Origin of the sequence: Staphylococcus sp. AtDRG32 (assembly GCF_004365845.1) — a bacterium.
Lineage (GTDB): Bacteria > Bacillota > Bacilli > Staphylococcales > Staphylococcaceae > Staphylococcus > Staphylococcus hominis.
Genome location: NZ_SODE01000004.1, coordinates 115343 through 163408, shown reverse-complemented (window position 1 = coordinate 163408; position 48066 = coordinate 115343). Strand labels below are relative to the sequence as shown.

Annotated in this window: 39 protein-coding genes and 2 pseudogenes (1 of these 41 running past the window's edge); 26 read left to right on the top strand and 15 right to left on the bottom strand. The window is 30.8% G+C overall.

Annotated elements, in window-relative coordinates:
* The coding region (locus BDW25_RS07825; RefSeq protein WP_133945334.1) for a DUF1542 domain-containing protein at positions 1-6727 on the top strand (6727 nt) is incomplete at its 5' end.
* 89 nt (positions 6728-6816) lie between these two features.
* Here BDW25_RS07825 and BDW25_RS07820 read toward each other — a convergent pair.
* Entirely contained in the window at positions 6817-7812 is a 996-nt protein-coding gene (locus tag BDW25_RS07820; protein WP_002448474.1) for an acrylyl-CoA reductase family protein, read from the bottom strand.
* 319 nt (positions 7813-8131) lie between these two features.
* On the opposite strand from BDW25_RS07820, the gene efeO reads away from it, so the two are divergent.
* The 3 genes from efeO to BDW25_RS07805 are packed head-to-tail and all read left to right on the top strand — an operon-like array spanning position 8132 to position 11920.
* A complete protein-coding gene (efeO, locus tag BDW25_RS07815) occupies positions 8132-8986 on the top strand; it encodes an iron uptake system protein EfeO (protein WP_133945332.1) in 855 nt (284 codons plus the stop codon).
* Positions 8983-10209, top strand: a complete 1227-nt coding sequence (gene efeB, locus BDW25_RS07810; protein WP_133945330.1) for an iron uptake transporter deferrochelatase/peroxidase subunit — start codon at positions 8983-8985, stop codon at positions 10207-10209. The genes efeO and efeB overlap by 4 nt, the downstream gene beginning before the upstream one ends.
* Positions 10190-11920: an FTR1 family iron permease gene (locus BDW25_RS07805; protein ID WP_133945328.1), complete on the top strand. Its 1731-nt coding sequence runs from the start codon at positions 10190-10192 to the stop codon at positions 11918-11920. The genes efeB and BDW25_RS07805 overlap by 20 nt, the downstream gene beginning before the upstream one ends.
* Positions 11921-11990: 70 nt before the next feature.
* Here BDW25_RS07805 and tatC read toward each other — a convergent pair whose 3' ends face one another.
* Positions 11991-12746: a twin-arginine translocase subunit TatC gene (tatC, locus tag BDW25_RS07800; protein ID WP_071859962.1), complete on the bottom strand. Its 756-nt coding sequence runs from the start codon at positions 12744-12746 to the stop codon at positions 11991-11993.
* Positions 12688-12912, bottom strand: coding sequence for a twin-arginine translocase TatA/TatE family subunit (locus BDW25_RS07795; protein ID WP_002454954.1), 225 nt, complete (start codon positions 12910-12912; stop codon positions 12688-12690). The genes tatC and BDW25_RS07795 overlap by 59 nt, the downstream gene beginning before the upstream one ends.
* 176 nt (positions 12913-13088) lie before the next feature.
* Here BDW25_RS07795 and BDW25_RS07790 point away from each other — a divergent pair, with 176 nt between their 5' ends.
* Positions 13089-13604: a GNAT family N-acetyltransferase gene (locus BDW25_RS07790; RefSeq protein ID WP_133945326.1), complete on the top strand. Its 516-nt coding sequence runs from the start codon at positions 13089-13091 to the stop codon at positions 13602-13604.
* A 55-nt stretch (positions 13605-13659) separates the two neighbouring features.
* On the opposite strand, the gene BDW25_RS07785 is transcribed toward BDW25_RS07790, so the two are convergent.
* Positions 13660-15345 (bottom strand): CDP-glycerol glycerophosphotransferase family protein, encoded by a 1686-nt coding sequence (locus BDW25_RS07785; RefSeq protein ID WP_049432453.1) that lies wholly within the window; start codon positions 15343-15345, stop codon positions 13660-13662.
* A 355-nt stretch (positions 15346-15700) separates the two neighbouring features.
* Between BDW25_RS07785 and BDW25_RS07780 the strand changes: the two genes are divergently transcribed.
* A complete protein-coding gene (locus tag BDW25_RS07780) occupies positions 15701-17302 on the top strand; it encodes an L-lactate permease (protein ID WP_002454956.1) in 1602 nt (533 codons plus the stop codon).
* A 49-nt stretch (positions 17303-17351) separates the two neighbouring features.
* Here BDW25_RS07780 and BDW25_RS07775 read toward each other — a convergent pair whose 3' ends face one another.
* Positions 17352-18497, bottom strand: coding sequence for a glycosyltransferase family 4 protein (locus BDW25_RS07775; protein WP_049432450.1), 1146 nt, complete (start codon positions 18495-18497; stop codon positions 17352-17354).
* A gap of 311 nt (positions 18498-18808) precedes the next feature.
* Between BDW25_RS07775 and mqo the strand changes: the two genes are divergently transcribed.
* On the top strand, positions 18809-20287 hold the full coding sequence (mqo, locus tag BDW25_RS07770) for a malate dehydrogenase (quinone) (RefSeq protein WP_133945324.1): 1479 nt from the start codon (positions 18809-18811) through the stop codon (positions 20285-20287).
* Between the two features lie 51 nt (positions 20288-20338).
* On the opposite strand, the gene BDW25_RS07765 is transcribed toward mqo, so the two are convergent.
* Complete coding sequence (locus tag BDW25_RS07765) at positions 20339-21712, bottom strand: sensor histidine kinase (protein WP_133945322.1); 1374 nt, start codon at positions 21710-21712, stop codon at positions 20339-20341.
* Entirely contained in the window at positions 21705-22379 is a 675-nt protein-coding gene (locus BDW25_RS07760; protein ID WP_002448578.1) for a response regulator transcription factor, read from the bottom strand. The genes BDW25_RS07765 and BDW25_RS07760 overlap by 8 nt, the downstream gene beginning before the upstream one ends.
* A 129-nt stretch (positions 22380-22508) precedes the next feature.
* Between BDW25_RS07760 and BDW25_RS07755 the strand changes: the two genes are divergently transcribed.
* Positions 22509-23564, top strand: a complete 1056-nt coding sequence (locus BDW25_RS07755) for an ABC transporter permease (RefSeq protein ID WP_002448471.1) — start codon at positions 22509-22511, stop codon at positions 23562-23564.
* On the top strand, positions 23564-24229 hold the full coding sequence (locus BDW25_RS07750; protein WP_064206689.1) for an ABC transporter ATP-binding protein: 666 nt from the start codon (positions 23564-23566) through the stop codon (positions 24227-24229). The genes BDW25_RS07755 and BDW25_RS07750 overlap by 1 nt, the downstream gene beginning before the upstream one ends.
* A 69-nt stretch (positions 24230-24298) precedes the next feature.
* On the opposite strand, the gene BDW25_RS07745 is transcribed toward BDW25_RS07750, so the two are convergent.
* Positions 24299-25255 (bottom strand): YdcF family protein, encoded by a 957-nt coding sequence (locus tag BDW25_RS07745; RefSeq protein ID WP_133945320.1) that lies wholly within the window; start codon positions 25253-25255, stop codon positions 24299-24301.
* Positions 25256-25426: 171 nt separating this feature from the next.
* Between BDW25_RS07745 and BDW25_RS07740 the strand changes: the two genes are divergently transcribed.
* The 3 genes from BDW25_RS07740 to BDW25_RS07730 all read left to right on the top strand — a co-directional run bounded on the left by BDW25_RS07740 (position 25427) and on the right by BDW25_RS07730 (position 28578).
* Positions 25427-25888, top strand: a complete 462-nt coding sequence (locus tag BDW25_RS07740) for a MarR family transcriptional regulator TcaR (protein ID WP_002448483.1) — start codon at positions 25427-25429, stop codon at positions 25886-25888.
* A 99-nt stretch (positions 25889-25987) separates the two neighbouring features.
* Positions 25988-27352 (top strand): membrane-associated protein TcaA, encoded by a 1365-nt coding sequence (locus tag BDW25_RS07735; RefSeq protein ID WP_002448446.1) that lies wholly within the window; start codon positions 25988-25990, stop codon positions 27350-27352.
* A 20-nt stretch (positions 27353-27372) separates the two neighbouring features.
* Positions 27373-28578, top strand: a complete 1206-nt coding sequence (locus BDW25_RS07730; RefSeq protein ID WP_002448360.1) for a putative multidrug effflux MFS transporter TcaB — start codon at positions 27373-27375, stop codon at positions 28576-28578.
* A gap of 54 nt (positions 28579-28632) precedes the next feature.
* Here the strand turns inward: BDW25_RS07730 and BDW25_RS07725 are convergent, their stop codons facing one another.
* On the bottom strand, positions 28633-29184 hold the full coding sequence (locus BDW25_RS07725) for a TetR/AcrR family transcriptional regulator C-terminal domain-containing protein (RefSeq protein WP_133945318.1): 552 nt from the start codon (positions 29182-29184) through the stop codon (positions 28633-28635).
* Positions 29185-29305: 121 nt separating this feature from the next.
* Here BDW25_RS07725 and BDW25_RS07720 point away from each other — a divergent pair, with 121 nt between their 5' ends.
* Both BDW25_RS07720 and BDW25_RS07715 read left to right on the top strand, forming a co-directional pair.
* Complete coding sequence (locus BDW25_RS07720) at positions 29306-29953, top strand: HlyD family secretion protein (protein WP_002448529.1); 648 nt, start codon at positions 29306-29308, stop codon at positions 29951-29953.
* Between the two features lie 12 nt (positions 29954-29965).
* Positions 29966-32059 carry a DHA2 family efflux MFS transporter permease subunit gene (locus BDW25_RS07715; RefSeq protein ID WP_133945316.1) on the top strand — a complete coding sequence of 698 codons (2094 nt, stop codon included), beginning with the start codon at positions 29966-29968 and terminating at the stop codon, positions 32057-32059.
* 78 nt (positions 32060-32137) lie between these two features.
* Here the strand turns inward: BDW25_RS07715 and BDW25_RS07710 are convergent, their stop codons facing one another.
* Positions 32138-32767, bottom strand: coding sequence for a hypothetical protein (locus BDW25_RS07710; RefSeq protein WP_049334621.1), 630 nt, complete (start codon positions 32765-32767; stop codon positions 32138-32140).
* Positions 32768-32959: 192 nt separating this feature from the next.
* Here BDW25_RS07710 and BDW25_RS07705 point away from each other — a divergent pair, with 192 nt between their 5' ends.
* Complete coding sequence (locus BDW25_RS07705; RefSeq protein WP_064206691.1) at positions 32960-33859, top strand: alpha/beta hydrolase fold domain-containing protein; 900 nt, start codon at positions 32960-32962, stop codon at positions 33857-33859.
* A gap of 52 nt (positions 33860-33911) precedes the next feature.
* Here BDW25_RS07705 and BDW25_RS07700 read toward each other — a convergent pair whose 3' ends face one another.
* Together BDW25_RS07700 and BDW25_RS07695 are read right to left on the bottom strand one after the other, a co-directional pair.
* Positions 33912-34328 (bottom strand): hypothetical protein, encoded by a 417-nt coding sequence (locus BDW25_RS07700; protein WP_077700107.1) that lies wholly within the window; start codon positions 34326-34328, stop codon positions 33912-33914.
* A complete protein-coding gene (locus BDW25_RS07695; protein WP_002454968.1) occupies positions 34328-34807 on the bottom strand; it encodes a thioesterase family protein in 480 nt (159 codons plus the stop codon). The genes BDW25_RS07700 and BDW25_RS07695 overlap by 1 nt, the downstream gene beginning before the upstream one ends.
* Positions 34808-34928: 121 nt before the next feature.
* Between BDW25_RS07695 and corA the strand changes: the two are divergent.
* A pseudogene (corA, locus tag BDW25_RS07690) lies at positions 34929-35866 on the top strand (magnesium/cobalt transporter CorA).
* Positions 35867-35900: 34 nt separating this feature from the next.
* The gene (fni, locus tag BDW25_RS07685) at positions 35901-36950 is read left to right on the top strand and encodes a type 2 isopentenyl-diphosphate Delta-isomerase (RefSeq protein ID WP_019834785.1); all 1050 of its coding nucleotides are present in this window, start codon (positions 35901-35903) and stop codon (positions 36948-36950) included.
* Positions 36951-37011: 61 nt separating this feature from the next.
* Here fni and BDW25_RS07680 read toward each other — a convergent pair whose 3' ends face one another.
* A complete protein-coding gene (locus BDW25_RS07680) occupies positions 37012-37620 on the bottom strand; it encodes a DNA-3-methyladenine glycosylase (RefSeq protein WP_019834786.1) in 609 nt (202 codons plus the stop codon).
* A gap of 294 nt (positions 37621-37914) precedes the next feature.
* On the opposite strand from BDW25_RS07680, the gene BDW25_RS07675 reads away from it, so the two are divergent.
* Both BDW25_RS07675 and BDW25_RS07670 read left to right on the top strand, forming a co-directional pair.
* Positions 37915-38241: a YnfA family protein gene (locus tag BDW25_RS07675; protein ID WP_133945341.1), complete on the top strand. Its 327-nt coding sequence runs from the start codon at positions 37915-37917 to the stop codon at positions 38239-38241.
* Between the two features lie 29 nt (positions 38242-38270).
* A complete protein-coding gene (locus BDW25_RS07670) occupies positions 38271-39281 on the top strand; it encodes an aldose epimerase family protein (protein WP_133945314.1) in 1011 nt (336 codons plus the stop codon).
* 55 nt (positions 39282-39336) lie between these two features.
* On the opposite strand, the gene BDW25_RS07665 is transcribed toward BDW25_RS07670, so the two are convergent.
* Positions 39337-39993, bottom strand: coding sequence for an MOSC domain-containing protein (locus tag BDW25_RS07665; protein ID WP_133945312.1), 657 nt, complete (start codon positions 39991-39993; stop codon positions 39337-39339).
* Positions 39994-40153: 160 nt separating this feature from the next.
* On the opposite strand from BDW25_RS07665, the gene BDW25_RS07660 reads away from it, so the two are divergent.
* Positions 40154-40843 (top strand): ribose 5-phosphate isomerase A, encoded by a 690-nt coding sequence (locus BDW25_RS07660; protein ID WP_017174909.1) that lies wholly within the window; start codon positions 40154-40156, stop codon positions 40841-40843.
* A 260-nt stretch (positions 40844-41103) separates the two neighbouring features.
* Here BDW25_RS07660 and sdpC read toward each other — a convergent pair.
* Positions 41104-41938, bottom strand: a pseudogene (gene sdpC / locus BDW25_RS07655) (peptidoglycan release complex CPBP-like subunit SdpC); the annotation flags it as partial.
* 256 nt (positions 41939-42194) lie between these two features.
* Here sdpC and hutG point away from each other — a divergent pair.
* From hutG to BDW25_RS07625, 6 genes are all read left to right on the top strand, one after another.
* Complete coding sequence (gene hutG, locus BDW25_RS07650) at positions 42195-43130, top strand: formimidoylglutamase (RefSeq protein WP_133945308.1); 936 nt, start codon at positions 42195-42197, stop codon at positions 43128-43130.
* 156 nt (positions 43131-43286) lie between these two features.
* On the top strand, positions 43287-44405 hold the full coding sequence (locus BDW25_RS07645; protein ID WP_133945306.1) for an amidohydrolase: 1119 nt from the start codon (positions 43287-43289) through the stop codon (positions 44403-44405).
* Between the two features lie 88 nt (positions 44406-44493).
* Entirely contained in the window at positions 44494-45375 is an 882-nt protein-coding gene (locus BDW25_RS07640; protein ID WP_019835630.1) for an SDR family oxidoreductase, read from the top strand.
* Between the two features lie 77 nt (positions 45376-45452).
* Positions 45453-46064: a flavin reductase family protein gene (locus BDW25_RS07635; RefSeq protein ID WP_002448464.1), complete on the top strand. Its 612-nt coding sequence runs from the start codon at positions 45453-45455 to the stop codon at positions 46062-46064.
* Between the two features lie 96 nt (positions 46065-46160).
* The gene (locus BDW25_RS07630; protein WP_133945304.1) at positions 46161-47453 is read left to right on the top strand and encodes a Na+/H+ antiporter NhaC family protein; all 1293 of its coding nucleotides are present in this window, start codon (positions 46161-46163) and stop codon (positions 47451-47453) included.
* A 121-nt stretch (positions 47454-47574) separates the two neighbouring features.
* A protein-coding gene (locus BDW25_RS07625) for an SRPBCC family protein (protein ID WP_002448616.1) crosses the window boundary here: on the top strand, positions 47575-48066 show its 5' portion. Its footprint extends 27 nt past the window's final position; the window shows 492 of its 519 coding nt (coding positions 1-492); its start codon is at positions 47575-47577; the stop codon falls past the right edge of the window.

Below are 48066 nucleotides of genomic sequence, written 5' to 3'. Positions count from 1 at the left end.
GAAAGCAAAAGCGAAATTAGATGCAGCGACTAGCGAAGAAGATCCAACACCAGGAATGACGCCAGCAACAGCAGATAATTATAGAGCGAAAAAAGTAGAAGCAGAGCGAATTAGTGCAGAAGCGCAAAGCGTGATTGACAATGGAGATGCGACAGCTGAAGAAATCAGAGATGAGAAAGCAAAAGTAGAAGAGGCATTAACTCAATTAACTGAAGCAAAAAATGCATTAAAAGCAGATAAATCAGTGCTAGAACAAAAACGTCCAGGATTAAATCATGTGGGAGTTACCGAAGGTAAGAAACCAGCGAGCGTGACTGCATACAATAATGAAATGACTAAAATTTATGATGAACTGGAAGCAGCAAAAACAGAAGCAGATAGAGTGATTCATGATGACAATGCGACACCAGCTCAAGTAACAGCGGCTATCGCAAAAATTGACGCGGTACAACCTAAGTTAGACAATGCCATTAGCTTACTTCACGACAAAGAAAATAACAGCGAATTAGTGAAAGCAAAAACAAAATTAGATGCAGCGACTAGCGAGGAAGATCCAACACCAGGAATGACGCCAGCAACAGCAGATAATTATAGAGCGAAAAAAGCAGAAGCAGAGCGAATTAGTTCAGAAGCCCAAAGCGTAATTGACAATGGTGATGCGACAGCTGAAGAAATCAGAGATGAGAAAGCAAAAGTAGAAGAAGCATTAACTCATTTAACTGAAGCAAAAAATGCATTAAAAGCAGATAAGTCAACGCTAGAACAAAAACGCCCAGGATTAAATCATGTAGGTGTTACCGAAGGTAAGAAACCATCAAGCGTGACTGCATATAATAATGAAATGGCTAAAATTCATGATGAACTTGAAGCAGCAAAAACAGAAGCAGATAGAGTCATCAACGATGACAATGCGACACCAGCACAAGTAACAGCGGCTATCGCAAAAATAGATGCAGTACAACCTAAGTTAGACAATGCCATTAGTTTACTTCACGACAAAGAAAATAATAGTGAGTTAGTTGAAGCGAAACGTCAACTTGATGAAGCAACGGCAGAACAAGATCCAACACCAGGAATGACGCCAGCAACAGCAGATAACTATAGAGCGAAAAAAGCAGAAGCAGAACGAATTAGTGCAGAAGCCCAAGGTGTGATTAACAACGGTGATGCGACAGCTGAAGAAATCAGAGATGAGAAAGCAAAAGTAGAAGAAGCATTAACCCAATTAACTGAAGCAAAAAATGCATTAAAAGCAGATAAGTCAGTGTTAGAACAAAAACGTCCAGGATTAAATCATGTGGGAGTTACCGAAGGTAAGAAACCAGCGAGCGTGATTGCATACAATAATGAAATGACTAAAATTCATGATGAACTGGAAGCAGCAAAAACAGAAGCAGATAGAGTGATTCATGATGACAATGCGACACCAGCACAAGTAACAGCGGCTATCGCAAAAATTGACGCGGTACAACCTAAGTTAGATAATGCCATTAGCTTACTTCACGACAAAGAAAATAACAGCGAATTAGTGAAAGCGAAACGTCAACTTGATGAAGCAACGGCAGAACAAGATCCAACACCAGGAATGACGCAAGCAACAGTAGATAACTATAGAGCGAAGAAAGCAGCAGCAGAACAAGTAAGTGCAGAAGCTCAAAAAGTAATAGATAATGGTGATGCGACAGTTGAAGAAATTAGAGATGAGAAAGCAAAAGTAGAAGAAGCATTAACAGCATTAAATCAAGCGAAAGATGATTTAAGAGCAGATAAAACAGAATTACAACATAAACTTCCAGAATTAGATCAACGTGGCATTACCGAAGGTAAAAAACCAGCAAGCATCACTGCTTATAATGAAGCTCTAGGAAGAATACAAAGTGAAATTGAAGAAGCTAAGACGAAAGCACAAGAAGTGTTAAATAAAGAAAAAGCAACACCAGCAGAAGTGAAAGAAGCATTAGACAAAGTGAAAGCAGTCTTACCAAAACTTACTGAAGCGATTAGTTTACTTCACGACAAAGAAAATAATAGTGAGTTAGTTGAAGCGAAACGTCAACTTGATGAAGCAATAGCAGAACAAGACCCAACACCAGGAATGACGCCAGCAACAGCAGATAATTATAGAGCGAAAAAAGCAGAAGCAGAGCGAATTAGTTCAGAAGTCCAAAGCGTGATTGACAATGGAGATGCGACAGCTGAAGAAATCAGAGATGAGAAAGCAAAAGTAGAAGAAGCATTAACTCAATTAACTGAAGCAAAAAATGCATTAAAAGCAGATAAGTCAGTGCTAGAACAAAAACGTCCAGGATTAAATCATGTAGGTGTTACCGAAGGTAAGAAACCAGCGAGCGTGACTGCATACAATAATGAAATGGCTAAAATCCATGATGAACTTGAAGGAGCGAAAACAGAAGCAGATAGAGTGATTCATGATGACAATGCGACACCAGCACAAGTAACAGCGGCTATCGCAAAAATTGACGCGGTACAACCTAAGTTAGATAATGCCATTAGTTTACTTCACGACAAAGAAAATAACAGTGAATTAGTGGAAGCGAAACGCCAACTTGATGAAGCAACGGCAGAACAAGATCCAACACCAGGAATGACGCCAGCAACAGCAGATAATTATAGAGCGAAAAAAGCAGCAGCAGAGCGAATTAGTGCAGAAGCGCAAAGCGTGATTGACAATGGTGATGCGACATCAGAAGAAATCGCTCAAGCAAAAGCAAAAGTAGAAAAAGCATTAACAGCATTAAATCAAGCGAAAGATGATTTAAGAGCAGATAAAACAGAATTACAACATAAACTTCCAGAATTAGATCAACGTGGCATTACCGAAGGTAAAAAACCAGCAAGCATCACTGCTTATAATGAAGCTCTAGGAAGAATACAAAGTGAAATTGAAGAAGCTAAGACGAAAGCACAAGAAGTGTTAAATAAAGAAAAAGCAACACCAGCAGAAGTGAAAGAAGCATTAGACAAAGTGAAAGCAGTCTTACCAAAACTTACTGAAGCGATTAGTTTACTTCACGACAAAGAAAATAACAGCGAATTAGTGAAAGCAAAAACAAAATTAGATGCAGCGACTAGCGAGGAAGATCCAACACCAGGAATGACGCAAGCAACAGCAGATAACTATAGAGCGAAAAAAGCAGCAGCAGAACGAATTAGTTCAGAAGCTCAAAAAGTAATAGATAATGGTGATGCGACAGTTGAAGAAATTAGAAATGAGAAAGCAAAAGTAGAAGAAGCATTAACTCAATTAACTGAAGCAAAAAATGTATTAAAAGCAGATAAGTCAGCGCTAGAACAAAAACGCCCAGGATTAAATCATGTAGGAGTTACCGAAGGTAAGAAACCAGCAAGTGTGACTGCATACAATAATGAAATGGCTAAAATTCATGATGAACTGGAAGCAGCAAAAACAGAAGCAGATAGAGTGATTCATGATGACAATGCGACACCAGCACAAGTAACAGCGACTATCGCAAAAATTGACGCGGTACAACCTAAGTTAGATAATGCCATTAGTTTACTTCATGACAAAGAAAATAACAGTGAATTAGTGAAAGCAAAAGCGAAATTAGATGCAGCGACTAGCGAGGAAGATCCAACGCCAGGAATGACGCAAGCAACAGCAGATAACTATAGAGCGAAGAAAGCAACAGCAGAACGAATTAGTTCAGAAGCTCAAAAAGTAATAGATAATGGTGATGCGACAGTTGAAGAAATCAGAAATGAGAAAGCAAAAGTAGAAGAAGCATTAACTCAATTAACTGAAGCAAAAAATGCATTAAAAGCAGATAAGTCAGCGCTAGAACAAAAACGTCCAGGATTAAATCGTGTGGGAGTTACCGAAGGTAAGAAACCAGCGAGCGTGACTGCATACAATAATGAAATGACTAAAATTCATGATGAACTTGAAGCAGCAAGAACAGAAGCAGATAGAGTGATTCATGATGACAATGCGACACCAGCACAAGTAACAGCGGCTATCGCAAAAATTGACGCGGTACAACCTAAGTTAGATAATGACATTAGTTTACTTCACGACAAAGAAAACAACAGTGAATTAGTGAAAGCAAAAGCGAAATTAGATGCAGCGACTAGCGAGGAAGATCCAACACCAGGAATGACGCAAGCAACAGCAGATAATTATAGAGCGAAAAAAGTAGAAGCAGAGCGAATTAGTGCAGAAGCCCAAGGTGTGATTAACAACGGTGATGCGACAGCTGAAGAAATTAGAGATGAGAAAGCAAAAGTAGAAGAAGCATTAACTCATTTAACTGAAGCGAAAAATGCATTAAAAGCAGATAAATCAGTGCTAGAACAAAAACGCCCAGGATTAAATCATGTAGGTGTTACCGAAGGTAAGAAACCAGCGAGCGTCACTGCATACAATAATGAAATGACTAAAATTCATGATGAACTTGAAGCAGCAAAAACAGAAGCAGATAGAGTGATTCATGATGACAATGCGACACCAGCCCAAGTGACAGCAGCTATCGCAAAAATAGATGCGGTACAACCTAAGTTAGACAATGCCATTAGTTTACTTCACGACAAAGAAAATAACAGTGGATTAGTGGAAGCGAAACGCCAACTTGATGAAGCAACGGCAGAACAAGATCCAACACCAGGAATGACAGAAGTAACTGCGAATAATTATAAAGCTAAGAAAGTAGAGGCAGAACAAGTAAGCAGAGATGCACAAAAAGTGATTGAAAATGACGATGCAACATCTGGGGAAATTGCGCAAGCAATAGCTAAAGTAAATGAAGCTACAGTTGCATTAAAACAAGCTAAACATGATTTAGTTCCAGACAAAACTTTATTGAATAATGCTAAAAACAATTTAGAAACAAGCATTAATCAGGTGCCTGAAACTAAAAATATGACTAGTGATTCTGTTGAAAATTATAGAAATAAATTAAGCCAAGCAAAAGATACATTAGCTAATGCACAAAAAGTTATTGATAACCCAACTTCAACAGTTGATGAAATTAATAAAACTATCGAAAATGTGAAACGTGCTAAAGATGAACTTGAACAAGCTAAACATGACTTAATATTAGATTATGATGCTATTATTAAAAAAATTAAACAACAAACTGATTTAACAGATGCTCAAAAGGATAAATTAATAGAAAAGACAAAAGCTTCTACAACTTCTGATGAATTAGAAAATATTAAACATAATACTGATTTATTAAATGATGCGATGAAACAATTAAAAGAAAACATCGCTGAAAAAGATAAAGTCAAAGCAAGTATTAATTATACTGATGGAGATAAAGATAAAAAAGATACCTATGATGATGCTCTAAAAGAAGCTGAAAAACTAATTAATGATGCAAAAAATCCTATTATTGATCCTAGCGTGATAAATCAACTTAAAGATAAGATAATTGATGCTAAAAATAATTTAAATGGTGTAGAAAAATTACAAAATGCTATAAATAATGTTAAACACATATTGGAAAGCTTAAAACATTTGAACAATGCGCAAAAAGATGCGTTTAACAATATGATAGATAATGAAAATTCACGTGATAATTTAGATATAATTATTAATAAAGCTAAGGAAGTGGATAAAGCTATGAAACATTTAATTGATGAAATAGCTGATAATTTAGATATCAAGCATTCTGTTAATTATTCAGAAGCTTCACCAGATAAAAAATCCGCTTACGATGAACTTATTAAAAAAGCTGAAGACTTAATAAATAAAGGTATTGGCACAAATGCATCACTTGAAGAAATTAATAAATTAATTCAAGATATTAAAAAAGCAAAATATGATTTAGATGGAAAACATCAAGTTGAATTAGCTAAACAAAAAGCTTTAGAAGAGTTAGAAAATGAAGTTAACCGATTGAAAGATGAAATTGACAACAATCCTAACCTTTCTAAAGAAGATAAAGAAAAACTTAAATCTAAATTAGAGCGTCTTCTTGAAAATGCAAAAGGTCAGATTAATAATGCAACTACATTAACAGACCTTAATAAGATTAAAGATAATACTCAAAAAGAAATCGATAAATTAAAAGCATTAATTGATGCTAAAATTTTGGCTAAACAAGAAATTATTGATTTTGCTAATAAAAAACATCAAGAAATTCTAAATAATTCTAACTTAACTGATGCTCAGAAACAAAAAGTGGTAGCTGAAATAGATAAAGCTTTACAAAAAGCGCTTGAAAACATTGATAACGCCAATGACATCAATGAAATTAACCGTAAACTTAAAGAGGGCAAAGATAATATAGCGAAAATTGTTGCAAAAGAAATTACTAATGCGTTAATAGATAATAAAATTAAAGAAATTAAAGCACGCAAAGATTTAACAGATGAACAAAAAGCTAAATTAATTGATTATCTTGAAAAACTTAGACGTGATACGTTAAAAGAAATTGATAAATCACATATTGATGATATCGGTTCAATTATCCAACAATTAATGGACAAATTGAATATGCTTGATATTGATAAAATTGAAAACATCTTAAGTCATAACAATAAAAACAATAATCAAAATCAATCAAATGTTGACGGTATTCAATCTAATAACAGTCATTTATCTAAATCACATAGATTACCTGATACTGGTTCAGAAAGTACATCTATTCAATTAGAGATTGAATTAATGACACTATTAGTTGGTCTAGGATTAGTATTAAAAAATCGTAGAAAAAAACAAAAAAATAACAAGAATAAAAGATAAAAAAGATATAACTTAGTATCTTTAAAAATAAAGAGCAGGAAACCACTATAAACTGGGTTTCTTGCTCTTTTTTATTAAATAAATATGAACTATGCTTCAAAATCTATAATAATTCTTCCAGCGTTCTCATGATTAAGTACTGTCTCAATAGAATGTTTTAAATCTTTAAAAGCAATTGTATTTTTAATTTCATGTAATTTATTAGATTTTAAATCAGTTGCTAATCTTCTCCATACACGTTGACGTAATTTCATTGGTGTCATAACTGAATCAAGTCCAACGACGCTTACACCACGAAGAATAAATGGAAATACTGAAGTTTCAAAGTGGTTACCTCCAGTCATACCAATTAATGCAACACCACCACCATTTGTTAGATGCTTTGCTATATAAGGTGTTCCAGGACCACCGCAAGGATCAATAGCAGCTTGCCAAGTTCTTTTTCCTAATATTTCATTACTATCTTCAGAAATACGATCGATAACTTCTCTTGCTCCTAATTCTTTTAATTTATTCGTAGCTTTTTTATTTCCAGTACTTGCTACAACTTTATAACCAAGTTCATTTAACATCATTACAGCTAAAGACCCAACACCACCAGAAGCGCCACGTACAAGTACTTTATCGCCTTCAAGTGTCATAAAGTTAGCTTTTTCTAATTTTTCTATTGCTAAACCAGCTGTGTAACCAGCAGTCCCATAAATCATCGCTTCTTCAAGTGTTAGATTTTCAGGACATTTAACAATCCAATCTGATTTAACACGGGCATACTCACTAAATCCCCCGTAATGATTGACACCTAAATCATAGCCAGTAATAATAACTTCTTCACCTTTTTCGATTGTAGGATCATCAGATTCTACAACTGTACCTGCTAAATCAATTCCAGGAACCATTGGATATGATTTAAGTACACCGCTATCTTTAACAGTGGCTAAGGCATCTTTATAATTAATACCAGAATATTGAACTTTTATTAAAACTTCACCTTCAGGTAAATCATTGATTGATAAATCTTTGAAATCACTTGTGACAGTGCCATCATTATCTTTTTCAACCATAAACGCTTTGAAATTTACACTCATAAAATCGTACTCCTTAAAAATAAAAAATTAGATGTTAATTGCATATCCTAAATAACCATACCACATTTTAAACGAGTCATTAAGTTAAAAAGTTTATATAAATTAAATATAAAATAGTCTATATTTTGATAAAAAAATAATTATATTGACAGTAAAACAGCATAAATATATAATTTTACTGATAATGATTATCACTTGATAATAATCATGTTGATAGAGATACAAAACTGTAATTTTAAAATTTAGATGTAGAGAATATACATTTTAAAATATTTAACATCAAAAGATAATCACTAAATTTTAATGAGGTGAATTTATTATGAAGAAATTACCAACTATTTTACTAACATCATCACTACTATTAACAGCTTGTGGTCATAATAATCACGATAATGCTAATGAGAAAACTTCAAAAAAATCTACAAATGAGAATAAAGTAGCATTACAGAAAGCAGCTAAAGAATATAGAAAATATACAAATGAACAGTTAGATCAGTTTTTAAAAGGAACTGAAGAATTTGTATCTGCAATAAAAGCAGATGATATTGAAAAAGCAAAATCTTTGTATCCTAAAGTACGCATGTATTATGAACGTTCTGAACCCGTAGCTGAAGCATTTGGCGATTTAGATCCTAAAATCGATGCCCGCCTAGCTGATATGAAAGAAGAGAAAAAAGAAGATAAGTGGACAGGGTATCATAAAATTGAAAAATCTCTTTATCAAGAAAATAAAATAGATGAAATGACTAAGAAGGATGCTGATAAATTACTAAAAGATGCTAAAGAATTAGATGCTAAAGTAGATACATTAGATATTACACCTAAGTTAATGCTACAAGGATCAGTGGATTTATTGAATGAAGTATCTACATCAAAAATTACTGGAGAAGAAGAGATATACTCTCACACCGATTTATATGATTTTAAAGCAAATATCGAAGGTGCTCAAAAAATTTATGAATTATTTAAATCTGAATTAGAAAAGAAAGACAAAAAATTGAGTTCTACAATTATGGATAATTTTAATAAAGTGAATCAATTACTTGATAAATATAAAAATAATGATGGTTATAAAGATTATAGTGCAGTAACTAAAGAAGATAGAAAAGCGTTATCAGATGCAGTTAACTCACTAGGAGAACCATTAAGTAAAATGGCTGTGGTTACAGAATGAGTAATATAAATCATAAAAATCACCCTCAAATGACTAGACGTTCATTTTTAAAGTTACTAGGTATAGGAAGTGCTGGTGCTGTTATTGGAGCAAGTAGTGTAGGCAGTATCTTTTCGTTTAAATCTATGTTTGATACTCCTGAAAGTGAAGAAAACGAGTCATATGAATTTTATGGACATATTCAAGCTGGTATTACTACACCAACTCAAAAAAATTGTAATTTCATTGCATTAGATTTAAAGTCCAAAGATCAAACATTAATTAAAGATATGTTTAAAAAATGGACTCAAATGTCTGTTAGTATGACTGACGGTGCTATTATTGGGGAAAATAGTAACAATACACTATTACCACCTGTAGATACTGGTGAATCAATAGGATTAGATGCTAGCAAACTCACTTTAACATATGGCGTGAGTAAGTCTTTTTTGAAAAAAATAGGATTATCATCTAAAATTCCATTTGATTTTAGAGATATACCTCATTTTCCTAATGATCAATTAGATGAAGAGTATAGTGATGGAGATATTATGATTCAAGCTTGTTCAAATGATCCTCAAGTTACTTTTCATGCCATACATAACTTAATACGACCTTTTAGAGACATCATTAAAATTCGCTGGTCACAACATGGTTTTATTTCTACTAAAAAAAATGAAACACCAAGAAATTTGATGGCATTTAAAGATGGTACAGTTAATCCACGAAACAATAACGACTTGAAAAAATATGTATTCATTGATAATGGATGGGCAGAAAATGGGACGTATTGCGTTATAAGACGAATCCAAATTCATATTGAGACATGGGATCGTACTGCATTAGAAGAGCAAGAAGCAACATTTGGTCGTAAACGTTCTACAGGTGCCCCTCTAACAGGTAAGAAAGAATTCGATAATATTGATTTAAAGGCAAAAAATAATAAGGGTAAGTATGTTATCGATGAGAATGCGCATACGCGTTTAGCTCGTGAAGTAAAAACTTCTATTAAACGTAGAGCATATAATTATAATGATGGTACAAATGCTAAAACAGGTGACTTAGATACTGGACTCATGTTTATTTGTTTCCAAAAATCTATTCAACAGTTTATCGATATTCAAAATAATTTAGGACACAATGATAAATTAAACGAATATATCACACATCGAGGTTCTGCATCATTTCTTGTATTACCAGGGATACAAAAGGGAGGCTATATCGGTGAAACACTATTTAGTTAAGATATCGATAGTTACTCTCTTAATCATTATTACACGTTTGTTTTCATTGACTTCAGTTAGTGTTGCAAATGATAGTCAATTAAATGATGCGTATGTAGCTATCTCTGATGCGAAATGGACATTAGAGCACAAACAATTAAATTATAACGAAAAACAAAACGTGTTGAATGAAGTAAAACATAAAATAATGTCTTTAAATATTAAAGGAAATAAAAAAGGAAAAGATGTTAAATCGAAACTTCATATGATTGATCAAGCAACGACTACAAATAAACAAATCGACTCGTTATCAGAATTAACAAAATCTCTCATCGTTTACGAAAGTTCTGTATCGACTGATGATATTGATAAAGATATTAGAAATTTAAAAAAACAAATTAACGCAAAAGATAATATCATTCAAGAAGCTGTAAAAAATAAAGATAGATCAAAATTACAGTCTATTAATAATATGTTAAATCAAATTTGGAAAAAACATGAAACGGCCATCAGAAATTATGATGAAAATAAATATGGACAAATAGAAGTGTACTTGATGCAGTTGCGTGTAGCTATTCAAAAAGAACCATTAGACATAAAAAAAGTAGATAATGCTTGGAAGACATTTAAAACAAGTATTGATACTGTTGATAAAAAGCAATCAAATACTGAAAAAAATCAATATAAAGTTACCCAACTTAATATTGAATTAGAGAAAGCAATCAAAGGTATCGAGAGTCATCAGTTAAAACAATCAGATGAGGCACTGACTAAATTTATACAAATATGGCCTTATGTTGAAGGCAAAATTCAAACTAAAAACAGTAGTTTATATACAAAAATTGAAGATAAAATTCCATATTATCAAAGTATTTTAGATAGTAGTAATAAAGATCGTATTAAAGAAAGTTTAATAAAAATAAATTCTGAAATTAAAGATACTGTAAGTGAAGACGCATATTCATCCATAGATGTAATGATTATATTTTTACGTGAAGGATTAGAAGTATTATTAATCATATTGACATTAACAACTATGACCAGAAAGGTTAGAGACACTAAAGGGACAACAAGTGTCATTGGTGGCGCTATATTAGGTTTGATTTTAAGTCTCGCATTAGCATTTATCTTTATTCAAGTACTAGGAAATAATGGATTATTACGTGAAGGTATGGAAGCAGCGCTAGGAATAATAGCAGTTGTTTTAATGTATATTGTGGGTATATGGATGCATAGACGTTCAAGTGCTAAGCGATGGAATGATATGATTCAACAAATGTATCACCATGCAATAAGTAATCGAAACTTAGCATTATTAGGTACAATTGGATTAATATCCGTTTTGAGAGAAGGCGTTGAAGTCATTATCTTTTATATGGGAATGATGGGAAGTATAAAAACTTTAGATTTTGTTATAGGAATTATACTAGCCATTGTTATATTAATCATATTTACATTGTTATTCAAAACAGTTATACGATTGATACCTATATATTTTATTTTTAGAGTACTTTCTATTTTAATATTTATTATGGCATTTAAAATGTTAGGAATTAGTATTCAAAAATTACAATTACTTGGAATGATAACACAACATAGTATTGAGCATATTCCAACACTTAATATCATTGGTTTTTATCCAAGTATTGAAACGATGAGTGCACAATTAATTTATATACTATTAATTGCTTATTTCACTTTAAAACATACTAAAACAAAGCATCATATCTAAATTGAAAATAAAGTCTCAAACGAGTAGATTAATTTACTCGTTTGAGACTTTTGCATTTGATTCGAATTCATTAATGTCGAGTAGTTATTTTAGTTAAAAGAATGCTTATTTCAAATAAAATAATGAGTGGTAAAGTCAAAAATAGATTCAAAGTGATATCTGGTGGTGCAAGAATACTAGCAATAATGAAACAAGTAAAATAAATATATTTGCGATATTGGTGTAATTGTTTAATATCTATTACATCCATTTTAACTAGTCCCATACAAAACATAGGTAATTGAAAGACGACACCAAATATAAATAACCACCTTATTAATTCATGTAAATAAGCATTAAAACCAATCACTGGTTGAATATACATTGTTTTCGATAATGTTAATGAAAATTTTATAATTAATGGAAATCCGATAGTATAGGCGAAACCGACACCAATGATAAATAACGCAGTACATAATAAACTATATTTATAAATAAAAAAACGTTCACGTTGATGAAGCCCTGGTGATATAAATGCCCATAATTGATAGAAAATAATAGGAAGAACTAAGCACAAAGTTACAAAACTAATGATTAGTATATAGATTTGAATCATTTCAGTGAATGAAAAAGTATGTAAAACAACTTGAGTGCGTTTAATATGGTAAACAAAAGTTGTGATCCACCATTTAGATGATATGTATACTAACGGCAAAGTAATTAAAAATGAAATAAGTATATTAATTAAACGTCGCCTTAATTCTTCAAAGTGTTCGAGTAAGGTCGAACTAGTTTGATTTGTCTCGCTGTTGTTTAGAATGTTTACTGGGTGTTTCCTCCACCTCATCTGAATCAATGTGTTCAGCTGCAGACTTAAATTCTCTTAAAGTACTGCCAATCGCTTTACCAAATTGTGGTAATTTTTTAGGACCAAAAATAATTAATGCAACAATACTAATAATGACTAAACTGGTAGGTCCAGCCATGCCTAATATAAATAACTCATGAAACATCTTAAACACCTCACTTTAATATAGTCTATCTTTACTTTATACTTATTGATAATTATTATCAATACATATTTTAATTTATAAAAAAATAATTTAATATAGTGTTTGAAATGTGTTTGATAAGGAATAAGATATTATCTGGTTTTGAGAAAAATAAGTACAATAAAAAGAGGGGAAATATGAAAGAAGAAATTGAAGAAATTAAAAAAGATAATGTAAGTGAGTTAAGAAAAATTGCAGAAAAAACGTTTTATGATACTTTTAAAGGTAGTTATACTGATGAAAACTTTAAAAAATTTTTTAAAGAAAACTATAATGAAACGAAGTTATTATCAGAAATCGAACATCACCAATCATTTCACTATTTCTATAAGGTAGATGATGAGATTGCTGGTTATTTAAAATTAAATATTAATGAAACACAAACTGAACCAAAAGGTGATCAATATTTAGAAATTCAACGCATTTATTTTGATAAGGATTACCAAGGTGGAGGAAGAGGAAGTCAATTTATTCAATTAGCTATTGATAAAGCAAGGGAGTATAATAAATCAAAAATATGGTTAGGTGTTTGGGAAAATAATCCTTCTGCCATTGACTTTTATAAAAAGCAAGGATTTAAAATTACAGGACACCATGACTTTATTAATGGTAATGTAATAGACATGGATTTAATTATGGAAAACGAAATTTAAAATAACACAATAAAGCACTAAGAGGACAGAAAAGTTCTGTCCTCTTAGTGCTTTATTATTTATCTAAAATATCTCTCATAAGTTGAGTTAGTTTTTTTAGAGATTGATTATTACGATTTATAAGTGCATGTCGGTGAATGGTAGGAATCGTATCATGTATTAAATGATTTAGTAACACTTCTTCGTCTGTGTACCAAACTTTTGCTAGACTGTTCAGCACATCAATATAGACGCCACGTTCTTCTTTATATTCTTTGTGATTAGGAGTATATAAACAAACTTTTTTATCAATAGTTAAGGCATCAAAAATGATAGAAGAATAATCAGTAAGTACAATGTCTGATATTAAGATTAAGTCTTGTGTTTCGATATCTATAGGAGCCTCAATGACACCTTCTGGAATAGCATCATCACCTTCAATATGCCCCTTATATATCACATAGTATTTTTCTAGTAACTCTGGTGTCATCGTTAAAGGTGTAAATGATTCTGTATTTTTATGCCATGTTGGCGCATATAATAAAACAGGTTTTGTATGATTAAGTTTTAATTTTTCACGTATTTTTCTTTGCTGATTTTGATTATCTTTATAGTTTAGTAAATAACTTACTCTTGGATAACCAAAAGGAAGAAATTGAACCGTTTCATTAGGAAAAGCAGTCTCAAATAAACCTTCTGAAGCTTTTGAATCTAATAAGACATATGATTGGTGTTTCCATTTATTATATTTTCTTGCTCTGTAATTATAAATATTTTGATTTTGATAGGGTTCTTTACTATCTAAAAATAATTCTTTAATAGGCGTACCATGCCATAATTGAATGACTGTACCATTAGGTTGATACGCTTCAGGCATATAACTTTCAATGACTACAATTTTTGCAGTTTCAATAAGTTCTTTATTATGTTCTGCATCAATGGGAAGGAAATATGGTCCATGTCTATCGTCTGTAATGTAATAAGCTTCTGTTGTTGGATTTCGTTTTACAAAGTAATTAAAAAGGTATTTAGAGTTACCTCTATAGCCATAATCGAATCCTAAAAATACGACATGATTTTTCAATTTGGATGTATCTTTAGTATAGATATAACTTAGTTTTTTATGATTTTGAATCGCACGTTGATGAATTTTATTGTACATCCATTTAGGCAATTTAAATTTTGTTGTTACAAGCCAGCTATCAGCAAAACGAAGAGTTTCGTCAGCTAATGGATGCTTATATTTAGGAAATGGAATCGAATGGCCGTGGATATAAGCTAGTTTATTTAAATCAAAGTGATTGGCAATTTTAATTTCTCTTGTATCTAACGAATTCCAAAATGAACTAGATGTCTGTAATTCCTCAATAAAATCAAAAACAACATGTCCATCTATATCAACCTCATTTTTTAAAATAGTGATGACTGCTAGGTCCATAATAGATTGAATTTGATATTTTGAGAGGTAAATCAGCGCAGTATCAATATTATAAATGATATTTGGATAATGATTAATATTATTCATCCAAGCGAGAAAACTTAATTTATCATTCCCAAAATAACGACAATCATTAAGATAAACACCATGGATTGTGTAATCAACCGCAATAGAATGTTCACCTAATGAGACAGCATTAAGCATGTCTTGATTAATTTTTATTTCGTTAGAATAGGGGATAAAATGTGAATACCCTGCAGATTTAGCTTTATTAAGTTGTATATCTAGATGTGACATATTAGATATATTTATTTGTTTAATCATTATGCATTATCCTTTAACTCCTAAATTTCATATTTTTATTTTACCATGCACTTTTAAAAAATTCATATTTACATGAATGATAATATAAAATCATATGTTTATGAAAATTCAAATAGATCTTACTACTATTGTTGACATAAATTATTTTTACAGTATTGTCAATTGTGATAAGAAATGTTATATTATTTTTGTGAAAATATTCACAAAAATAAAAAGTGTAATATTCTAATTTTAACTTGATTACAATATGTTAATTTTTGTGAATACCTGTTAAAATTAGAAAAGTGAATTTTTAGTTGTTTAGCTAGATAATTCATCAATATAATAAAATATTAAGGAAAGAAGCGTTTAAACTATGTTAGTACATTCTTTTAACCCTTTTGGTAACTTAGCGTTATCTAGTTTAATTGCAGCAATTCCAATCATTTTATTCTTGTTATGTTTAACTGTGTTTAAAATGAAAGGGATTTATGCAGCAATCACTACTTTAGTAGTTACTTTACTTATTGCATTGCCATTCTTTAAATTACCTGGTGGTATTGCTACAGGTGGTGTAATAGAAGGATTCTATCAAGGTATTATCCCAATTGGTTATATCGTTATTATGGCCGTTTTATTATATAAAACGACTCAAGAATCTGGTCAATTTAGTACAATTCAAGATAGCATTATGAGCATTTCACAAGACCAACGTATTCAATTATTATTAATTGGTTTTGCTTTTAATGGCTTCTTAGAAGGTGCTGCAGGTTTCGGTGTGCCAATTGCAATTTGTGCATTATTACTTGCACAACTAGGTTTTAAACCTTTACAAGCAGCAATGTTATGTTTAATTGCCAACGCTGCTTCAGGTGCATTCGGTGCAATTGGTATTCCAGTTGGTATTGTGAATACACTTCATTTACCAGGACATGTTGAAGCAATGAGCGTGTCTCAAGTGTCTACACTTACTTTAGCAATTATTAACTTTATTATTCCATTCTTATTAATCTTTATTATTGATGGTTTTAAAGGTATTAAGGAAACATTACCACAAATTTTAGTAGCTTCAATTACTTATACAGTATTACAAGGCTTAATTACAGTATTTGTTGGTCCAGAATTAGCTGACATCATTCCACCATTAGTGACTATGGGTGTGTTAGCAGTATTCTCTAAAAAATTCCAACCTAAAAATATTTTTAGAATACAAAAAGATGTTAAACCAGAAGCAGTTACTCCACATAGTGGTAAAGAAATTTTATATGCATGGAGCCCATTCATTATCTTAACTGTAATTGTAATGATTTGGAGTGCAACATTCTTCAAAAACTTATTTGCACCAAATGGTCCTTTATCAGCATTAGTATTTAATTTCAATTTACCAGGCACATACAGTGATGTTACACACAAACCAATTATGTTAACTTTTAACTTTATTGGTCAAACTGGTACTGCCATTTTACTAACAATTATTATTACAGTTTTAATGTCTAAAAAAGTTAGCTTTGGTGATGCAGGACGTTTATTTGTTGAAGCATTCAAAGAACTATGGTTACCAATTTTAACAATTTGCTTCATCTTAGCAATTTCTAAAATCACTACATATGGTGGTTTAAGTGCTGCAATGGGTCAAGGTATCGCAAAAGCAGGCGGCGTGTTCCCAATCTTATCTCCAATCTTAGGATGGATCGGTGTGTTTATGACAGGTTCAGTAGTAAACAACAACTCATTATTTGCACCAATCCAAGCTTCTGTAGCACAACAAATTGGTACAAGTGCACCATTACTTGTTGCAGCTAATACTGTTGGTGGGGTTGCAGCTAAATTGATTTCACCACAATCTATTGCAATTGCAACAGCAGCTGTAAAACAAGTGGGTAAAGAATCAGAATTACTTAAAATGACTCTGAAATATAGTATTGGACTACTTATCTTTATCTGTATTTGGACATTTATCTTATCTATATTTATGTAGATATCATTAAAAGGATTGCAACTCGGAGAATTCCGATTGCAATCCTTTTTTATTTGAAAATAGAATAAAAATAATCGTAAATTTTATCTGGAGAATAATGTTCAAGAGTTTGATGACTCGATTTAATCATATTTTCTGAATGCGTTCTCTTTTGAATAGCAAGATTAATATATTTTGCTAATGATTGTGCATTCGCATAGTCTGCTAAATAACCATTTTTATTATGTTGAATCAGTTGTGAAGGTCCAAGTGTATCTTTAAAACTAATAACAATATTGTCTTGAGCCATTGCTTCTAATATGACCATTCCAAACCCTTCATTTCGTGAAGGAACGACAGTCATTCGGCTTTGTGCCAATTTTTCATTAAGGTGTTGAGTGGCTGGATGTATGGTTATTAAGTCATTAAGCTGGTAATGATTAATAGTTTCTTGTAAATTTTGATGTTCTTGACCTTCACCATAAATCTCGATTTTATAGTTTTTCTGTCTAAGCGTATCTTTAATGAGTTGGACACTTTCGATTAAAATATCATAACCTTTTTCATATTCTAGACGTCCGGCACTTAAAATAATATTTTTTTTAGGTAGATTTAATTTTTTAGTTCGAATAATATTAGGAACGACATATACAGGTGTTTCAATGAATGATTCATAATGGTTTTTATCAGTATGAGTTAAAGTGGTTAGCGCGTCTAGATGTTGATAAGCATCTAATATTTCTTGTCGATACGCTTTGGGATAGGCATTTAAATTCATATGTTCCATACCTATTGTCATTGCATGTCCATGATAATATTTAGAAATAAATATATTAAAACTTGCTCTTGTACCTATGAGTACATCGGTATCTATATCATTAATTGCACGTATCAGTTTATGTTCAATATACTTGGAGAATTGATTTAAACCAGGCTCATGTTTTGAAAGGTAGATAGGCTTTAATAAAGGAGTGTATTTATTCAATCGATTCATAAAGATAGAAATCACATTTTGTGGTTTTAATCTATAATCAACTAAGGACTTTATTTTAATAGAAGAATTAAGTTTGAAGTAAGGCATATCTTTAGCTCTAAAAATAGAGATAATTTCAACGTTATGACCTTTGTCCGCTAAGGTATTTGCTAATTCAGTAATTGCTTTAACTGTGCCACCTAAGGCGTATATATTATGCATTAAAAAAGTAAATGATTTCATGATTGTACCTCGTTATTAATAATATTATAAAAATTATAGCATGTAATAAACCAACTGTATAAATGTTGTAAGCTTTATAATAAAATTAAAATATTTTTGAAAATAGAGATAAAATAATGTGATAATTCGTGTAAATACTTTTTTCAAAGAGAAATTATGTATATAATTACTATAGTAATTAAAATTTTATTTACGCTTTTAACGTCAAATTAATATTTATTTTTTTATCGATAAAAGAAAGCGTTTTAAATTAAAAATGGTCGTGTTTATTTCGACTGAAGATGTGATTATAAAAGGGGGACTGGGTTGTTATGAGTATAGAACATAGCAAAACAGATGTCATCTTAATCGGTGGCGGAATAATGAGCGCAACATTAGGAACATTACTAAAAGATTTATCTCCAGAAAAAGAAATTAAAATTTTCGAAAAATTGGAACAATCAGGTGAGGAGAGTTCTAATGTATGGAATAATGCTGGAACAGGACATTCAGCTCTATGTGAATTGAATTATACAAAAGAAAATAAAGATGGCAGTATTGATGTAACAAAAGCAATTAAAATTAATGAACAGTTCCAAGTATCTAAACAATTTTGGGCTTATCTAGTTAGAACTGGTCAACTAGAACATCCAGGTAATTTTATTCAATCTGTGCCACATATGAGCTTTGTTAAAGGTATTTTAAACGTAGACTTTTTGAAAAAACGTGTAAAAGCTTTAAAAGAAAATATTTTATTTCAAAAAATGGAAATCACAGAAGATCGAGATAAAATTGTTGACTGGGTGCCGTTAATGGTAGAAGGTAGAACATCACCCGTTCCTATTGCATTATCTCGGGATGAAACTGGTACAGATGTAAACTTTGGAGCACTCACTAAAAAATTAATTTCTAATTTAAAAGAACATAAAGTAGATGTTACGTATCATCAAGAAGTTCAAAATATTGAAAGATTAAATAATGGTTATTGGAAAGTGACTGTCAAAGATTTGAAGTCTAATACAATTCACACGTTTGAATCTGAGTTTGTGTTCATTGGTGCTGGAGGAGCAAGTCTTCCACTTCTACAAAAAACTGGAATTAAGCAGTCTAAACATGTAGGTGGTTTCCCAGTAAGTGGTCTTTTCTTACGTTGTAAAAACAAAGACGTTATTGAACGTCATTATGCAAAAGTATATGGTAAAGCAGATGTTGGAGCACCGCCGATGTCTGTACCACATTTAGATACACGATTTGTAAATGGAGAACGATCTCTATTATTTGGACCGTTTGCAGGCTTCTCACCTAAATTTTTGAAAACAGGATCCAATTTAGATTTAATTCGTTCTGTTAAACCGAATAATATTGTGACGATGTTAACAGCAGGAGTTAAAGAGTTTAATTTAACTAAATACTTAGTTTCTCAATTAATGCTTAGTCATAAAGATCGAATGAATGATTTAAGAATCTTTTTACCGAATGCTAGAGACGAAGATTGGGAAGTTGTTATTGCTGGACAACGTGTTCAAGTGATTAAAGATACAGAAGATAGTAAAGGAAATTTACAATTTGGTACAGAGGTCATTACTTCTGATGATGGATCACTTGCAGCATTATTAGGTGCTTCTCCAGGAGCTTCAACAGCTGTCGATATCATGCTAGATGTATTAAAACGCTGTTACAAAAATGAATTTGATGCTTGGATTCCAAAAATTAAAGAGATGATCCCATCATACGGACTTAAACTTAATGAGCACGAAGAAGTTTATAACGCAGTAAATAAAGAAGTAAGAAAATATTTAAATGTGAAATAATCGAAAAAACAGGTAGTGTCATTTTTAACACTGCCTGTTTTTTCGATTAAGTTAAAATAGGATATGCGGAAATAGAATTTTAAATGTCGTGCCATTTTTAGAATCACTAGATACACATATTTTACCGTGATGTAAATCAATGATGGACTTAGTAATTGCTAGTCCTAAACCATTACTATTATCACTAGCATTGAGTTTATAAAAACGATCAAATAGATGTGGTATCGCTTGTTTAGAAATAGTTTGTCCTTCATTTGTGACCGCAAACATAATATGATTATTTTCTTGATTCAAAGTAATATCGATAATGCCATTTATATCTGAATATTTAATAGCATTTTGAATTAGATTCGAAAATGCTTGATGTAAAAGGCGACGATTTCCCTGAAAATATATTTTATGCATATCAGATAATAACATCAATGATTTATCATCAATCGTGTATTGTTCATGTCGAATGATATCAGTAATGAGTGAAGATAATTCTAAATTATCGTCAACAGATAAGTGATTCGCATTATCTAATTCAGATAGTAATAGTAGTTCTTTTATTAAGTTACTAAGACGTGTAATTTCTAAATGAATATCATTGATTAAGCTATGACGTTCATCTTCTGAATGCGCAAATTGTACTTCAGTTAATAGTCTTTCAATATGTGTAAGAGGTGTTTTAATTTCATGTGAAACATTTTGAACAAAATGTTGACGCATGTCATCTAATTGTTTTAATGACTGACGCATGGTATCAAAACGAAACTGTAAAGTTCCAATTTCATCATGACGGGTATGAGAAATGGGTGTTTCAAAATTCCCATTCATTAATTGTTCGGTCGCCATTTTTAACTTTTTAATAGGTTTAATGATTGAGTATGTTGAAGCAATAACAAGTGAAATAGATATCAGCAATAAGAAAATAAGTAATACCAATAAAAATATTCTAAACTCGCCGAATGTTTTACCTATATCTGGTCGCATAAATACTGCTATAGGTTCATGGTCTTCATAAAATCTTATGCCTACAGTGTTATCAGTTTCATTATCAAAGAAACCTGTCACGAATAATTCAAAAGGTTTGTTTTTTATACCGTGATAATCATGACCACGCATAACTTGGTTAATAGATGATGAGGACAGTGTATCTTTTCTAAAAGGTTCACCATAAAATGTTTTTTGTCCTTGTTTATCGACGGTAACGATTTGATAATTCATTTGTCCTAAATGTTGAAAATAAGATTTTACGTATTTTGAAGGAAGTTGATGTTCATAAGTACGAGCTTCTTTTAACGTACGCATAATTTTAGTGTCATTATTTTCTTTGAGATTGAAATGATAATGTATATTTGCAATGAAAAAACTAACTAATGCACTAAAAATAATCACAGTAATAGTATAAATTGCAATGCGACTATATAGTGTTTTAAACATCTTTATTCACCTTGTATCCCTGGCCTCTTACTGTTTGAATTTCAATAGTTGCCTCTAATTTTTTTAACCGTGTTCTTAAACGCTTAATATGAACGTCTACTGTTCTTTCATCGCCTGTATAATCGAAACCCCAAATTTTTTCAATAATAGACTCTCTTGTGTAAATTTGTCTTGGATGAGTGCATAATAAAAATAGGAGTTGGAATTCTTTAGTAGGAAGATTCATTTTTTTAGATGCTACACTCACCTCCATAAATTCATCATTTAAAATGACATTTCCTATTTCAATCTTATTTTGCGTATTAATTTGATAACGACGCAAAACGGCACGAATTCTAAATAATAATTCCTTAATTTCAAAAGGTTTAGTTACATAGTCATCTGTGCCACTGACAAATGCACGTTCTTTATCACTTAATGCATCTCGTGCTGTTAGCATAATAACTGGTAATTGATAGCGATCTTTTAATAATTGACATAATTCAAATCCATCCATACCTGTCATCATAATATCTACAACTGCGATATCCACGCGATGATGATTAAGATATTTTAATGCTTGTTCTCCACTCGAATGTGTCACGGTTTTTATATGATCCGCTTCTAAATGTTTAGAAACGTAATGCAAGAGTTTTGGATCATCATCTACAATTAAACATTTTATCATTTACTTTTCGCTCCTTTTCTAATTATTATACGAATCTTTAAAATCTAAGACAATTTTCTTTGTTGTTCATATTCAGTTCATATTTACTCTCTATACTGTTTAATAAAGATAAATAGGGAGGAAAAAGAAATGAATTTAGCTTGGAAAGAAATAAAATTTTATAAGTTTCGATATATATTAATTATGCTAATCATCTTCTTACTAGGGAGTATGGTATTATTTATTAATGGTTTAGCTCAAGGTTTAGCGAGAGAAAATGTGTCATTTTTAAATAATCAAAATGCACAAACATATATTATTGAAAAAATGAAAGAACCTAAAATTGAAAAATCACAACTTGATTCAAATCAACAAAATAAGATAGAAGATATTATAAATCAACAAGCAACACATCTTGGACCACAAACATTAAAATTAAAACAACAAGATCAAGATATTCTTACGTTCTCTACTTCTAAAGAAGATCGTCCCTCTTTAAAAGAAGGTCGCTATCCTAATCATTCATATGAAGTTGCAATAAATGATAAATTAACGGGACAAGATGTAAAAAAAGGAGATATGATTAAGTTTAAAGGTCATAAAGAAGCTTATAAAGTAAGTGGTATTATTGAAGATACAATGTATTCTCATAGCTCAATGGTTATGATGAATCATTCAGATTTTAAAGCACTTAATAAAAATTATTCTACATTCTACCCAGTTAAAGAATTAAGTAAAAAAGATAAAAATAGAATTAATGATATTTCTAATGTAACAACTGTTAGTGAAAAAACATTGACTGATAACATTGCAAGTTACCAAGCAGAACAAATGCCATTGAATTTAATGATAATTAGTTTGTTCGTGATTACAGCAATTGTATTAAGTGCATTTTTTTATGTTATGACCATTCAAAAAATCTCACAAATAGGTATATTAAAAGCAGTAGGTATTAAAACGAGACATTTATTAAGCTCATTAATTATAGAGATTATTTTAACTACCATGGTTGGTGTTATTTTAGCCACAGTACTTATTTTAATATTAAGTTTAATTATGCCAGTTACGATGCCATTTTATTTAGGTTACGGTACAATTTTATTAATGATTGTTATTTTTCTTATTGTAGGATTTATCGGTGCCTTACTATCATTTATCAAAGTAGTAAAAGTGGATCCAATTGATGCTATTGGAGGTATGGAATAATGACATTAAAACTCGAACATATTAGTAAAACATTTGGAGAAGGTTCAGCGAAGACAAAAGTATTAAAAGATATTAATTTAGAAGTTCAACCAGGAGAGTTTATTATTTTAAATGGTGCATCAGGTTCAGGTAAATCGACATTATTAAATATATTAGGTGGGTTGTTAACACCTACTGATGGTAAGATATTATATGAAGGTCATGACTTATATTCAAATTATAAAAATAGTACAGAATTAAGACTTAATGATATTGGTTTTATTTTTCAAGCGTCACATCTTGTGCCTTATCTAACGGTTGAAGAACAACTCACTGTTATTGCTAAGGAAGCGGGAGTAAATAAAAAAGAAGCCGTTTCAAATGCTAAATATTTATTAACAGAAATTGGTCTCAAAGATCGTTTGAATGCATTTCCACATATGTTATCAGGAGGAGAAAAGCAACGTGTAGCAATTATGCGTGCCTTTACAAATAATCCTAAAATCATTCTTGCAGATGAACCAACAGCAAGCTTAGATGCGAGTCGTGCTACGAAAGTAGTAGAGATGATTAGGGAACGTATAAAATCTGAACAAATGGTAGGTATTATGATTACACATGACGAGCGATTATTTGACTATGCTGATCGCGTTGTAAAATTAGAAGACGGCAAAATACTTAATTAAAAAGTGAATAGTATTCATACTATGGAAAAGTCTGGATCATATAAGAAAATGATCCAGACTTTTTGTATATTAAAGTAATATCCAAATTGACGCTATAAATACTCCGACTAAATACAAAGTCAAAAGTAATTTATATTGATATATAAGTGCAAGAAAATCTCGTAAGAGCGCTTTATCTAGAAAATGATAAGGCGTTGAACTTCCTAATCCTATTATTTTTATATTTAACTTTTGTGCAAAACGTAAGGCTCTTAAAATATGAAATTGACTCGTCACGCATAAAATACTAGGGACATTTTCAAACGATGTATTAATGAAAGATTTAGAATATAAAAAGTTCTCATATGTACTGCTTGATTGTGATTCCATCAATATTGAAGAAGATGATACACCACATTTAATGAGATAATTCTTCATTGCTAAGGCCTCTGAAATTGGTTCGTCAGGACCTTGACCACCACTTACCAATATATTGCAATTATGCGACTGTACTTTATAGATTTCTAAAGCTCTATCCAGTCTAGAGGCTAGCATAGGAGTGACTGTTTCATTGAATATACCTGCGCCAAGTATAAGAATCATATCATATTGTTTATGGGTTTTAGCACGTTCAAATGCAGAAGAAAAAATTAAATATATAATGAAAGCGTAACAAGCACTAAATAAAATTAAAGCAATCCATAAAAATATGCCATTTAAAATAGGTAATGGTATTGTACTAAGATATATAAATATACTAATAAATAAGGTACCATTTATTAATCTACGAAACATTTTGTTTAAGAAATGGATTCCTTTTTTAATTTTAAATAGATGAGAATGTTTGACAAGCAAACCGATGGTAGAAATGATAATTAATATAAACAATCCAGTTGGTAGGGTCATGGTCATGATATTAATGAGACTAATGGTGAAACATAATATCACGCTTGTAATAAAAAAAGAAAGAGAGATAAAGTGTCTTATATTAAACAAAACACTTAGGATAATAATTAAAACAATAAATAATAAAATGATTGCTAGCATATTTGATAACCTCATATCTATTTATATATTTAAATGTAATGAAAGGGTCAAAATTTAGCAACTATTATATTTTTCTATTTGTTTTCAACGTGGAAAATTATTGATATTATTTAACAGAGTATAAAAATTAACTGCACAATATATGAAATTATTTAAGTAAGGAGATTTGTAATGAGTAGAATCTCAAAAAATCATATTGAATTTATGAAACATTTCATAGATGAGACAAATACATTAACGTCTAAACTTTTAAAAGATCAACAAGTAAAATATGGTGTTTCTACTGAACAATCGAATGTACTACGATTACTCAGTCATCATCAAGCTTTATCTATAACGGAAATTACTGAAAAACAAGGGGTTAATAAAGCGGCAGTAAGTCGTCGTATAAAAAAATTAATAGAAAGTGACTTTGTTGCATTACAGAAGCCTAACAATAAAATAGATCAACGCTTAAAGTATATTGTTTTAACAGAGAAAGGGCGCCAATATACGGAAGAAAATAACGAAATTATAAGTCAAATTGTGAATGATATGGTTAAAGACTTATCTAGTAAGGATATAGAAAAAGCTCTGAGTGTGCTTTATATTATAGATGAACGTGTGAAGCATTTTAATGCTAAGGTAAAATAAACGTTAATCGGAAATTATCTCCACAAGAAAAAAGAGTTATAATATTTGTGTGAAAAATATAAATGACATTGCATCTTATGAGAGGAAGTTGATGACAAAATGAAACAATGTCCTTATTGTGGACAAGAATTAAATAAAAGTGATAGGCAATGTTCTAATTGCGGAAATATGATACCTAAAGAAAAAAATAAAGCAACATCGTCCTCTCAATCAGAACAATCTAATTTAAAATTTAAAAAGTTTATTCCTTGGGTTATTATAACTTTCATTATTATTTTAATTGGTATTGTTTTCATACTATTAAAAAATTTCAATTCTCCCGAAGCTCAAACCAAAATTCTTGTAAACGCAATTGATAACAACGATGCTCAAAAAGTAGCTACGTTAATTAGTACTAAAGATGTTCCTGTAGATGATGAAGAAGCAAGTGTTTATATTCAATATATTAAAGATGAAGTTGGAATGATGAAATTTATTCATGATGTCAAACACACAACAGATAAATTAAATAAAAGTAATCATGATTCTGCCTATATACAAACAAAAACAGATAAAAATGTATTAAAAATTAGTAAAAATGGAACGCGTTTTTTAATCTTTAATAATATGAGTTATAGACCACCTACAAAAACTGTTATTGTTAAGCCGAAAATAGATACAAAATATGAATTTAAAGCTGGTGGAAAACGTAGAGTCATTCATGCAAAGGCGAATCAAGCAACTTCTATTGGTAAATACATTCCAGGTGTTTATGCTATCGATGCTGAAAAAGACACAGAATATGGTCATTTTACAGGTCAAATGAAATTTGATTTTAGATATGCTAAAGGAAATACTGTGGAGGTTAATGAGAACTTTAATGAAGCTTCACTTAAAGTTAAATTAAAGGGTAAAAGTGACTTAGATAAAAATACATTGAAAGTAACTATTAATGATAAAGAAATGAAATATGATGCATCAAAAATATATGGTCCATATCCTCAAAATAAAGACATTAGTGTTTCAGCTACAGGTATGGTTAAAGACAAAACATTTACGTCTACAAGTAAAACAATAAAAGCAAAAGATTTAGGAAACATTAATAGTGCAATACTAGATTTTGATGAAGATAAAATTTCTGATTATGTTTCAAAGAAAACTGAAGAAGAAAACATACTTAGAGTTACGTTAGAACCATTTTTTAATCAATATACCTATGCGCTAAATTATGCTATTAATCAACAAAATTTTGAGATAATAAGTCCATTTCTAAAAAATAAGTCTGATGCATATATAGATATAAAAAATCATTTAAGTGATTCAAAGCATTTTGAATTCTCACAGTTGTTAAGTGCAACTCAAAGTGGAGATATTATTAAAGCTAAAGTACAACAAATTAATCAACGCGGAGAAATAGAATATGTCACTTATGAAATAGAAGAAGATAAAGATAATGGAATATTACAAATCATAAACATTAAATAGATTCTAAGGAGAATATTTAAATGGAACAAAGACATAACCAAGATAAGCATTCCTTGTTATTTATTATTATTCTAGGTATGTTGACTGCTATAGGACCGTTAGCGATTGATATGTTCTTACCTGGTTTACCTGAATTGAAAAATGATTTTAACACTACGACAGCTAATGCTCAATTGACACTATCGTTTTTTATGATTGGTCTTGGAATTGGTAATTTATTTGTAGGACCGATTTCCGATAGTGTGGGGCGTAAGAAACCTTTAATTATCGTTATGACCATTTTTACTCTTGCAAGTCTCGGAATCATATTTGTTCATAACATATGGCTTATGATTATCTTAAGACTTTTACAAGGTATTACCGGGGGAGGCGCGGCAGTTATTTCAAGAGCCATTGCAAGTGATTTATATAAAGGTAATGAATTAACTAAATTTCTATCTTTATTAATGTTAGTTAATGGTGTTGCACCGGTTATTGCGCCTGCGCTTGGAGGTATCATTTTAAGTGTAGCAGTTTGGAGAGTCGTATTTGTTATATTAACTATCTTCGGTATATTAATGATAATGGGAAGCCTAACAAAAATACCAGAATCTTTAAGTTTAGAGTATAGAGATAGCAGTGGTATCAAAGTGATATTTCAGAATTTTAAAAGCTTATTAGGTACACCACGATTTGTACTACCCATGCTAATACAAGGTGTTTCATTTATTTTATTGTTTAGTTATATTTCTGCTTCACCGTTTTTAGTTCAAAAAATTTATGGTGTATCCCCACTGCATTTTAGTTGGATGTTTGCTGGAATAGGAATAACATTAATCATCTCTAGTCAATTAACAGGAAAACTAGTAGATTATATTCATACGCAAACACTTTTAAGGTTATTGACATGTATCCAAATTATTGGTGTATGTATTGTTTCGTTAACGCTCATCCAACATGGACCATTCATTTTTTTAGTGATTGGTTTTATAACATTAGTAGCTCCAGTTACAGGTGTAGCTACTTTAGGGTTTTCTATTGCGATGGAGGAAAGTACCACTGGTAATGGTAGTGCTTCGAGTTTATTAGGGCTTGTGCAATTTTTATTTGGAGGTATTGTTACACCTTTGGTAAATGTAAAAGGGGAATATAACAGTACACCTTATCTAACAATCATTATTAGTGCAATTGTGATCCTTATTATTTTACACCTTATTAATTTTAAAGTGTTTAAAACAAAAAGATAAATAAATAGGGAGCAAAACAAAATTTAATTTGATTCTGTCTTGCTCTCTTCTTTATTATCTTTGTAACTTAATTGTATTGGATAATAAAGAATTTGCTACTTCTTTAGGACTTTCTTGGCAACCGCTTCTTAGCCAGTAAAGAATTACTCCAATTTGACCGCTAATTGTATAAGAAATAAAAAGCTCTCTATTTTGAATTAAAGTTTCATTTTCAGTTAAAATCTGATCGTAATATTTCTTGGTAATATCTAAGTAGTCCATAACTAAACTTCTATTTGGATTTGAGATAAAAATAGCGTGAAAAAAAGATTTCTTTCTATATATATATTTGAGAATAATATGGAAGAACTTAAATACTTTTTCAGGCTCTTTTTTTATATTGTGAAAATTATTAGAAAGTGCTTTTAATAATTTTTCATACTTATTTAAATGGTAACTTTGGATTGTAGACAATAAGTCGTATTTATCCTGAAAATTATCATAAAAGGTTGAACGATTAATTTTACATTTTGCACATATCATTTTAATTGAAATTTGTTCGAAAGGATAATCTTCTAGCAAATCGATCATACTTATTATAATTTTATATTTCGCTTTTAATTTCATGTATGTCACCTAAATTAAAAAGAATAACCGACAATTTTTTAAGTTTTGTTGGTGTTTTTTTTATTGATATGTCTTTATAATATATAAAGTGATTTTTAAAAGCAAATAGGAGGAAAGTTCAATGAAGAAAATGGTGTTAATCAATATCATTACTATCGTTGCTTTAGTTATTATCGGAGTAGTTGGATTTTATTTCTATCATAATGCAACTAGCTATGTAACAACTGATAACGCTAAAGTTGACGGCAATCAAATTAAAATTGCGAGTCCAGCATCTGGACAAATTAAATCTTTTGACGCAAAACAAGGCGATAAATTGAAAAAAGGTGACACAGTGGCAGAAGTAACTGCTCAAGGTCAAGATGGTCAAACTCAAGATCAAAAAATTAAAATGCCACAAGATGGTACAATTGCTAAAACTGATGGAATGGAAGGCTCTATCGCTCAAGCAGGTTCACCAATTGCTTATGCATATAATTTAGATGATTTATACATTACAGCTAATATCGATGAAAATGATTTAAGCAGCATTGAAAAAGGCGATAAAGTTGATGTAACAATCGACGGTCAAGATTCTAAAATCGATGGTAAAATTAAAGAAATCGGAAAAGCAACTGCAAATAGTTTCTCATTAATGCCATCATCAAACAGTGACGGTAACTATACTAAAGTTTCACAAGTGATTCCTGTGAAAATTTCTTTAGATTCACAACCATCTAAAAATGTTGTTCCTGGAATGAACGCTGAAGTTAAAATCCATAAAGACTAAGGAGGTCATAAAATGACAGTGACCTTCATTATTGGATATATCGTTGCAGCGGTCATTTTAGTTGGTTTAATTAATTTATTCGTGTTGAAATCACGTAATAAATCTAAGTTAAATCAATCAAAGGGACAACAAGTAAATGAAGAATCTAAGAGTCAAAATAATCCATCTAAATTTAAAATGAGTGACTTAGAACAAAATAACGATGCAAAGAATGCATCATCTTCTCAGATCAGTGAAGAGAAAAAACGTTACTTTAATAATGATCAATCTCATTATAAGGAAGATAACGATATCAATAATGATAAAAGAAAAAATCATTTTGAAGAAGAACAAGAGCAACAAGATTCATCTTCAGAACAAATTCATCCTGAGCAAAAGCAAACTTCATATTCCTTACACTACTCAGACGATGAACAACACAATGCTCATGCTGAAGATACAGTAAACCATAATGATAGAGATGTTAATAATCAACATCTTTCCAAAGATTCTATTTATGAACCTATTAATCCTGATTCCCAAGAAGGACGTGTGAACGAACGTATAAAAAACCAAACACAAGATTTTGTCTTCGGTGCAGGGATTACAAGAGGTAAAATTTTAGCTGCTATGTTGTTTGGTATGTTTATCGCAATTTTAAACCAAACATTACTTAATGTAGCTTTACCTAGAATTAATACAGAGTTCAATATTTCTGCTTCAACTGGGCAATGGTTGATGACAGGCTTCATGTTAGTAAACGGTATTTTAATACCAATAAGTGCGTTTTTATTTAATAAGTATTCATATCGTAAGCTATTTTTAATAGCGCTTTTATTATTTACAATCGGCTCATTAGTTTGTGGTATTTCAACTAACTTCCCAATTATGATGGGAGGACGTGTTTTACAAGCAATTGGTGCAGGTATATTAATGCCATTAGGATCTAATGTAATTGTTACTATTTTCCCACCTGAAAAACGTGGTGTGGCAATGGGAACAATGGGTATTGCAATGATTCTTGCTCCAGCGATTGGACCAACATTATCTGGTTACATCGTCCAAAATTATCATTGGAATGTTATGTTCTATATGATGTTTATCTTAGGATTACTTGCTTTCTTATTTGGATTAGCATGGTTCAAAATTTATCAAAAAACAATCAATCCCAAAGCAGATTATCGTGGTATCGTATATAGTACAATTGGATTTGGTGCTTTATTATATGGCTTTAGTGAAGCTGGTAATAAAGGATGGGGTTCAACTGAAATCATTATAATGTTTATAATTGGTGTTGTGTTCATCATCTTATTTGCTATTCGTGAATTAACAATGAAAGCACCAATGCTTAATTTAGAAGTGCTAAAATCACCAACATACACGCTTACTACTATTATAAATATGGTAGTAATGATGAGTTTATTTGGAGGTATGATTTTATTACCATTATATCTTCAAAATTTACGTGGTTTCTCAGCATTAGATTCTGGTTTACTATTATTACCAGGTTCATTATTAATGGGTGTATTAGGACCTGTTGCTGGTAAATTACTTGATACTATTGGTCTTAAACCACTTGCTTTATTCGGTATTGCAGTGATGACTTACGGAACATATGAATTAACAAAACTGAATATGGATACTTCTTATCTTCATATTATGAGTATTTATGTAATACGTTCACTAGGTATGGCATTTGTTATGATGCCGTTAATGACTGCAGCTATCAATGCCTTACCACCTCGCTTAATTTCTCATGGTAATGCGTTCTTAAATACGATGAGACAATTAGCTGGTTCAATTGGTACTGCAATTCTTGTTACTGTAATGACAACTCAATCTACAAATCATCTTAATGCATTTGCAACTGAATTAGATAAAACTAATCCAGTCATTCAAGATCATGTACGTGAAATGGCAGCGCAATATGGAGGTCAACAAGGCGCATTACAAGTTATCTTGACTTATGTAAATAAATTAGCCTCAATTGAAGGTATCAATGATGCGTTTTGGATTGCTACAGCATTAAGTGTCTTAGCATTCGTTTTAAGTTTATTCTTAAAAGGTAAAAAAGGTGCTGAAGCTGAACATGACAGATTGATGAGTAAAGAAAGTAATAAATTTTAATAAATAAAAAAGGTATTGGACATATAAAACGTTCAATACCTTTTTTTATTTTATTAAATATAAAATGAGATTACATTTCTATTTGATTCTAGGATGACGATTTCTAAAGAAAAAGCTTATAAATAATAACGCTAAACTACTTGAAAGTAAGATCAGTGCATTGTGAATAGCATCTGCTTCAGTAATAATTTGATTTGGTGGTAAATCTAAGAAAAAGTGATGCAAGTTCTGAGAGATTTGCTTTCCTAACATTTGAATTGTATAACTAAAGGAAAAAGCAATCATTAACGCAACAGCGATAATGATGAAATTAATCACTTTTAAAATCGTTCTATTAAATACAATGGTTAAAATTGAAATAATCATGCTGCCAATACATAAAACGAAAAATATATTAAAGGCTAGAATAAATTTATCGATTACACCTTGTAAGTTAGCGACTTCACTAATATTAATATTGAGTGGTCCAATCTGAGTAGTTGTATTTTGAAAATTTTTAATCTCAGAGAAATCAATCGCTTGATTTGCAAGAACAAAATTTAGAATAGGCTGTTTATACATGCTATAACAAGTAATCCCTACAAGTATAAGAATGATGATATGTATAATTAAACTTATCCACGAATTTTTCTTTTTACCATAATAAGCTTGTTGGTTAACACGATCATATGGGGGGCGGTTTGTTTGATATCTATTAGGATTTTGCATTATTATTACTCCTTTGCCGTCATTCATTTGTTTTCTATAGTTGACTCATTTATACTGAATTTAATGTGTAATAGGCAATTATATGAACTAGATTGCTCATTTTTAATCATATAAATAGTATTATATCGTTTTTTTAGCTGTCTGTAATAAAGTTTGATTAATTTTACAAATTTATAAGGTAGGTAAAATGTTATGAAAACACGTATGGTAAATAGAATTGTTAATAAATATTTACTACATAATCGCTCAATTCAGTTTAAGAGTAAAGACGAGTTCGAATCGTTTATGGAGCGTAGAAAGGATATTAATAGAGCGAAACATAAGCAACCTCCCACTTTAAATGTGAAAGCAAATCTTGATAAATTATCTTTAGGAGATATGCAAGTGTTTAGATTTAATTTTCGTCACGAAACTAAAAAGAAAATTTTGTATATTCATGGTGGATACAACACATTACAACCTTCTCCATTCCATTGGAGATTAATGGACAAACTTGCACTTAACACTTTATATGAGGTCGTTTTACCGATATATCCTAAAGCACCAGAGTTTCATCTTAAAGATACATTTAAAGCAATTAATAATGTATATGAATCGTTATTAAGTGAAGTTAATAATGAAAACATTGTTATTATGGGTGATGGAACTGGTGGAGCACTTGCACTGAGTTATGTACAACAATTAGTAGAAAATGGCAAAACGTTACCATATAAAATATGTTTAATTTCTCCGATGCTTGATGCAACAATGACAAATCCTCAAATTACTGAAAATTTGGTTGAAAAAGATCGTTTTGTTAATATTCAAGGACTTCAAAATATAATGAATGTGTGGAGCGATAAAGAACCATTATCAAATCCTTTAATTTCTCCGATATATGGAATAAAACAAGGATTGCCACCAATTATAATGTTTGGTGGTGGTAAGGAAATTTATTATCCAGATATGCAACGTTTGGCATATGAATTGGAAACTTATAATCAATCTATACAATTTTTTGAGTATCCAAAAATGTTTCATGACTTTGCGCTATTCCCAATTCATGAATCTCATAAGGTGATTAAACAAATTAATAAGGCAATTCATGAATAATGATAAGGACTAAAGTAGAATTGAGTTAGATTTTACTTTAGTCCTATATTTTTTATATTGAATATTTATTGATTTGCAATAATAATTCACTAATAATATCATGCTGACCTTTACAATGATAATAAGTATCGAGAGATTGTGCCAACCTTAAGTTTTCTTCGGGTTCATAAGTTGTAGTATGTAATTCTATTACATTTAAAAGTTGTTGTTCAATGTCTTGAGAATATCTTTTTAGATTAGCTATTAAATCATTTTCATCCGTAGTCGTTTTAATTTCTCTATCTAATGTTTCTATCGCTTGTTTTTGTCCTTGGTAAAAACTGATATTAAATGTTCGTTGAATGAGCTCTTGACTTGGTCCATTCATAAATAATGAACGATTTTCATTTAATTCAATTAAATGTAGTTTAAGTGTATCACTAAGATCAAATAATGTGTTTTCTAAGATTTCAGAAATAGTCTCTGTCATTATGCCTCTCCTTTTTTTGGAATGCCGATTTGATGTCCTAATGATTTAGGCCAGCGCTGATCATATTGAGAATCATAGTATATTTGGATATTAGATTTATAGTGTGTGGGGAAAGAAGCAGGTCGGCGTGTTAAACGATTAATACCCATCATCATTATTTCGCTTGTTGCAGCTAAAGTTTCATCATTTTTAAATAATTCTAAAAAGAAGTGAACACGTTTTTCATCATAATCATAAATACGAACACGAACTGAAAACGATTCTTCGAAGTGTAATTCCTTTAAATAGGTTGTATGTTCTTCGACTGTAAACGTTGTATAATTAAGCGCTTCTCTTTCTTTTAATGATAAACCATTATAATGATTAAATTCACTAATAACTTCACTGAAAATTGAATTATATTCTGCATCGTGCATATGTTGGTTAAAATCAACTTGAGAAGATACTACGCTTTTATGAATAATAAATGGATAGTTCATAATATTTTATCCTTTCTTTGAAATTTTATAAAAATACTTTACTAACACAAAATAACACATACACAATATTTAATTCATGGTAGAATGATAACCGTATGGTTAAATAGGAGGAAACAGAAAGATGACCATGACAATTCGATATCAAACTAAGAACGAACCACTAACTCAAGTTGAACAGATCAGTGATGTGCCTAATGATGCTACTATTGTGTGGTTGGATTTTGAAGAGGCAACATCCGAAGAAAATGATTTTTTGATTGAAAACTATAATTTTAACTATTTAGAATTGGAAGATGCTATTAAAGGGGTACCACGAGTTAAATATAAATCTTATGATGATTACCAATACATAGTATGCATAAAGATAATTTTACTCCTATAGCATTGAACGTATTTCTAGACGGAAAAACATTAATTACTTATCATCAACATCATTTTGAATCATTAATGGAAGTTGTCAAGATGAATGCGCGTAAACATGATCCAGATTTAGATTGTGCTGATATCGTTATACATATCCTTGATATGATGGTAGATAAATATTTTGATTTTGTTTATACCATTGAAGATGAGGTATACAACTTTGAAGATGCACATGTAGATGATACACATAGTAAAAAAGTAATGGATAATGTCTTTCAATTACGTTCTAATCTTATAAAAATAAAACGTGTATTATTCCCAATGCAAGAACTTGTGAATACAATTAAGACTGAAGGTAACTTAATTGTAGATTATAAACATTCAATGTATATTCAACATATTGATGATCATATTATTAAACAAAATAATATTATTAGAACCTCTCAAGAAATGACAAATGAAATTCGAGAAAATTTTGAATCTTATTCTTCTTTTAGAATGAATAGTATTATGCAAGTATTGACACTCGTGTCAGTTATATTTTCTCCTTTAACATTTATAGTAGGCGTATATGGAATGAACTTTGAATATATGCCAGAGTTAAAATGGCATTATGGTTATTTTATTTGTTTAACTATAATGTTACTCATTTCAATTGCATTAATTCTCTTCTTTAAAAAGAAAAAGTGGTTTTAATATAGAACATAGTTTAAGGAAAGTAGGTTGTTACATGAGTGATATCCAAAGAGAGCAAAGAAAAAATGAACATGTAGAAATTGCAATGGCACAACAAGATGTCCCTCAATCAGATTTTGACCGTATGAGGTTTGTACATCATTCAATTCCAAATATCAATGTGAATCAAGTGGATTTAACGAGTCATACTTCAAATTTTGATATGACATTTCCCTTGTACATTAATGCAATGACAGGTGGAAGTGATTGGACTAAGACAATTAATGAAAAGTTAGCAGTCGTTGCTAGAGAAACAGGCTTAGCTATGGCTGTAGGATCTACACATGCAGCTTTAAGAAATCCTAAGATGGCTGAATCATTTAGTATTGTACGTAAAACAAACCCTGAGGGCATTATATTTAGTAATGTAGGCGCAGATGTACCAGTAGATAAAGCTGTTAAAGCAGTTGAATTATTAGACGCACAAGCTTTACAAGTACATGTGAACGCACCACAAGAATTAGTGATGCCAGAAGGGAATAGAGAGTTTTCGACATGGTTAGAAAATGTGGAAGCAATTGTTCAACGCGTGAGTGTACCTGTTATCATTAAAGAAGTAGGATTTGGCATGAGTAAAGAATTACTACAATCTTTAGTAAATATAGGCGTGACGTATGTAGATGTGAGTGGAAAGGGTGGCACTAATTTTGTCACGATAGAAAATGAGCGTCGTTCAAATAAAGACATGGATTACCTTTCAAATTGGGGCCAATCGACTGTAGAATCACTACTTGAAAGTATAAGTTATCAAGATAAACTAAATGTATTTGCAAGTGGTGGATTACGCACACCTTTAGATGCAATTAAAAGTTTAGCTTTAGGTGCAAAAGCTGTTGGCATGTCACGTCCATTTTTAAATCAAGTTGAACATGCTGGTATCACTAGTACCATTGAATATGTAGAATCATTTATAGACCATATGAAATCTATTATGACAATGTTAGATGCTAAAGATATTAATGATTTAAAACAAAGTAAAATTGTTTTTGATAGTAAGTTAATGTCTTGGATAGAACAAAGACATTTAAAAGTTGAACGTGGATAATATTAATCGCTTTTGAAGAAGGATGACCTTTTCAAAAGCGATTTTTTTATTGAATGAGGTGTTACTTCCATGTTTCTTCTGGTAATAGACAATCAGATTTTCTCATTCTAGAGACATATGGATTTCCTTTAACAGTATATCTTAAGTGTTTTTCTGTCCATTCACCTTTATTTGGGATACCTATACGTGCACTTTCTTCAATCTCTCTAGGAAATTTTCTATTCCTTACATCAATAGATAAACGACATTGATTAATTGTTGAACCATCTATTGCTCTAGGAATATTAAATGCTTTAGTCCACTTTCCTGGCCCATTTGTAAGTTCGAAACCAGATTTATTTCGGTTGATTTTCATAGTTTCGATACCATCTTCAGGTTCAACTGCACGTATTAAGACACCTTCTGGGATACCTTCTTCACGTGTTACTAAATTAATAAGTAAATGCGTATGCATAACATGGCCATATATGGTTCCACCACGTTGATATAAAGAAGTGACTTTAGGCGTTTGTTTCCCACCAAATCCATGTGCTGCTTTATCTTTAAAACCTAAATAAGCTTCTGTTTCGACAATATAGCCACTATAAGTTTGTGTTTGATCTTGATAACTAATTTTAACGCCTAATAAAGATTTAGCCGTTTCAATTGTTGGTTTATTTACAAAGTCCAATATAAATACCTCTTTCTTTAAATGAATCATTTGGATGCTTGTCTAAATTTTTTAATAATTTTATTATAGTGGAAAATGTTAGAGTTAGAAAATATTAAATGCATTGATAGAGAATGAAAAAACATTTAATAGATAGCGTTTACATTTTTAAATTTATATAAAACCTATGGAATATTAATTAAAAAAGTGTAACAATATGTATTGATGATAAAGTCAAAGTTTAAAAGTAATAGATGAAATTTAAAGCAGTTTGCTACAATGAAACTAACTTTTCAAAAGTTGGTGAATAAAGAAATGATATATTCAATATTTATTTTTGTATTATCAGGTCTCTGTGAAATTGGTGGGGACTATCTAATTTGGTTGTGGTTAAGGGAAGGACAATCAAGTTGGTTAGGGTGGATTGGTGGACTAGTGCTTGTCTTATATGGTGTGATTGCTACATTTCAAGTGTTTCCAACCTTTGGACGTGTCTATGCGGCATATGGCGGAGTGTTTATTATAATGAGTATCATATGGTCATTTGTATTTGATAAACAAATTCCAGATAAGTATGATGTCTTAGGTGCTGTTGTATGCATTATTGGCGTATTAATAATGATTTTACCAAATAGAGCCTGATCAAGCGTGTTGAGAGGGAGACGTAAGTAATGATAGTTGAAGTAGAGAAACAAAATCATGGTATAGATTTAATTAAAATAGATAATGACGATACGTATATTGTATTTACAAACTATGGAGCACGAATTGTGTGTTGGAAATATCATGATAATAATATTGTGTTAGGTAATAAAGTAGAAGCGGATGAATTTTACCCTGAAAATCCATATAAATTTGGAGCTACTATTGGACGATATGCAGGACGTATTGAAAATGCTTCTTTTAATTTGAACAATAAATATTATCAATTGGAAGCAAATGAAATGACTAATCAACTTCACGGCGGTAGTAATGGTTTAGACAGACGGTTGTTTGATTATGAAATACAAAATAATATAACAAATATTAAAGTTATATTTAAACTTCAGATACAATCAAAAGAGGATGGTTATCCTGGAGATATGATGATTAAGGTTATACATACATATGATGTTGAACATCGCTGGACGATTGAATATGAAGCAACATCAAATGAAGATACATTATTCAATCCTACAAATCATGTGTACTTTAATCTAAATAGAGATAATAATGTCATTGATAATCACTTTATAATAAGTGAACAATTAAAAATGTATCCTATTGATCAGAACCATCTTATTTCCAGTCAACAGCCTATTGATTTATTAGAACGATTTAATCATCGACCTATTCAATTTCAAGATATTTTTAATTCTGAAGATAAACAAATTAAAGAACAAATATATTTTAATAAAGGTCTCGATCACCCATTTGATATTGGTCATCATCGTCTTATCGTTGAAAATAACGAGTTTGCGTTAGATGTAGAAACAACAATGACTAATATAGTAATTTTTACTTTTAATGATACATCAGAATGGAAGAGTGATTTTAATATTTATAAACCTCATTCAGGTGTAGCGCTAGAAACACAATACTTACCTAATGATATTAATAATGAAGGCAATAAAGCTAAATCAATTCTAAAAGCTAATGTTCCATTTTATGCGAAGACAATATATCATATTTCAGAAAAATAACTTTATTTTTATTCAGAAACAAACCACTATGACATTAAGTGATAGTGGTTTGTTTCTATTTATTCATTGCTTTTTCTTTTAATAATTTCAATTTTTCAATACGTTTAGGAGATAAGTAAGGATTATTAATAGCTTGATTTAAACGGTCTATATTTTCGCGGTCATTATAATAAATATCATTCAAATTTTGAACAGATAAGCGTGTAGGAGATTCGGCAGTTTTAAGGAGTAATAAATGATCTTGTTGCTGCACATAACCTTCTTTTAAAACACGCATATAAAATCCTGTTTTACCGGAGGATGACATCCGCTTAACTAAATGTTTAATACCATACTTTCTTTGAATCTTCCAGCAAGGTTCACGTATTTCAGAAACTTCTACAATTGCCTCTCCTAATTGATATTGATTTCCAAAATACACATCATTTTCATCAAGGTCAACGAGAGTTAAATTTTCACCAAACATTGCATAATCAGGTAGTATATTAATATCATCTTTATACATTGCATAATTTTTCTTACTAAAACAACAAACAGCTTTGTGTGGACCACCATGATCCTTATAAGCTTGTTCATCCTCACTGAACCCTGTATAAGATAACCACATTTTTCCAGAAAACATTGTTTTATTTAAAGCAGAATGCATTGGACGTTTTTGATTATAGTTTAAAGTTTCAATTTTACCAGTTGAAATAGCATATACGGGAATCATGTTATGGTCTCCTTTTTTATCATATCTGTTATTTTACTATATTTTTAAAAAGTATAAAAATATCTTTTGATAAATTAAATGAATGTAAAATAGACCTAGGTATTTTAAAAAGGCTAGTGTAAAATAATAAATGAGTATATGAAAAGGAGTTATAGTACCGATGAAGGATGCGAAAGAACTCAAATTAATGACGACAGATGATGCAGTAGCTCAAATCCAAGATAATATGATTCTTGGAATTGGAACAGGAAGTACAATTGAACTATTGATTCCTAAGATTGCAGAGCGTATTCAACAAGATAATTTAAATGTTACAGGTGTATGTACATCTAATAAAAGTGAATTTCTTGCTAAACAATATAATATTAATGTGGTTGATATTAATGATATTACTTATATAGATTTAGCTATTGATGGTGCAGATGAAATTGATTCAGATTTAAACCTTATTAAGGGAGGCGGTGGTGCCTTATTCAGAGAGAAAGTCATTGATGAAATGGCAAGAAAATTTATCGTTTTAGCAGACGAAAGTAAAATGGTAAATTACTTAGGTGAAACCTTCAAATTACCTATTGAAGTTGATAAATTTAACTGGTTACTTGTATCTAAAAAAATTGAAGCATATCATGATATCTCAGTCGAACGAAGAATGAATGAGGATATACCATTTATTACAGATAATGGAAATTATATTTTAGACTGTGAATTAAAAAGTAAGATAGATCCTTATCAATTACATGAATTTTTAATTCATCTCACAGGTGTGCTAGAAACAGGTTATTTTTTAGATATGACAACACAAGCGATTATTGGCACTCAAGAAGGAATTAAAGTAATTAATAAGAAGTAAAAAAGAGAGGAACATGTTTAAGTTCCTCTCCTTTTATTTATTAGATTTATGGATGTCATTGATTTCTTCTTTTACATTATCCACTACAGATGAGCGTCTATCTTCTGTATATTTAGAAGATGATTTTAAATGATGATCACCGTCTTGGACTTCAGATTCATTAGTCTGTGTATGAGTCACATTATTTTCTTGTAACGATTGATGTGACGTTTCTTTTTTATCCAATTCACTATTAGATGTCTTATTTGAATCATCTGTGTCATCATTTATATGGTCTAAATAATTATTAGGTTCTACTTCATCTAATGATTGGTTTGTTGTTTTATATAAGATAAAGCGAATGACTAAACTTAAAAGAATGAAAATAATACCAACAATTGTAGTACTTAAAGCAATGACTTTCATAGAGAATAAGTCGCCAGTTTCTTCGCTAAATAAGAATACTTGAGCAAATGTCATTGCAGCATGGAATAGCATTGCAATATAAATCGTACGACCTTTAGTTGCTCTAATTAATTCACCGACAATCATTGAAAACATAAATGTATATAAGAAGTGATAACCTGCATATTGCATTCCATATGTTGTGTTAATAGTCCAAATAGAATACATTAAACCTACAATGATTGAAGCAAAAAATGTATTGACTTTACTTTCAACAATATTTTGTAAATATGAACGGAATCCAAATTCAGCAAAGAAAGCCATGAAAATATGACCAACAATAATTGTAAATACAGATACTGATAAATCATTGGCTTGTAATAAAATAAAACTATCAGCAAATCTATTGAAACTCATCATTCCAATAATAAAAATAATGAGTGGCAAAATTAACGCAAGTATTATACGTTCAATAACTCTAATATCAATAGAGAAATTCAAACCAGCTAGTTGAGTACGTTTATTTTTAAATGCAATAATACAAATTATTGCAGCAATAAAAGGCGCTAAATTATTAATACTAAACACAAAACGTTTAATACCAATAGATGCTTGAAAGTCTCGCAGGATTAAAGACAATGCCATTGTAACAACAAAAAATACAAAAATTGTTAAAGCCCATTGAAATCCTGAAATACGTTTCGTCTTCATGTATGTAACCTCCATTAGGGTAACCATATATATTCTTTCCTTAATATTATACATATTACAAGGGGATAAATAAATTGTCCATTTTAAATATCATTAAAATGTAATAGTATTGAATTATTTTTAAATTTTTGAAACTAATATTTAATGTCTGAATCATAAATTAAAGAGTGAATAATTTAATAAAAATGGGTATTGATTGTATAAAATATGTTATATGATTAAGGTAACCTTAAATAATTAGGAGGCATCTAATATTATGTACAGTAAAAGCAATCCAAAATTATGGAAAGGAAGAGTAGATAGTCAAAATGATGCTAAGCAGTTTAAGCATTTTCAGACCGTCACATTTGCTAATTTAGAAAATATAGAAAATCAATTTGATAAAGTTGGTGTAGGTTTGTTAGGCTATGCCGTTGATAAAGGGATAGAACTGAATGAAGGAAGAATTGGTGCTAAAAAAGGACCAGACGAAATAAAAAAAGCGTTTGCCCAATTACCTGATTTAAGTGAATGTGAATCTCTTGTTGATTATGGAAATGTAGAATATACAAAAGGTTCTCTAAGTGAAGTACAAGAAGAAATGGGACATTTGGCTGCTCGAGTTATTCAACAGCATCACCAATCTTTTTTTATTGGTGGAGGACATGATATCGCATACGCACAATATCTAGCAACGAGACACATTTATCCTGATGCTTCTATTGGCATTATTAATATCGATTCACATTTCGAGACGCGTGCTGATGTACAATCTAATTCTGGTACAATGTTCAGACAAATTTTAGAAAAAGATGATAATATTGATTACTTAGTTTTAGGTTTATCTCAAGGTAGAAATACACGTTCTTTATATGAATATGCTGAAGAAAAAGGAATTATCTATGTATATGCAGATGAAATTTTAAATGGTTTGTCTCCAACCATTAAAGATAAAATTGAATGTTTTATTCATCAGCATGAAACGATTATGTTTACAATTAGTATGGACGCCATCGATAGTGCATTTGCGCCTGGAGTAAGTGAACCTACTGTACTCGGATTGAATCCTCATTCTGTATTTGATATAGGTAAACGCGTCATATTAAGTGGAAAGACGTCTTCTATTAGTATTGCTGAAGTTAATCCAAATTATGATATTGATCATCGTACTGCTCAACTTGCAGCGAATTTTATTCACCATTTTATAGAGTAGTTATTTTAAAAATCGAAGTGAACTTTTAGATAAGAGTAGTCCACCATTCTAAGTAATGGGTATCTACTCTTATTTAGTTATAAGAAAAGTTTGATAATTATGATACTATAGACTATACAATATTTTATTGGACTTAGAGAAAGGGAAGTGACATTGATGACAAGTTTTAACGACGTTGTAAAATGGAGACGCATGTTTCATCAATATCCTGAGTTATCAAAATACGAATATAAAACGACGCAACGTATAAAAGATATATTAACTTCATACAATATTAAAATGATTGACATTCCAATGGAAACGGGTCTAGTAGCAGAAATAGGACAAGGAGAAAAGTGTATCGCTGTTCGTACTGATATTGATGCGTTACCTATTCAGGAGCAAGTTAGTCAAGACTTTACTTCTACTAATGATGGAGTGATGCATGCTTGTGGACATGATATTCACATGGCTAGTATCTTAGCTATTGCTACCAAGTTAAAAGAAGAAGAAGAACAATTAAATGGAAGAGTAAGGTTTTTATTTCAGCCAGCCGAAGAACTTGGATATGGAGCTAAAGTCATGGCTAAAACCAATGCACTAGATGGTGTACAAGCGATTATTGGATTTCACAATTATCCAACATTAGATATTGGAGAATTTGCCATTAAATCAGGTCCTATTACTTCTGCTGTAGATCGTTTTGAATTTAAAATTCATGGCAAAGGAGCTCATGCTGCCAAGCCAGAGCAAGGCAATGACCCTGTAATGGCGTTAGGGCAATTAATTACAAGTTTGCAAACAATTATTAGTCGTAATTTATCTGCCTTTGATAGTGCTGTCATTACAATAGGAGAAGTGTCTTCAGGTAATACTTGGAATGTTATAGCAGATAATGCTTATGTTCAAGGTACGGTACGTTCATTCAGACCTGACGTACAAGATTATATTGAACAACGTATGCATGACATTGCTAAAGGATTAGAACAATTATTTAATATAGAGATTGAATTAATTTATACACGTTTACCAGGCGCAGTTATTAATGACGTAGCGCTTACAAAACATGCTAAAGAAGCGGCAAAAAAAGTAGGATACACAGTAATTGATTTAGAACATCCGTATACAATTGGAGAAGATTTTTCTGGTTTATTAGAGCATCATCCAGGGGTATTTGCATTTATTGGATCGAATAGCGAATATGATTTACATCATCCAAAATACAATCCAGATGAACGTATTTTAGAAAAAACACCTGATTATTTTATAGAACTGATTTATCAATTATTAGCATAATATTTATTAGAAAATTTTTGGAATTATGATTTAATTACTATTTAATGTGGTAAACCAGTATTGAGTGATTAAATAGGAGATGATTTTAGTGGGTGCACAAGATCCAAGAACTAAATTTAAAGATTCTGATTATAAAAAACAAGAACAAGAAACACCAGGTTATCAATATAAAATGTCACCTAAACCAGATTGTGGTGAAGAATCATATGAAGGTCATGGCCGTTTACAAGATTATAAAATGCTTGTAACTGGTGGCGATTCCGGTATTGGACGTGCAGCAGCAATTGCTTATGCTAAAGAAGGCGCTGATGTAGCTCTTAACTACTTACCAAGTGAAGAACAAGATGCACAAGAAGTTAAAGAAGTCATCGAAAAAGCTGGAAGAAAAGCAGTGCTTATCCCTGGAGATGTGAGAAATGAGCAGTTTAACTATGATTTAGTAAAACAAGCTTATAATGAATTAGGTGGCTTAGACAACATTACTCTTGTTGCAGGTCATCAACAGTATCATGATGATATTCATGGATTTACGACTGAACAATTTGCTGAAACATTTGAAACAAATGTGTATCCAATTTTTTGGACTGCTCAAGCAGCAACTAAATATTTAAAACCAGGTGCTTCAATTACAACGACATCTTCAGTGCAAGGGTATAAACCTGCTGCAATTTTACATGATTATGCCGCTTCTAAAGCAGCAATTATTTCATTAACAAAAAGTCTTTCTGAAGAATTTGGAGATAAAGGTATTAGAGTGAATAGTGTAGCGCCAGGACCATTTTGGTCACCTTTACAAATCAGTGGTGGACAACCTCAATCAGCAATACCAGAATTTGGCCAAGCTACTCCACTAGGTCGTGCAGGTCAACCTGTTGAATGTGTGGGACCATATGTATTATTTGCTTCAGAAGATGGTAGTTATTTAACTGGTCAAGTTCATAGCGTTACTGGTGGTATTCAAATCGACTAATTTAGTAAAATGTTAAGTATACTGGCGAGAGATTTTTAGAAATCTCTCGCTTTTTATGTTATAAAGGAGAATTAAAAATGAAAGAGATTAATCCAAATCAATTATCAGACATTCAAAATTATAAATTATTAAGTGGTTCAGTTATACCTAGACCTATTGCGTTTGTAACATCGGAAGATGAAAAAGGTAATTTAAACGGTGCACCATTTAGCTTTTTCAATGTAGTGAATAATAAGCCACCTATGATAGCAATTGCAGCACAAAGAAGTAATGGTAAGCGTAAAGATACTGCTATAAATATTGAAAAAACAAAAGAATTTGTTGTGCATATTACAGATGAATTCAATATTGAAGATATCAATGAGACGGCTGCACCTTTAAAATACGAAGACAATGAATTAGAACGCACATCATTGACTCTTATCAGTTCATCTATTATACAGACGCCTGCTGTGAAAGAAGCTAATATTCGTTTTGAATGTAAATTAGATCAAATGATTCAATTAGGTACTAAAAATGATGGTGCTGATTTAATTATAGGAGAAGTTGTTATGTATCATATAAATGAAGATGTCTATTTTGAGGATAGTAAAATTGATTTTAATCAGCTTAAACCCGTAGCACGTTTAGCAGGAAATAATTATTCTAAACTCGGAGACACATTTACAATTGAACGTCCAGAATCATAATAATATGAATTTTACATGTAATTGTATTGACGATGATACATGAATCTTGTACCTTTAAATATAAATTCAATTAGTATTAATGAAAGTAGGTTAAATATGGGAGAAGGTAATAAAGGGCATGCATGGGCACTACTACCTCTTGTGCTATTTATTGCATTATTTTTAGGAATAGGAATCGCTACTGGAGATTTTAGTAATATGCCTTTAAATGTTGCGATAACGATTACTGTGATTGTAGCATTAATGATGAATAGAAAAGAAAAATTTTCAAAAAAGATTGAAATATTTACCCAAGGAGCAGGGCATTCAAATATTGTCCTAATGGTTTTCATCTTTATCTTAGCAGGTGCATTTTCAACTACTGCTGAAAAAATGGGTGGTGTTACGTCTACAGTTAATTTAGGACTATCACTCATACCACAAAATTTTATTATTGTAGGATTGTTTATAATTTGTATGTTTGTCTCTATCTCTATGGGAACCTCAGTTGGAACTATCGCAGCACTTGCACCTGTAGGATTTGGATTTTCTCAGGCAACTGATATTTCAGCTATGTTAGCGATGGGAACAGTAGTAGGCGGTGCGATGTTTGGTGATAATTTATCAATGATATCAGATACCACAATAGCAACAGTACGTACTCAAAAAACAAAAATGAGCGATAAGTTTAAAGTTAATTTTTGGATTGTTTTACCAGGTGCAATTCTAACAATTATCATTTTATTTTTCTTAACAAATGGTGTACATGTTGATCATTCTAAGCAATATGATTATAACTTAGTGAAAGTCATTCCTTATATTTTAGTGCTTGTTTTAGCCGTCATTGGTGTGAATGTTATCGTAGTTTTAATTAGTGGTACTATACTTTCTGGAATCATTGGTCTTATTGATGGTTCTTTCAATTGGAAAGGTTTATTAACTGCTATATCAAAAGGAATTATTGGAATGGAAGATATTGCAATTATAGCTTTACTTATTGGTGGGCTTGTTGGTCTTATTCAACATAACGGCGGTGTAGAATGGTTGCTTAATTTTGTGAAATCGAAAGTGAAATCGAAACGTGGTGCTGAATTTGGTATCGCTAGTCTTGTGAGTGTAGCGGATATCGCTACAGCAAATAACACAATTTCAATTATTATGTCAGGACCATTGGCTAAAAATATTGCCGACGAGTATGAAGTAGATCCTCGTAAATCAGCAAGTCTTCTTGATATTTTTGCTGGATGTTTTCAAGGTCTGTTACCCTATAGCCCTCAACTTATTGCAGCAGCGGGTGTCGCTGGAATATCTCCTTTTAGTATGATGCCATATTGTATTTATTCAATTTTATTAGGCATTTGTGGAATTCTAGCAATTGTATTTAGATTTCCACGTCTTAAGACGAAATAAATGATATATAACAAGTTAAAATCATCTAAATTTATATTTTTTTTAATTTCTGATAGTTGAAATTTTGGTAGTATTTATAAATGCGTTAAAATATAACTAAGAGTGAAAGTAGGTGAGATGAGTGGCAAAATATAATGTAGAAAATGAACAAGTTGAGATTCATATTGAGCGTTTATTTAAATATTCTCCAGAATTGGTTTATAGTGCTTGGACAGATATAAACTTATTAAAGCAATGGTTTATGACCTCCCAACGAACAAATAAGTTATTTGATGCAGATATTCATGAAGGTGGACAATATCGTATAGTAGATGCTCGTAATGGTAAACAAAATGTAATTCAAGGTAAATATGAAGAATTAGTATCCGATGAATATATCAAAATGACTATTGGAATGCCAGAATTAAGCGATAGTCAAGATGTTATTGAAGTAGAATTTGAAGAGCGTGAATCAGGCGGTACGCAAATGTTCTTTTACTATCAATCTATAGTAGAAAAAGAACGTCGTTTAACGGCTTTAGAATATAAACATAAAAAGAAAGAATATCATGATTCTACTGCACATGGTTTAGAATTAATGTTTGATCGAATGAATGAAGTTTTAGATCAATAT

Coding starts and splice junctions, on each gene's coding strand:
- BDW25_RS07760 (WP_002448578.1), bottom strand. CDS start 22,379: ATGATAAAATGTTTAATTGTAGATGATGATCCAAAACTCTTGCATTAC.
- BDW25_RS07750 (WP_064206689.1), top strand. CDS start 23,564: ATGACATTAAAACTCGAACATATTAGTAAAACATTTGGAGAAGGTTCA.
- BDW25_RS07675 (WP_133945341.1), top strand. CDS start 37,915: ATGATATATTCAATATTTATTTTTGTATTATCAGGTCTCTGTGAAATT.
- BDW25_RS07665 (WP_133945312.1), bottom strand. CDS start 39,993: ATGATTCCCGTATATGCTATTTCAACTGGTAAAATTGAAACTTTAAAC.
- BDW25_RS07755 (WP_002448471.1), top strand. CDS start 22,509: ATGAATTTAGCTTGGAAAGAAATAAAATTTTATAAGTTTCGATATATA.
- BDW25_RS07715 (WP_133945316.1), top strand. CDS start 29,966: ATGACAGTGACCTTCATTATTGGATATATCGTTGCAGCGGTCATTTTA.
- BDW25_RS07660 (WP_017174909.1), top strand. CDS start 40,154: ATGAAGGATGCGAAAGAACTCAAATTAATGACGACAGATGATGCAGTA.
- hutG (WP_133945308.1), top strand. CDS start 42,195: ATGTACAGTAAAAGCAATCCAAAATTATGGAAAGGAAGAGTAGATAGT.
- BDW25_RS07735 (WP_002448446.1), top strand. CDS start 25,988: ATGAAACAATGTCCTTATTGTGGACAAGAATTAAATAAAAGTGATAGG.
- BDW25_RS07740 (WP_002448483.1), top strand. CDS start 25,427: ATGAGTAGAATCTCAAAAAATCATATTGAATTTATGAAACATTTCATA.
- efeO (WP_133945332.1), top strand. CDS start 8,132: ATGAAGAAATTACCAACTATTTTACTAACATCATCACTACTATTAACA.
- BDW25_RS07635 (WP_002448464.1), top strand. CDS start 45,453: ATGAAAGAGATTAATCCAAATCAATTATCAGACATTCAAAATTATAAA.
- BDW25_RS07730 (WP_002448360.1), top strand. CDS start 27,373: ATGGAACAAAGACATAACCAAGATAAGCATTCCTTGTTATTTATTATT.
- BDW25_RS07790 (WP_133945326.1), top strand. CDS start 13,089: ATGAAAGAAGAAATTGAAGAAATTAAAAAAGATAATGTAAGTGAGTTA.
- BDW25_RS07720 (WP_002448529.1), top strand. CDS start 29,306: ATGAAGAAAATGGTGTTAATCAATATCATTACTATCGTTGCTTTAGTT.
- BDW25_RS07700 (WP_077700107.1), bottom strand. CDS start 34,328: ATGACAGAGACTATTTCTGAAATCTTAGAAAACACATTATTTGATCTT.
- BDW25_RS07705 (WP_064206691.1), top strand. CDS start 32,960: ATGAAAACACGTATGGTAAATAGAATTGTTAATAAATATTTACTACAT.
- BDW25_RS07775 (WP_049432450.1), bottom strand. CDS start 18,497: ATGAAATCATTTACTTTTTTAATGCATAATATATACGCCTTAGGTGGC.
- BDW25_RS07630 (WP_133945304.1), top strand. CDS start 46,161: ATGGGAGAAGGTAATAAAGGGCATGCATGGGCACTACTACCTCTTGTG.
- fni (WP_019834785.1), top strand. CDS start 35,901: ATGAGTGATATCCAAAGAGAGCAAAGAAAAAATGAACATGTAGAAATT.
- BDW25_RS07670 (WP_133945314.1), top strand. CDS start 38,271: ATGATAGTTGAAGTAGAGAAACAAAATCATGGTATAGATTTAATTAAA.
- BDW25_RS07780 (WP_002454956.1), top strand. CDS start 15,701: ATGTTAGTACATTCTTTTAACCCTTTTGGTAACTTAGCGTTATCTAGT.
- tatC (WP_071859962.1), bottom strand. CDS start 12,746: ATGAGGTGGAGGAAACACCCAGTAAACATTCTAAACAACAGCGAGACA.
- efeB (WP_133945330.1), top strand. CDS start 8,983: ATGAGTAATATAAATCATAAAAATCACCCTCAAATGACTAGACGTTCA.
- BDW25_RS07765 (WP_133945322.1), bottom strand. CDS start 21,712: ATGTTTAAAACACTATATAGTCGCATTGCAATTTATACTATTACTGTG.
- BDW25_RS07710 (WP_049334621.1), bottom strand. CDS start 32,767: ATGCAAAATCCTAATAGATATCAAACAAACCGCCCCCCATATGATCGT.
- BDW25_RS07745 (WP_133945320.1), bottom strand. CDS start 25,255: ATGCTAGCAATCATTTTATTATTTATTGTTTTAATTATTATCCTAAGT.
- BDW25_RS07795 (WP_002454954.1), bottom strand. CDS start 12,912: ATGTTTCATGAGTTATTTATATTAGGCATGGCTGGACCTACCAGTTTA.
- BDW25_RS07725 (WP_133945318.1), bottom strand. CDS start 29,184: ATGAAATTAAAAGCGAAATATAAAATTATAATAAGTATGATCGATTTG.
- BDW25_RS07785 (WP_049432453.1), bottom strand. CDS start 15,345: ATGATTAAACAAATAAATATATCTAATATGTCACATCTAGATATACAA.
- BDW25_RS07820 (WP_002448474.1), bottom strand. CDS start 7,812: ATGAGTGTAAATTTCAAAGCGTTTATGGTTGAAAAAGATAATGATGGC.
- BDW25_RS07695 (WP_002454968.1), bottom strand. CDS start 34,807: ATGAACTATCCATTTATTATTCATAAAAGCGTAGTATCTTCTCAAGTT.
- mqo (WP_133945324.1), top strand. CDS start 18,809: ATGAGTATAGAACATAGCAAAACAGATGTCATCTTAATCGGTGGCGGA.
- BDW25_RS07645 (WP_133945306.1), top strand. CDS start 43,287: ATGACAAGTTTTAACGACGTTGTAAAATGGAGACGCATGTTTCATCAA.